The 57,164-nt window shown below is 71.4% G+C and carries 45 protein-coding genes, 1 tRNA gene and 1 pseudogene (2 of these 47 cut by a window edge); 23 read left to right on the top strand and 24 right to left on the bottom strand.

Annotated elements, in window-relative coordinates; all coding sequences use genetic code 11:
* The 4 genes from rapZ to uvrA all read right to left on the bottom strand — a co-directional run.
* A protein-coding gene (rapZ, locus tag ACFXOA_RS10525; RefSeq protein WP_385024724.1) for an RNase adapter RapZ crosses the window boundary here: on the bottom strand, positions 1-829 show its 5' portion. It extends 137 nt beyond the left edge of the window; the window shows 829 of its 966 coding nt (coding positions 1-829); its start codon is at positions 827-829; its stop codon lies beyond the left edge, outside the window.
* The gene (gene uvrC / locus ACFXOA_RS10520) at positions 826-2,898 is read right to left on the bottom strand and encodes an excinuclease ABC subunit UvrC (RefSeq protein ID WP_385024722.1); all 2,073 of its coding nucleotides are present in this window, start codon (positions 2,896-2,898) and stop codon (positions 826-828) included. Before uvrC ends, rapZ begins: the two co-directional genes overlap by 4 nt.
* Before the next feature lie 107 nt (positions 2,899-3,005).
* Positions 3,006-3,434 (bottom strand): Rieske (2Fe-2S) protein, encoded by a 429-nt coding sequence (locus tag ACFXOA_RS10515; protein ID WP_385024720.1) that lies wholly within the window; start codon positions 3,432-3,434, stop codon positions 3,006-3,008.
* Positions 3,435-3,674: 240 nt separating this feature from the next.
* Positions 3,675-6,695 carry an excinuclease ABC subunit UvrA gene (gene uvrA / locus ACFXOA_RS10510; protein ID WP_385024718.1) on the bottom strand — a complete coding sequence of 1,007 codons (3,021 nt, stop codon included), beginning with the start codon at positions 6,693-6,695 and terminating at the stop codon, positions 3,675-3,677.
* Between the two features lie 175 nt (positions 6,696-6,870).
* On the opposite strand from uvrA, the gene ACFXOA_RS10505 reads away from it, so the two are divergent.
* Together ACFXOA_RS10505 and ACFXOA_RS10500 are read left to right on the top strand one after the other, a co-directional pair.
* Positions 6,871-7,557, top strand: a complete 687-nt coding sequence (locus tag ACFXOA_RS10505; RefSeq protein ID WP_385024716.1) for a maleylpyruvate isomerase family mycothiol-dependent enzyme — start codon at positions 6,871-6,873, stop codon at positions 7,555-7,557.
* A gap of 10 nt (positions 7,558-7,567) precedes the next feature.
* On the top strand, positions 7,568-8,224 hold the full coding sequence (locus ACFXOA_RS10500; protein WP_385024714.1) for an MBL fold metallo-hydrolase: 657 nt from the start codon (positions 7,568-7,570) through the stop codon (positions 8,222-8,224).
* 65 nt (positions 8,225-8,289) lie between these two features.
* Here the strand turns inward: ACFXOA_RS10500 and ACFXOA_RS10495 are convergent, their stop codons facing one another.
* From ACFXOA_RS10495 to ACFXOA_RS10475, 5 genes are all read right to left on the bottom strand, one after another.
* Positions 8,290-9,300 (bottom strand): TerC family protein, encoded by a 1,011-nt coding sequence (locus ACFXOA_RS10495; protein ID WP_385024712.1) that lies wholly within the window; start codon positions 9,298-9,300, stop codon positions 8,290-8,292.
* A 265-nt stretch (positions 9,301-9,565) separates the two neighbouring features.
* On the bottom strand, positions 9,566-11,563 hold the full coding sequence (locus ACFXOA_RS10490) for a TerD family protein (protein ID WP_385024710.1): 1,998 nt from the start codon (positions 11,561-11,563) through the stop codon (positions 9,566-9,568).
* 113 nt (positions 11,564-11,676) lie between these two features.
* Positions 11,677-12,255: a TerD family protein gene (locus ACFXOA_RS10485; protein WP_385024708.1), complete on the bottom strand. Its 579-nt coding sequence runs from the start codon at positions 12,253-12,255 to the stop codon at positions 11,677-11,679.
* A gap of 131 nt (positions 12,256-12,386) precedes the next feature.
* Positions 12,387-14,507, bottom strand: a complete 2,121-nt coding sequence (gene uvrB / locus ACFXOA_RS10480) for an excinuclease ABC subunit UvrB (protein ID WP_385024706.1) — start codon at positions 14,505-14,507, stop codon at positions 12,387-12,389.
* A 39-nt stretch (positions 14,508-14,546) separates the two neighbouring features.
* Positions 14,547-15,422 (bottom strand): MHYT domain-containing protein, encoded by an 876-nt coding sequence (locus tag ACFXOA_RS10475; RefSeq protein WP_385024704.1) that lies wholly within the window; start codon positions 15,420-15,422, stop codon positions 14,547-14,549.
* Positions 15,423-15,636: 214 nt separating this feature from the next.
* Between ACFXOA_RS10475 and ACFXOA_RS10470 the strand changes: the two genes are divergently transcribed.
* Genes ACFXOA_RS10470 through ACFXOA_RS10460 form a run of 3 tightly spaced genes read left to right on the top strand, consistent with a single transcriptional unit; the run spans position 15,637 to position 18,448 of the window.
* Positions 15,637-16,509, top strand: a complete 873-nt coding sequence (locus tag ACFXOA_RS10470) for a glycerophosphodiester phosphodiesterase (RefSeq protein ID WP_385024702.1) — start codon at positions 15,637-15,639, stop codon at positions 16,507-16,509.
* Between the two features lie 47 nt (positions 16,510-16,556).
* Positions 16,557-17,102 (top strand): methylated-DNA--[protein]-cysteine S-methyltransferase, encoded by a 546-nt coding sequence (locus ACFXOA_RS10465; RefSeq protein WP_385024701.1) that lies wholly within the window; start codon positions 16,557-16,559, stop codon positions 17,100-17,102.
* A 59-nt stretch (positions 17,103-17,161) separates the two neighbouring features.
* Positions 17,162-18,448: an MFS transporter gene (locus tag ACFXOA_RS10460; protein WP_385024699.1), complete on the top strand. Its 1,287-nt coding sequence runs from the start codon at positions 17,162-17,164 to the stop codon at positions 18,446-18,448.
* Positions 18,449-18,607: 159 nt separating this feature from the next.
* On the opposite strand, the gene ACFXOA_RS10455 is transcribed toward ACFXOA_RS10460, so the two are convergent.
* Positions 18,608-19,246 carry a uridine kinase gene (locus ACFXOA_RS10455; RefSeq protein WP_385024697.1) on the bottom strand — a complete coding sequence of 213 codons (639 nt, stop codon included), beginning with the start codon at positions 19,244-19,246 and terminating at the stop codon, positions 18,608-18,610.
* 34 nt (positions 19,247-19,280) lie between these two features.
* On the opposite strand from ACFXOA_RS10455, the gene ACFXOA_RS10450 reads away from it, so the two are divergent.
* A complete protein-coding gene (locus ACFXOA_RS10450) occupies positions 19,281-19,646 on the top strand; it encodes a nuclear transport factor 2 family protein (protein ID WP_385024695.1) in 366 nt (121 codons plus the stop codon).
* An 86-nt stretch (positions 19,647-19,732) separates the two neighbouring features.
* Here the strand turns inward: ACFXOA_RS10450 and ACFXOA_RS10445 are convergent, their stop codons facing one another.
* The gene (locus ACFXOA_RS10445) at positions 19,733-20,407 is read right to left on the bottom strand and encodes a winged helix-turn-helix transcriptional regulator (protein WP_385024693.1); all 675 of its coding nucleotides are present in this window, start codon (positions 20,405-20,407) and stop codon (positions 19,733-19,735) included.
* A gap of 84 nt (positions 20,408-20,491) precedes the next feature.
* Between ACFXOA_RS10445 and ACFXOA_RS10440 the strand changes: the two genes are divergently transcribed.
* Genes ACFXOA_RS10440 through ACFXOA_RS10430 form a run of 3 tightly spaced genes read left to right on the top strand, consistent with a single transcriptional unit; the run spans position 20,492 to position 22,200 of the window.
* On the top strand, positions 20,492-21,703 hold the full coding sequence (locus ACFXOA_RS10440; protein WP_385024691.1) for a pyridoxal phosphate-dependent aminotransferase: 1,212 nt from the start codon (positions 20,492-20,494) through the stop codon (positions 21,701-21,703).
* Positions 21,700-21,861: a hypothetical protein gene (locus ACFXOA_RS10435; protein WP_385024689.1), complete on the top strand. Its 162-nt coding sequence runs from the start codon at positions 21,700-21,702 to the stop codon at positions 21,859-21,861. Before ACFXOA_RS10440 ends, ACFXOA_RS10435 begins: the two co-directional genes overlap by 4 nt.
* A gap of 24 nt (positions 21,862-21,885) precedes the next feature.
* A complete protein-coding gene (locus ACFXOA_RS10430; RefSeq protein ID WP_385024687.1) occupies positions 21,886-22,200 on the top strand; it encodes a hypothetical protein in 315 nt (104 codons plus the stop codon).
* Here the strand turns inward: ACFXOA_RS10430 and ACFXOA_RS10425 are convergent.
* The 3 genes from ACFXOA_RS10425 to ACFXOA_RS10415 all read right to left on the bottom strand — a co-directional run bounded on the left by ACFXOA_RS10425 (position 22,181) and on the right by ACFXOA_RS10415 (position 27,933).
* Positions 22,181-23,449 carry an SWIM zinc finger family protein gene (locus tag ACFXOA_RS10425; RefSeq protein WP_385024685.1) on the bottom strand — a complete coding sequence of 423 codons (1,269 nt, stop codon included), beginning with the start codon at positions 23,447-23,449 and terminating at the stop codon, positions 22,181-22,183. The genes ACFXOA_RS10430 and ACFXOA_RS10425 overlap by 20 nt on opposite strands.
* A complete protein-coding gene (locus ACFXOA_RS10420) occupies positions 23,446-26,346 on the bottom strand; it encodes a DEAD/DEAH box helicase (RefSeq protein WP_385024683.1) in 2,901 nt (966 codons plus the stop codon). Before ACFXOA_RS10420 ends, ACFXOA_RS10425 begins: the two co-directional genes overlap by 4 nt.
* Before the next feature lie 426 nt (positions 26,347-26,772).
* A complete protein-coding gene (locus tag ACFXOA_RS10415) occupies positions 26,773-27,933 on the bottom strand; it encodes an SPFH domain-containing protein (protein ID WP_385024776.1) in 1,161 nt (386 codons plus the stop codon).
* Positions 27,934-28,174: 241 nt separating this feature from the next.
* On the opposite strand from ACFXOA_RS10415, the gene ACFXOA_RS10410 reads away from it, so the two are divergent.
* Entirely contained in the window at positions 28,175-28,534 is a 360-nt protein-coding gene (locus tag ACFXOA_RS10410; RefSeq protein WP_385024681.1) for a hypothetical protein, read from the top strand.
* A 51-nt stretch (positions 28,535-28,585) separates the two neighbouring features.
* Here ACFXOA_RS10410 and ACFXOA_RS10405 read toward each other — a convergent pair whose 3' ends face one another.
* Positions 28,586-29,308, bottom strand: coding sequence for a class I SAM-dependent methyltransferase (locus ACFXOA_RS10405; protein ID WP_385024679.1), 723 nt, complete (start codon positions 29,306-29,308; stop codon positions 28,586-28,588).
* A gap of 141 nt (positions 29,309-29,449) precedes the next feature.
* Between ACFXOA_RS10405 and ACFXOA_RS10400 the strand changes: the two genes are divergently transcribed.
* Positions 29,450-29,743, top strand: coding sequence for a DUF6343 family protein (locus ACFXOA_RS10400; RefSeq protein ID WP_385024677.1), 294 nt, complete (start codon positions 29,450-29,452; stop codon positions 29,741-29,743).
* A gap of 122 nt (positions 29,744-29,865) precedes the next feature.
* Here ACFXOA_RS10400 and ACFXOA_RS10395 read toward each other — a convergent pair whose 3' ends face one another.
* From ACFXOA_RS10395 to rpsA, 5 genes are all read right to left on the bottom strand, one after another.
* The gene (locus ACFXOA_RS10395) at positions 29,866-30,243 is read right to left on the bottom strand and encodes a tetratricopeptide repeat protein (protein WP_385024675.1); all 378 of its coding nucleotides are present in this window, start codon (positions 30,241-30,243) and stop codon (positions 29,866-29,868) included.
* Positions 30,244-30,315: 72 nt separating this feature from the next.
* On the bottom strand, positions 30,316-30,918 hold the full coding sequence (gene coaE / locus ACFXOA_RS10390; protein WP_385024673.1) for a dephospho-CoA kinase: 603 nt from the start codon (positions 30,916-30,918) through the stop codon (positions 30,316-30,318).
* 57 nt (positions 30,919-30,975) lie between these two features.
* Positions 30,976-31,914 (bottom strand): PAC2 family protein, encoded by a 939-nt coding sequence (locus tag ACFXOA_RS10385; RefSeq protein ID WP_385024671.1) that lies wholly within the window; start codon positions 31,912-31,914, stop codon positions 30,976-30,978.
* A gap of 82 nt (positions 31,915-31,996) precedes the next feature.
* Entirely contained in the window at positions 31,997-33,520 is a 1,524-nt protein-coding gene (locus tag ACFXOA_RS10380) for a flavin monoamine oxidase family protein (RefSeq protein WP_385024773.1), read from the bottom strand.
* A 673-nt stretch (positions 33,521-34,193) separates the two neighbouring features.
* A complete protein-coding gene (rpsA, locus tag ACFXOA_RS10375) occupies positions 34,194-35,705 on the bottom strand; it encodes a 30S ribosomal protein S1 (RefSeq protein ID WP_014156844.1) in 1,512 nt (503 codons plus the stop codon).
* Between the two features lie 398 nt (positions 35,706-36,103).
* Here rpsA and ACFXOA_RS10370 point away from each other — a divergent pair, with 398 nt between their 5' ends.
* Both ACFXOA_RS10370 and hrpB read left to right on the top strand, forming a co-directional pair.
* Positions 36,104-36,928 (top strand): class I SAM-dependent methyltransferase, encoded by an 825-nt coding sequence (locus tag ACFXOA_RS10370; protein ID WP_385024669.1) that lies wholly within the window; start codon positions 36,104-36,106, stop codon positions 36,926-36,928.
* Positions 36,929-36,999: 71 nt separating this feature from the next.
* Positions 37,000-39,501 (top strand): ATP-dependent helicase HrpB, encoded by a 2,502-nt coding sequence (gene hrpB, locus ACFXOA_RS10365; protein ID WP_385024667.1) that lies wholly within the window; start codon positions 37,000-37,002, stop codon positions 39,499-39,501.
* 127 nt (positions 39,502-39,628) lie between these two features.
* Here the strand turns inward: hrpB and ACFXOA_RS10360 are convergent, their stop codons facing one another.
* A complete protein-coding gene (locus ACFXOA_RS10360) occupies positions 39,629-41,311 on the bottom strand; it encodes a lytic transglycosylase domain-containing protein (protein ID WP_385024665.1) in 1,683 nt (560 codons plus the stop codon).
* Between the two features lie 185 nt (positions 41,312-41,496).
* Here ACFXOA_RS10360 and ACFXOA_RS10355 point away from each other — a divergent pair, with 185 nt between their 5' ends.
* The gene (locus ACFXOA_RS10355; RefSeq protein WP_385024663.1) at positions 41,497-42,375 is read left to right on the top strand and encodes a DUF4184 family protein; all 879 of its coding nucleotides are present in this window, start codon (positions 41,497-41,499) and stop codon (positions 42,373-42,375) included.
* Between the two features lie 138 nt (positions 42,376-42,513).
* On the opposite strand, the gene polA is transcribed toward ACFXOA_RS10355, so the two are convergent.
* Positions 42,514-45,225: a DNA polymerase I gene (polA, locus tag ACFXOA_RS10350; RefSeq protein ID WP_385024661.1), complete on the bottom strand. Its 2,712-nt coding sequence runs from the start codon at positions 45,223-45,225 to the stop codon at positions 42,514-42,516.
* A gap of 241 nt (positions 45,226-45,466) precedes the next feature.
* Here polA and ACFXOA_RS10345 point away from each other — a divergent pair, with 241 nt between their 5' ends.
* The 7 genes from ACFXOA_RS10345 (at position 45,467) to ACFXOA_RS10315 (ending at position 54,609) form a co-directional block, all read left to right on the top strand.
* Positions 45,467-47,743 (top strand): FdhF/YdeP family oxidoreductase, encoded by a 2,277-nt coding sequence (locus ACFXOA_RS10345; RefSeq protein ID WP_385024659.1) that lies wholly within the window; start codon positions 45,467-45,469, stop codon positions 47,741-47,743.
* Between the two features lie 73 nt (positions 47,744-47,816).
* Complete coding sequence (locus ACFXOA_RS10340) at positions 47,817-48,287, top strand: PaaI family thioesterase (protein WP_385024657.1); 471 nt, start codon at positions 47,817-47,819, stop codon at positions 48,285-48,287.
* 609 nt (positions 48,288-48,896) lie between these two features.
* Positions 48,897-50,105 (top strand): branched-chain amino acid ABC transporter substrate-binding protein, encoded by a 1,209-nt coding sequence (locus tag ACFXOA_RS10335; RefSeq protein ID WP_385024770.1) that lies wholly within the window; start codon positions 48,897-48,899, stop codon positions 50,103-50,105.
* Between the two features lie 106 nt (positions 50,106-50,211).
* A complete protein-coding gene (locus ACFXOA_RS10330; protein WP_385024655.1) occupies positions 50,212-51,141 on the top strand; it encodes a branched-chain amino acid ABC transporter permease in 930 nt (309 codons plus the stop codon).
* A gap of 5 nt (positions 51,142-51,146) precedes the next feature.
* A complete protein-coding gene (locus ACFXOA_RS10325) occupies positions 51,147-52,955 on the top strand; it encodes a branched-chain amino acid ABC transporter permease (protein WP_385024653.1) in 1,809 nt (602 codons plus the stop codon).
* A gap of 5 nt (positions 52,956-52,960) precedes the next feature.
* The gene (locus ACFXOA_RS10320) at positions 52,961-53,896 is read left to right on the top strand and encodes an ABC transporter ATP-binding protein (protein ID WP_385024651.1); all 936 of its coding nucleotides are present in this window, start codon (positions 52,961-52,963) and stop codon (positions 53,894-53,896) included.
* Complete coding sequence (locus ACFXOA_RS10315; protein WP_385024649.1) at positions 53,893-54,609, top strand: ABC transporter ATP-binding protein; 717 nt, start codon at positions 53,893-53,895, stop codon at positions 54,607-54,609. The genes ACFXOA_RS10320 and ACFXOA_RS10315 overlap by 4 nt, the downstream gene beginning before the upstream one ends.
* Positions 54,610-54,684: 75 nt before the next feature.
* Here the strand turns inward: ACFXOA_RS10315 and ACFXOA_RS10310 are convergent, their stop codons facing one another.
* Positions 54,685-55,341: an ANTAR domain-containing response regulator gene (locus ACFXOA_RS10310; RefSeq protein ID WP_385024647.1), complete on the bottom strand. Its 657-nt coding sequence runs from the start codon at positions 55,339-55,341 to the stop codon at positions 54,685-54,687.
* A gap of 92 nt (positions 55,342-55,433) precedes the next feature.
* On the opposite strand from ACFXOA_RS10310, the gene ACFXOA_RS10305 reads away from it, so the two are divergent.
* Both ACFXOA_RS10305 and ACFXOA_RS10300 read left to right on the top strand, forming a co-directional pair.
* Positions 55,434-55,516 (top strand) — tRNA-Leu (locus ACFXOA_RS10305).
* Between the two features lie 191 nt (positions 55,517-55,707).
* Positions 55,708-55,812: pseudogene (locus ACFXOA_RS10300) on the top strand (transcriptional regulator); the annotation flags it as partial.
* A gap of 9 nt (positions 55,813-55,821) precedes the next feature.
* On the opposite strand, the gene pyk reads toward ACFXOA_RS10300, so the two are convergent.
* Positions 55,822-57,164 carry the 3' portion of a pyruvate kinase gene (gene pyk, locus ACFXOA_RS10295; protein WP_385024645.1) on the bottom strand. It continues 91 nt past the right edge of the window, so only the last 1,343 of its 1,434 coding nucleotides appear in the window; its start codon lies beyond the right edge, outside the window — the gene reads right to left on this strand; it ends in the stop codon at positions 55,822-55,824.

Below are 57,164 nucleotides of genomic sequence, written 5' to 3'. Positions count from 1 at the left end.
TGCCCTCGCGGCGGTAGCCCGCGGCGATCAGCTGGAGCAGCTCCGTGTACTGGTTGAGGAACTCCTTGGCGCCCGGCTGGTCGAAGACGTAGTCGGACACCTCCTCGTTGAGGCCGGTGAAGGGGCGGAGCTCGGGGACCCAGTGCGGATTGGGCAGGAAGCGGCAGTCGACGACGAGGTCGGCGTCGACCGGCAGGCCGTACTTGAAGCCGAAGGACATCACCGTGGCCCGCAGCTCCGGCTCCTCGTCACCCGCGAACTGCGCGTCCATCTTGGCCCGCAGTTCGTGCACGTTGAGGCTGGAGGTGTCGATGACCAGGTCGGCGTCGCCCCTCAGCTCGCGCAGGAGGTCGCGCTCGGCGGCGATGCCGTCGACGATGCGCCCGTCGCCCTGGAGCGGGTGCGGGCGGCGGACCGACTCGAACCGGCGCACGAGTGCGTCGTCCGAGGACTCCAGGAAGACGATCCGCCGGGTGACGTGCTTGGCCTCCAGGTCCGCGAGGGACTCCCGGAGGTTGTCGAAGAAGCGGCGCCCCCGTACGTCGACGACGACGGCGATCCGGGCGACGTTGCCCTGGGACCGGGCGCCCAGCTCCACCATGGTGGGGATCAGTGCGGGCGGCAGGTTGTCCACGACGAACCAGCCGAGATCTTCCAGGCACTTGGCCGCCGTGCTGCGCCCGGCACCCGACATGCCGGAGATGATCACCAGCTCGGGGATGGCGGGCGCGGTGGCCTCGGCCTTCTCCGGGGTGCTTGCCGTACTCACGTGTGCTGCTCCGTCTGCTCGACCGCGTTCGTCCTGTGGTTCCTGCGGCTGTCCGGTCATGTCGTGCTGCCCCCGTCGTCCTCTTCGATGATCTCTCCTGTGGCCGTGTTCACGGCGGGTGCGGCCGGGGCCGCCGAGGCGAAGGCGGCGGCCACCGATTCCGCGGTCTTGCGCCCTATGCCCGGCACCTCGCGGATCTCGTCGATTGTCGCCTGCCGCAGCTTCCTGACGGAGCCGAAATGCTTGATCAGTGCCTGCTTGCGCGTCTCGCCCAGACCCGCGACGTCGTCCAGGGGGCTGCTGCGGATCCGCTTGGCGCGCTTCGCGCGCTGGTAGGTGATGGCGAAGCGGTGCGCCTCGTCCCGGATCCTCTGGAGGAGGTAGAGGCCCTCGCTGGAGCGGGGCAGCACCACGGGGTCGTCGTCGTCGGGGAGCCAGACCTCCTCCAGGCGCTTGGCGAGACCGCAGACGGCGATGTCGTCGATGCCCAGCTCGTCCAGGGCCCGCTTGGCCGCGGCGACCTGGGGCTGCCCTCCGTCGACCACGACGAGCTGCGGCGGGTAGGCGAAGCGCCTCGGCCTGCCGTCGTCCTCCCGGGGCCCGTCCCCGGGCTCCCGGGGACCTGCCTCGACCGGCGAGGGGGTCCCGGACGCGGCCCCTGTGGCGGGTGTGCCCTCCTCGGGGGCGGGGCCCGTGGGGGCCGGGGTGTCTTCCCACTCCCCCGTGCGCTCCTTCTCCTGGAGGTAGCGCTTGAACCGGCGGCCGATGACCTCGTGCATCGAGCGGACGTCGTCCTGGCCCTCGAAGCCCTTGATCTGGAAGCGGCGGTACTCGCTCTTGCGCGCCAGGCCGTCCTCGAAGACGACCATGGAGGCGACCACGTCGTCACCCTGGAGGTGCGAGATGTCGAAGCACTCCACGCGCAGTGGCGCGGAGTCCAGGCCGAGTGCCTCGGCGATCTCCTCAAGGGCGCGCGAGCGCGTGGTGAGGTCGGAGGCACGCTTGGTCTTGTGGAGCCCGAGAGCCTGCTGGGCGTTGCGCTGGACCGTGACCATGAGGTCCTTCTTGTCGCCCCGCTGCGGGATCCGCAGGCTGACCTGCGAACCTCTGCGCCCGGCGAGCCACTCGGAGACCGCGTCCGGGTCCTCGGGGAGCGCCGGGACCAGCACCTCCTTGGGGACGGAGTCCCCCGCCTCCTCCCCGTAGAGCTGCTGGAGGGCGTGTTCCACCAGTCCGGCCGTGTCCACGGCCTCGACCTTGTCGGTGACCCAGCCGCGCTGGCCGCGCACCCGGCCGCCGCGGACGTGGAAGATCTGGACCGCGGCCTCCAGCTCGTCCTCCGCGACGGCGATGAGGTCGGCGTCCGTCGCGTCCGCGAGGACCACGGCGCTCTTCTCCATGGCCCGTTTCAGCGCCTCCGCGTCGTCGCGGAGGCGGGCCGCACGCTCGTACTCCATCTCCTCGGCCGCCTGCATCATGTCCTTCTCGAGGCGGCGGATGTACGTCCCGGTGCGGCCGGCCATGAAGTCGCAGAAGTCCTCGGCCAGATCGCGGTGTTCCTCGGGGGTGACCCGTCCGACGCAGGGCGCGGAGCACTTGCCGATGTAGCCGAGGAGGCAGGGCCTGCCGGTGCGCTCGGCGTTCTTGAAGACCCCGGCGGAGCACGTGCGTACGGGGAAGACCCGCAGCATCAGGTCGACGGTCTCGCGGATCGCCCAGGCGTGCCCGTACGGGCCGAAGTAGCGCACGCCCTTCTTCTTGGCGCCGCGCATCACCTGGACGCGGGGGAAGTCCTCGTTCAGCGTCACCGCGAGATACGGATAGCTCTTGTCGTCGCGGTACTTGACGTTGAACCGGGGGTCGAACTCCTTGATCCAGGAGTACTCCAGCTGCAGCGCCTCGACCTCGGTGGAGACGACCGTCCACTCCACGGACGCGGCCGTGGTGACCATCGTGCGGGTGCGCGGGTGCAGACCGGCCAGGTCCTGGAAGTAGTTGGCCAGGCGCTGGCGCAGGTTCTTCGCCTTCCCGACGTAGATCACCCGGCGGTGCTCGTCGCGGAACTTGTAGACCCCCGGGGAGTCGGGGATCTGTCCCGGCTTGGGGCGGTAGCTGGAGGGGTCTGCCATGCCTCACACCCTACTTGCGGGCGCTGACGGAGCGGGATCCGATCGGTCGCCGGGTACCGGGGACGGGAGCCCGGCGGGCGGTGCGGCCCGCCGGGCCGGGACGTCGCTCAGGCGCCGGGGCCGGCGACGAGGTTGCCGTTCTCCAGCTTCACGGGCACCGAGGGCAGCGGCACGGTGGCGGGGCCCTGGACGGCCTTGCCGGTGGTCACGTCGAAGCGGCTGCCGTGGCACGGGCAGTTGCCCACGTTCTCCTCGACCTTGTCGAGAAGGCATCCCGCGTGGGTGCACCGGGCGCTGAACGCCTTGTACTGTCCGGCGGCGGGACAGCTGACGACCACCCGCTGCTCCCGGAAGAGCTTCGCCCCTCCGACCGGTACCTCGTCCGCGGGGCCGAGCTGCACGGGGGCGGTGGGCGTCGGCGTCTGTGCGTGACCGAGCTTGGACTCGGTGGAACAGGCCGCCGCTCCCAGCCCGGCGGCACCGGCGAGTGCGGCGCCCTTCAGGACGGTACGGCGGGCGGCGGGCAGGCCGGACATGCGGTCTCCACTGGTCGGGGGCGGTCGGCGGCCGCCTCCCGTCCGGGGGCGGGTGCCGCGGGTGCGGGACACGGGCCGCGCGGGACGGCAGGGGCGACAGACCCGACCATACCGGCGGAGAACACCGGCCCCTCGACCGGGCCCGGATCGCGCGGCTACGCGACCGCACCCGGTTCCGCGCGGGCCGGGCCCCGGCTCCGCGCCGTCGCACGTGCCGGGGCCCGCCCCGCGCGGCCGCCGTCAGGCCTTCCGGGTCCGGGTGGCCTTCTTCGCGGCCGGCTTCTCGGCCGCCGCCTTCTTGGCCGTCCTCGCCGTCGCCGTCCTGCGGGTTGTGGCGGCCTTGGCTGCGACGGCCTTCTTCGCCGCGGGAGCCTTACGGGCCTTGCGGGCCGCCGGCACGGCCGCCCCACCGACACGGTCCGCTCCCAGGACGTCCTGGAGGAACTTCCCGGTGTGGCTGGCCGGCACCGTGGCGATCTCCTCCGGGGTGCCCTCGGCTACGACGAGGCCGCCGCCGCTGCCGCCCTCGGGACCCATGTCGACGACCCAGTCGGCGGTCTTGATGACATCGAGGTTGTGCTCGATGACGATCACCGTGTTGCCCTTGTCGACCAGGCCGGAAAGCACCGAGATCAGCTTGCTGATGTCCTCGAAGTGCAGACCGGTCGTGGGCTCGTCCAGGACGTAGACGGTGCGGCCGGTGGAGCGCTTCTGGAGCTCGCTCGCCAGCTTGACCCGCTGCGCCTCACCGCCGGAGAGGGTCGGCGCGGACTGCCCGAGCCTGACGTATCCGAGACCCACCTCGTTGAGGGTGCGCAGGTGGCGGGCGATCGTCGGCACGGCCTCGAAGAATTCGAGGCCCTCCTCGATCGGCATGTCCAGCACCTCGGCGATGGACTTGCCCTTGTAGTGGACCTCCAGCGTCTCCCGGTTGTAGCGGGCACCGTGGCAGACCTCGCACGGGACGTACACGTCGGGCAGGAAGTTCATCTCGATCTTGATGGTGCCGTCGCCGGAGCAGTTCTCGCAGCGGCCGCCCTTGACGTTGAAGGAGAAGCGGCCCGGCAGGTAGCCGCGCACCTTCGCCTCCATCGTCTCCGCGAACAGCCGGCGCACATGGTCGAAGACACCGGTGTAGGTGGCCGGGTTGGACCGGGGCGTGCGTCCGATCGGCGACTGGTCGACGTGGACGACCTTGTCGACGAGGTCGTCGCCGTCGACCCGGGTGTGCCGCCCGGGGACCGACTTGGCGCCGTTGAGCTCGCGCGCCAGGTGGGTGTAGAGGATGTCGTTGACCAGGGTCGACTTCCCGGAACCGGAGACTCCGGTGACGGCGGTGAGCACACCGAGCGGGAAGGACACGTCGATGTCCTGGAGGTTGTTCTCCCGGGCTCCGTGGACCGTGAGCCGCCGCTTCGGGTCGACGGGACGCCGGATGTCGGGTGTGCCGATCGACCTGCGGCCCGAGAGGTACTGCCCGGTGATCGACTCGTCGTTGCCCAGGAGCTCCTTGAGCGAGCCGGAGTGCACGACCTTGCCGCCGTGCTCACCCGCGCCGGGGCCGATGTCGACGACCCAGTCGGCCACCTTGATGGTGTCCTCGTCGTGCTCGACGACGATGAGGGTGTTGCCCATGTCGCGGAGCCGGACGAGGGTCTCGATCAGCCGGTGGTTGTCCCGCTGGTGCAGGCCGATGGACGGCTCGTCCAGGACGTACAGCACGCCGACGAGACCGGAGCCGATCTGGGTGGCGAGCCGGATGCGCTGGGCCTCGCCGCCGGAGAGCGTGCCGGCGGCACGGTTGAGCGAGAGGTAGTCGAGGCCGACGTCGACGAGGAACTTCAGCCGCTCGTTGACCTCTTTCAGGACCCGCTCGGCGATCTTCTTGTCGCGGGCGTTCAGCTTGAGCCGGCCGAGGAACTCGGCGCACTCGCTGATGGACATCGCGGCCACCTCGGCGATGGACCTCTCCATCACCGTCACGGCGAGGACCAGCGGCTTCAGGCGGGTGCCCTCGCAGGTCGGGCAGGCCACCTCGCGCATGTAGCCCTCGAAGCGCTCCCGGCTGGAGTCGCTCTCGGCCTCGGAGTGGCGCCGCTTGACGAACTGGACGGCGCCTTCGAAGCGGGGGGTGGTGTAGGCGCGCTCGCGTCCGTACCGGTTGCGGTAGCGGACCTCGGTCTGGATCTTGTGACCGTGGAGCAGGGCCTTCCTGGCCCGCTGGGGCAGGCCCGCCCAGGGGATGTCCGTACGGAATCCCAGGGCGTCGGCCAGCGCGTCGATCTGGCGCCCGAAGTACTCCTTGGTGTGCCCGTGCGACCAGGGGTGGATCGCGCCCTCGTCCAGGGACTTGTCCTCGTCCGGGACGATCAGCTCCGGGTCGACCTCCATGCGCGTGCCGATGCCCGTGCAGTCGGGGCAGGCACCGAAGGGCGAGTTGAAGGAGAAGGAGCGGGGCTCCAGCTCCTCGAAGGAGAGGTCGTCGTACGGGCAGTAGAGGTGCTCGGAGTACATCCGCTCACGCTCGGGGTCGTCCGCCTCGAGATCGACGAAGTCGAGCACCACCATGCCCCCGGAGAGGCCGAGGGCCGTCTCGACGGAGTCGGTCAGCCGGCGCTTTGCGCTGTCCTTGACGGTGAGGCGGTCGATGACCACCTCGATGGTGTGCTTCTCCTGCTTCTTGAGCTTGGGAGGCTCGGACAGCTGGACCGTCTCGCCGTCGACCCGGGCCCTGCTGTAGCCCTTGGTCTGGAGGTCGGCGAAGAGGTCGACGAACTCGCCCTTGCGCTCGCGCACCAGCGGCGAGAGGACCTGGAAGCGGCTGCCCTCCGGCAGTCCGAGCACCTTGTCGACGATGGCCTGCGGCGACTGGCGCGCGATCGGCCGGGAGCACTCGGGGCAGTGCGGCTTGCCGATCCTGGCGAAGAGCAGCCGGAGGTAGTCGTAGACCTCGGTGATGGTGCCGACCGTCGAGCGCGGGTTGCGCGAGGTCGACTTCTGGTCGATGGAGACCGCGGGCGAGAGGCCTTCGATGAAGTCCACGTCCGGCTTGTCCATCTGGCCGAGGAACTGACGCGCGTACGAGGAGAGCGACTCCACGTAGCGGCGCTGGCCCTCGGCGAAGATCGTGTCGAACGCGAGCGAGGACTTGCCCGATCCGGAGAGCCCGGTGAAGACGATGAGGGAGTCGCGGGGGAGATCGAGCGAGACGTTCTTCAGGTTGTGCTCGCGCGCGCCACGGACGATGAGACGGTCGGCCACGCCGGTCCGCACCTTTCTGGAGAGAAGTGGGGGAACTGAGCCCCTCTCCCAGGGTATGGGGGGCGCCACAGCGATGTACGAAGCTTTCGACTCCGAGCGTATAGCACGCGCATTCGATTTATGGGCAGCCGCAGACTTCGTCACCCGAACGAGTGGCGGAGGCTACGCTCGGCCCATGACTGATCATGTGCGCGACCTGGAAGCTGTACGTGTAGCGACCGATCGGCTGCTCGGCGCCATGGGCAAGTCCGACGACGGCGCCGTCGCGGAACCGTCGCTTCTCCCCGGCTGGAGCCGGGGCCATGTTCTTGCCCACCTGTCACGTAACGCCGACGCGCTCGTAAATGTTCTCCGCGGGCTCCCGATGTACGCGAGCAGCGAAACCCGGGACGCCGACATCGAGCGCGACGCGCACCGTCCGCTGGCCGAACAGCTCGCGGACGTGGAGGGGACCGCCGCCGCCTTCCTCGCCGCGGCCGCGGAGCCGGCCGACTGGTCACGCACGGTGGCGCTGCGCAACGGTGTGACGGACTCGGCCTCCCGGCTCCCCTTCCGCCGCCTGGTCGAGGTCGAGCTGCACCATGTCGACCTGGGGGTGGGGTACACCCTGGAGGACCTTCCCGCGGAGTTCGTGACCCGGGAGAACGACTTCCTCGCCGAGCGCTTCGCCGGGCACCCCGGCGTCGCCCCCACGACCGCGGTGGCCGAGGACGGCGCGGTGTGGACCACGGGAGGCGCCGAGGGCACGCCGGTGACCGTGCGGGGCACGGCCCCGGAGATCCTCGGTTGGCTCTGCGGCCGGCGCGACGGCTCGGGGCTGACCGTGGACGGGGGCACCCTCCCCGTGCTGCCCCCGCTATAGGCTGCGTCACATGACGTACAGCGGAACGGTCAAGGTCGGCGGACCAGCGGACGTGCACGAGCTGACTGACCTGATGATCTCCAAGGTCGCCGTCGGGCCGATGAACAACAACGCCTATCTGCTGCGCTGCCGGGCGACCGGCGAGCAGCTCCTCATCGACGCGGCGGCCGAGGCGGACACCCTGCTGCGGCTGATCGGCGAGGACGGCATCGCGTCGGTCGTCACCACGCACCGGCACGGTGACCACTGGCAGGCGCTCGGCGAGGTCGTGGCGGCGACCGGGGCGCGCACGTACGCCGGCCGGTACGACGCCGAGGGCATCGGGGTGCCGACCGACGAGCTCGTCGAGGACGGCGGCACGATCCGGGTCGGCGAGGTCTCGCTGACCGCCCGGCACCTGACCGGCCACACCCCCGGGTCGGTCGCGCTGGTCTACGACGATCCGCACGGCGCGCCGCACGTGTTCACCGGGGACTGCCTCTTCCCCGGCGGGGTCGGCAACACGAACGGCGATCCCGAGGCGTTCGCGAGCTTGCTCCACGACGTGGAGACGAAGCTCTTCGCTGCGCTGCCGGACGAGACCTGGGTCTACCCCGGCCACGGTCACGACACCACGCTCGGAGCCGAGCGCCCGCGGCTGCCCGAGTGGCGCGAACGCGGCTGGTGACCCGCGAACGGCCGACGGCCGGGCGCCCCTCCCGGGGCCCCGGCCGTCGCCGTGTGCGAACGGCGCTACTTCCGTGCGCCGACGTTCTCGTTGCCGTCCGTCCGGTCGCCGTCCTCCACGGCCTTCTCCCGTTCGGCCTGCCTCTTGCCGGCCATCAGGCTGGTGATCGTGGTGATCACCAGGACGGCGCAGATGAAGGTGAGGGAGAACGGGATCGAGATCTCCGGGACGTGCACCCCGGACTCGTGGAGGGCGTGCAGCACGAGCTTGACCCCGATGAATCCGAGGATCACCGAGAGCCCGTAGCTGAGGTGGACCAGCTTCTTCAGCAGACCGCCGATGAGGAAGTACAGCTGCCGCAGTCCCATCAGCGCGAAGGCGTTGGCGGTGAAGACGATGTACGGGTCCTGGGTCAGGCCGAAGATCGCCGGGATGGAGTCCAGCGCGAACAGCACGTCGGTGGTGCCGATGGCGAGCATGACCACCATCAGCGGGGTCATGACGCGCTTGCCGTTGTTCCGGATGAAGAGCTTGGTCCCGTGATAGCGGTCGGCGACACCGAAGCGGTGCTCGATCGACTTCAGGAGTCGGTTCTCCTCGAACTCCTCCTCGTCCTCGTCGGCCCTGGCCTCCTGGATCAGCTTCCACGCGGTGTAGATCAGGAACGCGCCGAAGATGTAGAAGATCCACGAGAAGTTGGCGATGACCGCGGCACCGGCCGCGATGAAGATCGCGCGCAGCACCAGGGCGATCAGCACGCCGACGAGCAGGACCCGCTGCTGCAGGTGGGAGGGGACCGAGAACTTCGCCATGATCAGGACGAACACGAAGAGGTTGTCGACACTGAGCGACTTCTCGGTGATGAAGCCGGCGAAGAACTCGCCCGACGCCTGGCTCTCGCCGAAGAGCAGCAGGCCCAGCCCGAAGAGCGCGGCCAGCGCGATCCAGACGGCGGTCCAGATTCCGGCTTCCTTGGTCGACACGTCATGGGGCTTGCGCCCGATGAAGAAGTCGACGGAGATGAGGGCTACCAGACCGAGAATGGTCAGCACCCAGACAGTCCATGAAACGTCCACTGCGCCTCCGGCAGTTCGCTACGGCTATGGATCAGCGTCGTCGCTGCCGGAGGTCTCTTCCACCCGGGAGCGCTGGATGCGCGCCGGGCCGGCGCCCCGGGACCGGTCACAGTCCGTACTGACGGGAACGCCGCGATCGGGAGTACTCCCCTCCGCACCAAGAACAGTACAGGAAGTACCAAGAAACGGTAAAGCCCTTGCCAAGGCGGAGCCAAAGCCCCAGGTCGGGTGCGTCGGCCGGCTGATCCGACCGGGTGTCATCCGGTCAGCGGGATCCTCCGCGCCGCGCGGCCGCCACCAGGGCGAGGACCTGTTCGACGACACGGCTGCCCCGGGGAACCCGTAGCGGTTCGTACGTCCAGGCGTGACCCACCCACGGGTCCGCGAGGTGGTCGTCCGCCACCGGGGTGATCCGCAGCAGCGAACGCCAGAGCGGGTCGAGCACCGGGCCGTAGGCGCGTGCGTCCTCGCGGTCGGCCACCATCAGCAGATGCACGCCGACGGCCGGCCCCTCGTCGGCGAGATAACGCAGCTGGGTGACGGCACGGTCGTCGAACCCGTGCGGGAAGTCGTTCACGATCAGCAGCTGCTCCCCCGTGTCCAGGTCCGGGGGCAGTGCGTCCGCGGCGCGGGCCCTGACCGCCATCTGCACGAGGTCCACCCGCCGGGTGAGCCGGGCCAGGACGGACGACACGCCCTCCGCGCCGGCGGCGGGCGGGCCGGCGAGCACCCCGGAGGCGACCAGCGGGGCGAGGGCGCCCGCCGCCGCCCCCGCCGGGTCGATGACGTGCACGGAGAACTCGTCGGCCGGGTACACCGCGAGCAGACGCGCGGCGAGCGCGACGGCGGTCTCCATGGCCAGTACGCGCAGCCGGTCCCCGGACTCCGCGGCGGCGTCGGAGGCCGTACGTCCGCTGTCCAGCCAGATCCCGCGTTCCAGGGGCAGACGCACCAGCAGGGGGATGCGCAGGGCCGCTTCCTCGGGCAGGTGGAGGTCGCCGACGCGCATGGCCATCGGGATCTCCATCGGGACGCGGTACCCGTGCCAGACCGGGTTGTCCCAGGCCGCGTAGGCGGCGGGCAGGGCAGGCTCGACCACAGCGGACTCGGCGGCGAGCTGGGCGAGATCGCGGTCCAGCGCCTCACGCGCGCGAGTGGTCAGCTCGTCCCGCTTCGCCATCGCCTCCTCGCGGGCGCGGTCCCCGGTCCCGCCGATGCGGCTGCGGGGGTCGGAGAGCGTCCGGTCGAGCTCCTGGTCCATCCGGGACTCGGCGAAGTCCACGGCGCTGCGGTAGGCGGCCACCGCGCGGGCGAGATCCTCGAACATGCCCCAGATCTGGTTGTAGAGCCGCTCGTCCATGGACCAGCCGGTGGCGTCACCGGCCACGGGCTGCGCCGGCTGCCCGGGGGCCGCGGGCGGGGCGGTGGGGGGCGGCGGGGGCGGCGCCGATGTCTGGCGGCGGGGGTGCGCGTAGTCGATGGGCCTTCCCGGCGTGGTGTCCGGGGACGCGGCGGCCGGGTCGCCCGGCGGCCGCGAGGGCGGAACCGGGACGGTCGGCCCGTCCGCGGAGGAGGCGGAGCCCGGCGGCCGCGACGACGGCACCGGGGCGGGCGGCCCACCGTCCCCGGCGGAGGGGGAGCCGGCCGGCGCGGCGGGGTTGCGCACCCGGCCCGGTTCGGGTGTACGGGGCGGGGGCGTCACGGCGCGGGCCGACCCGGCGGCGACGGCGTCCTGTATCGAGGTGGCCAGCTCCGCGGCCCGTGCCAGCCCCTGGTCGGCCAGCATCCCGGCGAGCCCTCCGTCGTACCCCTGACCGATCGCCCGGACCTTCCAGGCTCCCTGGCGGCGGTAGAGCTCAAGGGCCGACACGGCCGATTCGGTGTCCAGGCCGGTGAGGGTGAAGGTGGCGATCTCGGTGCCGTCGAGACCGGTCACGGCGACGAAGGGCGCGGCGACCGCACCGAAGCGGACCGGCCTGCCCGCTCCCGTGGGCAGAGCGAGGAGCACGGTGACGCGGTGCACTTCGTCGGGCAGGGCGTCCAGGTCCACGGCGAGGCGGTGGTCGGCCGCAGCCTGGCGGGACACCTCGAGTCCCGGAAGGCGGGGGGATCCGGGGTGGGCGACCCACGCCGCATCCCGGACGGTGCCCCGCTCGTCCTGGAGGGTGGCGCCGGCCACGACGGGAGAGCCCGCCGACACCCTGATCTCCAGACGGGTCTGGGGCAACGCGTGGTTCTGCCCCCGGACCAGCTCGGCCGTCATCGCCCTGTCCCCTCGTCGTGCGGTGTGGTGCCCTGTCCATGGACGCAGCTCCCGGCGGCGGTGCCTCCGGGAGCTGCTCGTACGTCGGTGCGGACCGGGTGTCCGCGTCCGTCCTACAGGTGCGGCAGGATCGCCGGCATCAGGTCCTGGAAGGTCCTGCCGTTGGCCGGGTTGCCGAGAGCCGTCATCTGCCATCCGCCGCCGGTGCGGTGCACCTTCGCCATGATCTGCGCGGTGTACTGCCCGCCGCCGTCGAGCGTGTACCGGGCGAGCTCCTGGCCGTTCGTCTCGTCGACGATGCGGCAGAAGGCGTTCTGCACCTCCTGGAACGTCTGGCCGGTGAAGGAGTTCACCGTGAAGACGATCTGGTCGATGTGGACCGGGACGCGCTGCAGGTCGACGAGGATCGCCTCGTCGTCGCCGCCCGAACCGGCGCCGCCGACGAGGTTGTCGCCGGTGTGCTTGACGGAGCCGTCGTCGCTGACCAGGTGGCGGAAGAACACGACGTCCACGGGCTGCTTGTCGGCGAAGAGGACCGCCGAGGCATCCAGGTCGATCTCCCGGGTGCGCGAACCGAACAGCCCGCGGCGCGGTGCCGCCTGCCAGCCGAGCCCCATCCGTACCGCGGTCAGGGTCCCCCCGTCGCTCTTCTGCAGGCTGATGGCCTGGCCCTTGGTCATGTTGACCGTCACGCGCTGTCCCCTCTCCGCTTGCCCCGCAACCGTCGGTGTGCGGTTTCCCCGCACCCTACGCAGTCCCCGGAGCGAGAAAGGAGTGATGGGGCCATTTCGTGTCGGTCCTGCAACACTGCGCGCCCCACGGGTCAGACGAGCCCCGCCTCCCGCATCTGACGCAGCTCCTTCTTGAGCTCCCCCACCTCGTCGCGGAGCCGTGCGGCCACCTCGAACTGCAGGTCCGCGGCGGCGGCCCGCATCCGGTCCGTCATCTCCTCGATGATCCCCGCGAGCTCCGCGGCCGGCCTGTCCGTGACCGCCACCGCGCCCTTCTTCTCCTTGCCTCCCGAAGCGGTCCGGCTCCCCAGGGTGGGGACGGGCGCCTTGGTGTCCTTGCCCTGCCGGTAGCCCGTGCCGAGCAGTTCCTCGGTGTCGACCTCCTCGCGGGCGATGGAGGCGACGATGTCGTTGATCTTCTTGCGGAGCGGCTGCGGGTCGACCCCCCGCTCCTTGTTGTAGGCGATCTGCTTCTCGCGGCGGCGGTTGGTCTCGTCGATGGCCTGGGCCATCGCCGGGGTGACCTTGTCGGCGTACATGTGGACCTGGCCGGAGACGTTGCGGGCGGCGCGGCCGATGGTCTGGATCAGCGAGGTGCCCGAACGCAGGAAGCCCTGCTTGTCCGCGTCGAGGATGGCCACGAGCGAGACCTCCGGCAGGTCGAGGCCCTCTCGCAGCAGGTTGATGCCGACCAGGACGTCGTACTCGCCGGAGCGCAGCTCACGCAGCAGCTCGATCCGGCGCAGGGTGTCGACGTCGCTGTGGAGGTAGCGGACCTGGATGCCGAGCTCGAGGAAGTAGTCCGTGAGGTCCTCGGCCATCTTCTTGGTGAGGGTGGTGACCAGGACTCGTTCGTCCTTCTCCGTCCGCTCGCGGATCTCGTGGACCAGGTCGTCGATCTGGCCCTCGGTCGGCTTGACGACGACCTCCGGGTCGACGAGGCCGGTGGGCCGGATGATCTGCTCGACGAAGCCGTCGCCGCGCGACAGCTCGTACTTGCCCGGGGTGGCGGACAGGTAGACCGTCTGGTCGATCCGCTCCAGGAACTCCTCCCACTTCAGCGGACGGTTGTCCAGGGCGGAGGGGAGCCTGAAGCCGTGGTCGACGAGGGTCCGCTTCCGGGAGGCGTCGCCCTCGTACATCGCGCCGATCTGCGGCACCGTCACGTGCGACTCGTCGAGGACGAGCAGGAAGTCCTCGGGGAAGTAGTCGAGGAGGGTGTTGGGGGCGGTGCCGGGCGAGCGCCCGTCGAAGTGCATCGAGTAGTTCTCGACACCGGAGCAGGTGCCGATCTGGCGGAGCATCTCGATGTCGTACGTGGTGCGCATGCGCAGCCGCTGGGCCTCGAGCATCTTGCCCTGCTTCTCCAGCTCGGCCAGGCGCTGCTCCAGCTCCTTCTCGATGCCGCTGACCGCCTTCTCCATGCGCTCGGGTCCGGCGACGTAGTGGCTGGCCGGGAAGACGTGGAGCGTGGGGTCCTCGCTGATGACCTCGCCGGTGAGCGGGTGGAGGGTGGAGAGCGCCTCGATCTCGTCGCCGAACATCTCGATGCGGACGGCGAGCTCCTCGTAGACCGGGAAGATCTCGATGGTGTCGCCTCGGACCCGGAAGGTCCCGCGGGTGAAGGCGAGGTCGTTGCGGGTGTACTGGATCTCGACGAACCGGCGCAGCAGCTGGTCGCGGTCGATCTCGTCGCCGACCTTGAGCTGGACCATGCGGTCGACGTACTCCTGCGGGGTCCCCAGGCCGTAGATGCAGGAGACGGAGGCGACCACGACGACGTCGCGCCGGGTGAGCAGGGAGTTCGTCGCGGAGTGGCGCAGCCGTTCGACCTCCTCGTTGATGGAGGAGTCCTTCTCGATGTAGGTGTCCGACTGAGGGACGTACGCCTCGGGCTGGTAGTAGTCGTAGTACGAGACGAAGTACTCGACCGCGTTGTTCGGGAGGAGCTCGCGGAACTCGTTGGCCAGCTGGGCGGCGAGTGTCTTGTTCGGCGCCATCACCAGGGTGGGGCGCTGCAGTTTCTCGATCATCCAGGCGGTCGTCGCCGACTTGCCCGTGCCGGTCGCGCCGAGCAGGACGACGTCCTTCTCACCCGCCCGGACGCGCCGGTCCAGCTCGGCGATCGCCGTGGGCTGGTCACCGCTGGGCTGGTAGGGACTGACGACCTCGAAAGGCGCCACCGAACGTTCGATCTTCGAGACTGGCCGCATGCAACCACCGTACGGCCACCCACTGACAAGGGCGTCGGTTCAGCGGTCCCCGGGCTGCCGGTAGGCCCTGCGCGGGGTGGTCTCGAAGAGCGGAGCGCGTCCGCCGCGCAGGGGGACCGAGGTCAGCCGCCCTCCCCCGCGCCGGGGGTCGTGGCCGGGGTGCCCGCCCGGGGTCCGCGGGGACCCGGTCACCACCAGGGGGTCGATCATCAGGACCACCGCGGCGAGGAGCAGGAAGCAGCCGGGGCCGATCATCATCGGCAGGAGGAGCGAGCCGGGGGCCTCGGCGGACGGCGCCGGGGCGGTGTCGGGGTGTATGTGCACCTGGAGGGCGGCCATGCCCGTGTAGTGCATTCCGCTCACGGCGACCCCCATGACCACGCTGGCGCAGAGGCTGGGGAGGAAACCGCGCACGGACACGGCGGCCCAGAGCGCGGCGGTGGCGGCCACCACGGCGATGACGACGGAGAAGGCCACGGTGAGCGTGTCGTACTCGAACCTGCCTTCGAAGGTCATCCCGGCCATGCCGAGGTAGTGCATGGACGCGATGCCGAGACCGGTGATCGTCCCGCCGGTGACGAGTGCCATGCGGGTGGCACCGCGGTAGCCGACGAGGAAGATGCCGATGCCGACCATGAGGACCGCCACGCCGAGGCTGGCGTAGGTGAGGGGCCTGTCGTAGCTCACCGGCGCCTCACGGACGGTGAAGCCCAGCATGGCGATGAAGTGCATCGTCCAGATGCCGGAGCCGATGGAGGTCGCCCCGAGGCCCAGCCAGCCGGCTCTCGGCGCCCCGCGGGTACGCAGGGACCGCCTGGTGCACCGGAGGCCGAGGGCGCCACCGAGGCACGCCATCAGGAAGGCCGTGACGGGTGTCACGAGGCCGTAGGTGAAACCGTCGACTGTGCCCTGCATGCTGGTATGCCCTTCGCGGTGTGCCCGGGTTCGGGGTGACCCTAAGGGGCAAGGCCCGGCAAGCAAACGTGGGAACGGCATTTTATCCGCTTTCGGGGGCCCCTCCGCCCAGGTCGCCGACAGACCGTTCACAACATGGCCACCATCCTCCACCCCGGCGTTGGGCGTCGGATGCGAACCTCTGCCTGTCCGCATCCCGATGCCAGGAGTACACGTGTCCGTACGCACAGCAGCCGCTTCCGTCGCCGTCGCCACCCTGCTCGGTGCCTGCGTGTCCATGCCCAGCGCCCACGCGCAGTCCCCCTCCGCCCAGGGCTCCCCCGTGGTCTACGCCCACCGCGGCGCTTCCGCCTACGCCCCGGAGAACACCCTGGCCGCGGTGGACGCCGCCGACCGCCTGGGGATCGACTGGGTGGAGAACGACGTGCAGCTCACCAGGGACGGTGTGCTGGTGGTCGTGCACGACACCACGCTGAGCCGGACCACAGACGCCGAGGAGGTCTTCCCCGGCCGGGCCCCCTGGGCGGTGAAGGACTTCACCGCGGCGGAGATCGCGAAGCTGGACGCCGGCAGCTGGTTCGGCGCGCGGTTCGCCGGGGCCCGGGTGCCGACCCTCACGCAGTACCTGCACCGCCTGGAGCGCAACCACCAGAAGCTGCTCCTGGAGATCAAGAGCCCGGAGATCTACCCCGGGATCGAGAAGGAGACCCTGCGCGTCCTGCGCCGGGAGGGGTGGCTCGACCGGAGCCGCGTCGAGCACGGCCTGGTCGTCCAGAGTTTCGGTGCAGAGAGTGTGAAAACTGTCCACGCGCTGCGTCCGGACGTCGTGACGGGCTTCCTGGGCACACCGGCGGTCGCCGACCTTCCGTCGTACGCGGCGTTCACGGACCAGATCAATCCGTCGTACACCTCCGTCGGCCCCGACTACGTCGCGGCGGTGCAGAAGCTGAAGGGCGCCCACGGGAAGCCGCTGCGGGTGAACACCTGGACGGTGAACGACGCCGCGGACGCCTCCCGGATGGCCGGCTTCGGCGTCGACGGCATCATCACGAACAACCCCGACGTCGTCCGGGACGCGACCGGTTGAGGGCGTGACGGTAGGGCGTTGTCGGTGGGCCGCCGTACCGTGGTGGCATGGGGAGCAGCGAGCAGGTCGTGGAGTGGTCCGTAGTGCCGGGCGTCATCGGCCCGCTGCTGCTGGCCGCGACCCGCACCGGCCTGGTGAACGTGGTGTTCCACGCGCGTCCGGACGTCCGGGACCGGGCTCTCGGACGGCTCCGCGACCGGCTGGGGGCCGAGCCGGTGGAGGCGCCGGGCTCCGCCCTGCTGGCCGCGCCCGAGGGACAGGTCGCGGCCTACCTCGCCGGTGAGCTGCGGGAGTTCTCCCTCCCTCTGGACTGGTCGCTGAGCTCCGGCTTCCACCGCGAGGTGCTCCGCGAGCTGGCCACCGGGGTGCCCTTCGGCGCCGTCGTGGGGTACGGGGACCTGGCGGCCCGTGTCGGGCGGCCGGACGGCGCCCAGGCCGTGGGGGCGGCCATGGGTTCCAATCCGCTGCCGGTGGTCGTCCCGTGCCACCGGGTGGTGGAGAGCGACGGCGGTCTCGGCGGGTTCGGCGGCGGGCTGGAGACCAAACGGCGGTTGCTGGCGCTGGAGGGGATACTTCCGCAGCCGCTGTTCTGAGCGGGTCCTCGCACGGCGGCGCCGTTCCGTACCGGCGTGCGAGCTGACACACTGCGCCGGTGACGACTGCCCGCGCCTCCCGGTTCACGGCCGCGGACCTGCCGGCGCTCCGGCGCAGGACCTCCGCCGTCCTCGTCGGCAGCCAGATCCTCGGCGGGCTCGGGGTGGCCGTAGGCATCGCCCTCGCTCCCGTCCTCGCGGCCGAGGTGAGCGGCTCCGACGCCCTGTCCGGTCTCGCCCCCACCGCCTCGGTGACGGGCACGGCGCTGCTGTCACTGCCACTGGCCGCGCTGATGACCTCGCGGGGCAGACGCCCGGGGCTGGCCCTCGCCTACGCGATCGGCGCCCTCGGCGCCTTTCTCGTGGTGACGGCGACCCTGGTGGGCAGCTTCCCGCTGCTCCTTCTCGGGATGGCGGGTTTCGGCGCGGGGTCGTCGGCCAACCTCCAGGCGCGGTTCGCCGCTGCCGACCTCGCCGAGCCGGACCGCAGGGCACGGGCGATCTCCACCGTGGTGTGGGCCACCACCATCGGGTCGGTGCTCGGCCCCAACATCGCCTCGCCCGCGAGCCGGGTCTTCCGGGGAACCGCTGTACCCGAGACCGCGGGTCCCTTCGCCTGGGCGGCCGGCATCTTCCTGATCACCGGGATCCTGGTCCTCGTACTGCTGCGCCCCGATCCGCTCCTCACCGCGCGAGCCCTCTCCCCCGAGGACGCCGGGACCGCCTCGAAGCGGTCGCTGAGGGCGGGCCTGGAGGCCGTGAGAAGTTCGCCGATGGCCGGGCTGGCGCTGGTCACGGTCACCGTGTGCCACACCGTGATGGTCTCCGTCATGGTGATGACCCCCGTTCATCTGGGGCACCACGGCGCGGGCATCCAGCTGATCGGCCTGGTCATCAGCGGGCACATCGCGGGCATGTACGCCTTCTCCCCGGTGATGGGCCGGATCGCCGACAAGGCGGGACGGCTCACGGTCATCGGGCTCGCCGCCGGACTGATGTGCTGCGCCGCCGTGCTCGCGGGCACGTCGGGCGGCGGACACGCCAGGACCGCGGCGGGTCTGTTCGTCCTGGGGCTCGGCTGGTCGGCGGGGCTGGTCGGTGGTTCGGCCCTGCTCACCGAGTCGGTGCCGCAGGCGTCCCGGGCCGCCGCCCAGGGGTTGTCCGACCTCGCGATGAACACGGCCGCGGGGGCCGGCGGGGCGCTGGCCGGGGTGATCGTCTCCCGTCTCGGCTACGGGTGGCTCAACGCGTCGGCGGCCTGCCTCCTGCTGCCGATGGCCGCGCTCGCCCTGCGCCGGGCGCTCGTCCGTCCCGCACCGCCAGGCCGGGACGCCCCGGGCGTCTGAGCGGGGGCGCCCCACCGCACGGGCCGTCCGGGGCCGGTGCGCCTGCGACTGCACCGAGGCTGGTCGGGCGGTGCGTGCGTCCCGGCTGACCGGTCGTCACGTACGCACTGCCCGCGGTACGTGCGGGCAGTCCAGGACCGGCGCCCCCTTCTCTCTCCGTCAGCCGAGTCCGGTCCAGGCCGGATGGCGCGGGTCGTCGGCCCGGACGACCACGTCCGCGCGTCCGGCGGGCGCGACCTCGTCCTCGTACCGGGAGAAGGCGGGCAGCGTCCAGCGCTCGCTCTCCTCCGTCCGCCGTCGCAGCGCGCCCGGCGAGAGGCTGAGGTGGACGCCGAGGTCGAACGGGAACCACTGCCCGAGGAGCAGCGGGCCGTGCAGGATCAGCACACCGCCGTCGGGGAGCTCCTGGTAGGGGCTGCGGGTGGCCCGGTCGGTGCGGGGGTTCCAGAGGTCGGGCAGGACGCGTCCGTCTCCGCCCGGCTCGAGCGGCCTGAAGACCTCGCGCCACAGCGCCCCGGTGTCGAACCAGCTGTCGGCGTAGGAGTCCGGGTCCTCCTTGCCGTATTCGTAGCGGAGGCTGGCCGGCCGCAGGAATCCGCCGGTGGAGACGGTGAGCACCGCACGCCCTCGGGCCCGCAGGGCTTCGGCGAGCCGCTCGGCGGGCTCGGCGGGACGGGCCGCCGGGGCTCCGTCGACACCGATCTTCAGCCAGGAACCGCCGTCCGCGGGTTCGAGACCGTCGGCATGGGCGGCGAGGGCGCGGACCAGCCGCTCCCAGGTGATGGGTTCGAATCGCACCCGTCCATCATCGCTCTGCCGCATCATGATCCCCATGGATCTCGAATTCGCCCGCAGCTTCGCCTCCCGGTGGCAGGAGGACTGGAACTCCCACGACCTGGACCGCGTCCTTGCCCACTACCACGACGACGTGACCTTCAGCTCGCCCATGATCGCCCGGCTGACCGGTGACCCGGCCGGCACTGTGCACGGCAAGGAGGCCCTGCGCGCCTACTGGGCCGCGGGGCTGGAGAAGATCCCCGACCTGAGGTTCGAGGTGATGGACGTACGTGCGAGCGTGGACGCGCTCGTGATCGACTACCTCAACCAGATCGGCGGCAGGGTGAGCGAGGTGCTGACCTTCCGGGACGGTCTGGTGGCGTCGGGCTTCGGCGCGTACGGCGAGACCCCCGCCAACTGACCCTACGTCACACTCCTTTCGCACGTGCGCCCGGGCGCGGCGGGCCGGTGCGCCCGGGAGACCTTCGCGCGTACGCCCGCCGGGGGTCATTCCCGGCCCGTCTCCCGGAGCGCGGCGGCGAGCGCTCCTTCGCCGTGCACCCGCGCCCGGCCGCCCCGGACCAGCTCCGCGAGGGCGCATCCCCCGCGCGCCAGGTCCAGTGCGGCGTCCTCGTCCAGCACCAGGCGCGCGTCGGGGTCCTCCGCGGGTCCGTATCCGTAGACGTCCCGCCCCTCCGCCTCTTCGCCGGTCCGCAGGTGGAACGTCCCTTCCGGGAGACCGACTTCGACCACTCCGGCCTCGGTGAGGCCTTCGAGGGAGCGCAGCAGCGGCAGGGCGAACCAGTGCGCCCTGAGCGCGTCCGTGGGGCGGCGCTCGCCGAGTGCGGGCGCGCCCCATCCGGCGAGCGCGGTGAGTACCGGGAGGAGCCCGCGGCCCCGTGCGGTCAACTCGTACACGGAGGCGGCCGCGGGCGGCGGGAGCCGGCGGCGCACCGCCAGTCCGCCCTGCTCCATGTCCTTGAGCCGGGAGGCCAGTACGTCTGTGCTGACCCCGGGCAGGTCGGCGTGCAGATCCGTGTAGCGGCGCGGCCCGGCCAGCAGTTCACGGACGATCAGCAGGGTCCACCGGTCGCCGACGGCGTCCAGGGCGCGGGCGGTGGCGCAGAACTGGTCGTAGCTCCGGCGGCGGGCGGGGCGGGCTGGCTGCTGCTGACGTGGCATGAGCCGCAGTCTAGACATGTTGTTGGACTTTCCAAGCCCGAGCTTGGTAAAACCAAGTATCGCAATCGGGTCGGGGAGGCACGCATGGAGTTCCGGCAGTCCAGCAAGCTCAACGAGGTCTGTTACGAGATCCGGGGCCCGGTCATCGAACAGGCCAACGCCCTTGAGGAGGCGGGCCACAGTGTGCTCCGCCTCAACACCGGCAATCCCGCTCTCTTCGGCTTCGAGGCGCCGGAGGAGATCGTCCAGGACATGATCCGGATGCTTCCCAAGGCGCACGGGTACACCGACTCGCGCGGCATCCTGTCCGCGCGCCGGGCCGTCGCCCAGCGGTACCAGGCGATGGGTCTGACCGGTGTCGACGTGGACGACGTCTTCCTCGGCAACGGGGTGTCCGAGCTGATCTCCATGGCCGTGCAGGGGCTGCTGGAGGACGGCGACGAGATCCTCGTCCCCAGCCCGGACTATCCGCTCTGGACCGCCGTCACCACCCTGGCGGGCGGCAAGGCCGTGCACTACACCTGCGACGAGGCGGCGGACTGGAACCCCGACCTCGCCGACATGGCCGCCAAGATCACCGACCGCACCCGGGCCATGGTGATCATCAACCCGAACAACCCGACGGGCGCGGTCTACCCCCGCGAGGTCCTCGAAGGCATGCTCGACCTCGCCCGCAGGCACGGCCTCATGGTGTTCGCCGACGAGATCTACGACCAGATCCTGTACGACGACGCCGAGCACCACAGTGCGGCGGTCCTGGCGCCCGACCTGCTCTGCCTCACGTTCAGCGGCCTGTCCAAGACGTACCGCGTCGCCGGGTTCCGCTCGGGCTGGATGGTGGTCTCGGGACCGCGGCAGCACGCCGCCAGCTACCTCGAGGGGCTGACCATGCTGGCCTCGATGCGGCTGTGCCCCAACGCCCCCGCGCAGTACGCCATCCAGGCGGCGCTCGGCGGACGGCAGTCGATCCGCGAACTCACGGCGCCCGGGGGGCGGCTCCACGAGCAGCGCGACCGGGCCTGGGAGCGACTGAACGAGATCCCCGGGGTCTCCTGCGTGAAGCCCAGGGGTGCGCTGTACGCCTTCCCGCGCATCGATCCGAAGGTCCATCACATCGTCGACGACGAGCGGTTCGTCCTCGACCTGCTGCTCCGGGAGAAGATCCAGGTGGTGCAGGGCACCGGCTTCAACTGGCCGCGCCCGGACCACTTCCGTATCCTCACCCTGCCGCACGCCGACGATCTGGACGCGGCGATCAGCCGTATCGGCCGCTTCCTGGACGGATACCGTCAGTGACCTGTACCGCCTGCTCCGCCCCCGTCCACACGCAGTTCGTCTCGGACGCCGTCGGCACCGGCGGCCCCCCACCCGTCGCCACCGTCCGCTACGGTTCCGTGGCCGGGGACGGTCCCGGCGGCCGTGCCCAGGTGCCGTGGGAGGCACGTGCCGGCTGAGGACACGGCCAGGGAGTGACCGACATGGGTGTGGCGATACGCCGTCTGACGGCCGTCGGCCCCGACGACCGGGTGTTCACGGTGAACATCGAGCGCGACTTCCGGTACGACCCGTACCGGGACTTCCTCGTCTGCACGCACTGCGACTGGTCGCCGTCGCTGCTCACCACGCGGAGGATCGACGCGATGGCCTGGGAGCATCTGGCGTCCGCCCATTCCGCCGACCGCGGGATGAGCGACGCGGAGGACGAGTCCTTCGGCAAGGCCCGCCGGGTGGCGCTCCCGGTGTGTGCCGCCCTGGTGATCGCGCTCCTGGTCTTCACCTTCGCAGTGCGGTGAGGGCGGCGACGGGGTCGGCGTCCGGCGCCGCCCTGGGCCACCAGTCGTCCTCGCCCGGTTCGGACTCGTAGCCGTACCAGCGGTGATCGCGGCCGAAGCGGAGCTGCAGGGTTCCGGCGGTGTCGGTGATCCTGTTGCGCCATGGCTGGAAGCGGGGGAAGCCGGCGGCGACGAGAGCGGGTCTGGCCCGGTCGAACGGACCGGCCGGGGGGTCCCACGGGCTCTCGAGTGTGTCCAGGCCCTCGGCTCCGCCCTGCCGCCAGGCCGCCACGGCTCGCGCCAGGTCGGTCGTGCCGCGGCCGGTGGCGAAGGCCAGCTCGCGGTAGAGGGCCCGGGTGGTGGCGGTGAGACCGGCTGTGGGCCGGGACGCGGCGATCCGTACGGCGTCCTGCCAGACGTCGGCCCCCGCGAGTGGATCGTGCCCGGTGCTGAGCAGCGCGTGGGCGCGGGCCGCCGCGTCCGTGGCCAGGTGGTCGAGGCCGAGCGGGTCGCGTGCGCCGGGCAGCTCTGGGTAGGACGGCGGCTCACCGGGATGCGGTGGCACGGGAAGTGGCGCCGGCAGCGGTGGGAGGAAGCGCTCCGCCAGGGCCTCACCTGCCGCGACGGAGGGCATGGCGGGTGTGGCGGGGCGCTCGCGGGCCGAGTGCTCGGCATTGCGGCGGCCCAGCTCGTCGAGGAGTTCACGCTCGCCCCGGCCGCGCATCAGCAGGAGGACGAACGGGTCGCTGTCCAGCAGCCGTGCCGTCTGGTAGCAGAGCGCGGCCACGTGCTTGCAGGGCAGGCCGCGGTCCGGGCAGGAGCAGTCCGGGTCGAGATCGCCGGCGGCCGGCAGCAGGCGGATGCCCGCCTCGCCCGCGGTGTCGACCAGGGAGTGGGGCATCTCCTTGTCGAGCAGTGCGGAGAGATGGCCCGGCCGGGCTGCGACGGCGTCCAGCAGGCTGTCCCAGTCGGAGGCGGGGAAGGTGCGCAGACGCAGCTCCGCGCGGTAGGGGCGGGGGCGGCTGCCGTGGACGTAGGCGATGACCCTGCCGGGGGTGACCGTGATCGCGGCGACATGACCGCCGTCCGCGTAGGTGCGGCCGCGGGCGAGGCGCCCCTCGTCCATCGAGAGGGATTCCAGGGCCTCCACCCAGGCACGGCCCCACCAGCTCTCGGCGAAGGGGCCTTCGGCGTCGGCGGTGCGCGCGGGTACCGCTTCGAAGGTGCGCCGGAGGTCGTCGGGGCCGGGGCGGGCCGAGGGACCGCTCATGACGTCCTGCGCAGGGATACGAGGTCGGCGAGGTCACGGTCGCTGAGCTCGGTCAGGGCGGCTTCGCCGGATCCGAGGACCGCGTCGGCGAGGACCCGCTTGGACGCGAGGAGTTCACCGATGCGGTCCTCGACGGTTCCCTCGGCGATCAGCCGGTGGACCTGGACGGGCTGGGTCTGCCCGATGCGGTAGGCGCGGTCGGTCGCCTGCTCCTCGACCGCCGGGTTCCACCACCGGTCGTAGTGGATGACGTGTGCGGCGCGGGTGAGGTTCAGCCCGGTGCCGGCCGCCTTGAGGGAGAGGAGGAAGACCGGTACCTCGCCCGACTGGAACTCCCGCACCATGCGCTCCCGCTCGGGAACGGGTGTGCCCCCGTGCAGCAGCTGGGACGGGATGGCGCGGGAGGCCAGGTGGGCGGAGAGGAGGCGGGCCATGGAGACGTACTGGGTGAAGATCAGGACGGCGCTGCCCTCGGCCAGGATGGTGTCGAGGAGTTCGTCGAGCAGGGCGAGCTTGCCGGAGCGCCCGGCGAGCCGGGTCGGCTCCTCCTTGAGGTACTGGGCGGGGTGGTTGCAGATCTGCTTGAGCGAGCCCAGCAGCTTCATGATCAGCCCCCGTCGCGCGATGCCCTCGGACTGCTCGATGTGCGTCATCGTCTCGCGGACCGCCGCCTCGTAGAGCGTGGCCTGCTCCCGGGTGAGGAAGACGGGGTGGTCGGTCTCCGTCTTGGGCGGCAGCTCCGGGGCGATGCCCGGATCGGACTTCTTGCGGCGCAGCAGGAAGGGGCGGACCAGCCGGGACAACCGCTCGACCGCCTCCTCGTTGCCCAGGCCGGCGGCTGTGCCGGTGTTCTCGACGATCCTGGCGTGCCGGGCACGGAACGCCTTGAGCGGGCCGAGCAGCCCGGGTGTGGTCCAGTCGAGCAGGGCCCACAGCTCGGAGAGGTTGTTCTCGACGGGAGTCCCGGTCAGTGCGACCCGGGCGGGGGCGGGGATCGTACGCAGGGCCCTGGCGGTGGAGGAGTGGGGGTTCTTGACGTGCTGGGCCTCGTCGGCGACGACGAGGCCCCAGGTGTGGGCGGCCAGCTGCTCCGCGCCCGAGCGCATCGTGCCGTAGGTGGTGAGGACGAATCCGCCGTCGGGGCCGCCGAGTTCGCGGTCGGTCCCGTGGAAGCGCCGCACGGGCACCCCGGGAGCGAAGCGGTTGATCTCCCGGTGCCAGTTGCCGAGGAGGGAGGCGGGGCAGACGACGAGGGTGGGCGCGTCCTGTGCGCGGTGGAGGTGGAGCGCGATGACGGTGATCGTCTTCCCCAGGCCCATGTCGTCGGCGAGGCAGCCGCCGAGACCGAGGGAGGTCATACGGTCCAGCCAGGCCAGGCCGCGGAGCTGGTAGTCCCGGAGGGTGGCGTGGAGGCCGGCCGGCGCCGGGAGGGTGGCGTCCTCGTCGAGGATGCGTGCGCGCAGCGCGGCGAGGGCGCCGGCGGGTACGGCTTCGACCTGTTCGCCGTCGACCTCGGCGCTTCCGGTGAGGGCCACGGCGAGGGCGTCCACCGGATCGAGGAGGCCGAGCTGCCGCTTGCGGGCCTTGCGTACGAGGGCGGGGTCGACGACGACCCACTGGTCACGCAGCCGCACCACAGGCCGGTGGGCCTCGGCCAGCGTGTCCATCTCCGCCTCCGTGAGCCGGTCGTCCCCGAGGGAGAGCTGCCAGTCGAAGGCGAAGAGGTGCTCCGCGTCGAAGAACGAGGTGCCGTCCGTCGCGGACCCCGGTGCGGGGCGCACGACGGCGGTCGCGGTGAGGGACCGTGCCAGCTCACGAGGCCAGTGCACGGTGACGCCCGCCGCCGCGAGCCGCGCTCCGGCCGTGCCGATCAGCTCGTGGAGCTCCTCCTCGGTGACCGCGAGCACGTCGGGGACGGGCTGGTCGAGCAGCCGCTCGAGGGGAGGCCAGACGCGGGCTGCGCGACGCAGGGCGAGTACGGCGTCGATCCGGGCCCTGGGCCCGAAGGGTTCGCCGGCCCCGCCGGCCCAGAGGGTGGCCGCGTCGGTGACGTACGTCGGATCGGCCAGGCTGTGCACCTGGACGACGGCGGCCGCGGCCTGGCGCGCGGCAGCGGCGTCCGAGGCCGCCCCCTCGGCCGGGTCCGGTGTGTCGAACACGTCGTAGGCGGAGAGGTCGAGCCGGAGGGAGACACGCACCCCGGCGTCGAGTCCCGACGCCACCTCGACGGCCCAGGCCCGGGCGTCGGGGAGGTGCTGGGGTTCACGGGCGGCGAAGGGCGCGCCCATGGCGTGGGCCGCGGCGGGAGTCCGCGGCAGGGTGTCGGCCACGGCGTCGAGGAACGCGCCGAGCAGCGCGCGGGGTTCGGGGAGCCGCAGCGGCGTGCCGTCCAGCGGGACGGCGTGCCCCTCGTACGGCATGGCGGCGGCGACGGCCCTCAGGTGGGCGATGTCCTCCGCGTCACGCGGTCCCGCCCGCCAGGCGTCGTGGCCTTCCGGGGTGAGCCCGGGCAGGAGCCGGCCGCGGGCGGCCAGGGTGAGCGCGTGCAGGGCGGCCGCTCCCCAGGCACGGGTCGCGGGGTGCGCCAGGGCGCGGTGCCGCGCGCCCGCGAGGAGAGGCACCGCCGCCATGAGGGAGAGCTCCACGGCGGGCACGGTGCGGGTGCGGACGCCGTCGGTGCCGTCGCTCTCGACGACGGTGAGTTCGACGGCCGTCCGGTCCGGGCCGGCGCCGCCCTCGGCCGTGTCGGCGCTGTCGGAGCCCGGGAGGCCGACCGTTCCGTCGGGGTCCCAGAAGACGATCCGGCCGTCCCTGGGCAGCGGTGCGGGGAGGAAGACGGCAGCGCATCTCAGCAGCCGCTCGGTGGTGACGTCCGTGCCCGGCGTCCGACTGCCCATGTGCCTCACCCCCTCCGTATCCCGTCCGGTCGCACTTGTCCTGTTCCGGCGAGTCTAGGCGCGGGGTATGACACCGCCCGCCCCGGCCGTGTCCCCGGCGGACCGGACCCGCGGACGGTCCGGAGACCTCCGGGGCCGGCGGGGCGGCCGGGCGGCCGGGCGGCCGGGGAGCCGGGTGTGGCGACGGCGGTCCGGTGCCGGGCCGGCGGGGCGGCCGGGCGGCCGGGCGGCCGGGCGGCCGGGCGTGGCGACGGCGGTCCGGTGCCGGGCCGGCGGCGGATCCCCGCAGGACGGGCGGAACGCCCGGTGCGTGGCCGGCGGCCATGCGGCCCGGTCCCGGCGGGAGGGGTACCCGGTCCGGGCACGGCCGGATATCGGGCCCGTGGCCCCGGGGTCCTGTCGGAGGATCCCGGAGACCTGCCCGGCTCAGTGGCGGGTCAGCGGTCCCCTGCGGGACCGGTCTCGCCCCCGGCGGCCGGGGCCGGCCTCCGGTGGCCTGTCGGGGCCGGCTTCCGGGTCCGGCCCGGGCTCCGTCCCGGCCACCGGCAGGGGCGCGTCGGGGAGCGGCTGATCCGTGAACGTCTGTTCGGTGACCGAGGGATCCAGGGCGGCCGGGTCGAGGGCTGAGCGGCCGACGAGGCCCGTCGCCGCCGCACCGACGGCCGGATCCACGAGGCCCGTCCCCGCCGGGTCCACGAGGTCGGCGCCGGGGGTGGCGGTGCTCCCGTCCTCGCCCGGCGGTTCCGTGACAGGATCCTGACTCCCGGGTACGCCCGCGGGTTCCGGAGCGGTGGAAGCGGCGGGCTCCGAGGCCTGTCCCTGATTCTCCTGCTGGGCACGCTCCAGGAAGCGCAGCAGCTCCACGGGGAAGGGCAGGACCAGCGTGGAGTTCTTCTCGGCCGCGACCGCGACGACGGTCTGCAGCAGCCTCAGCTGGAGAGCGGCGGGCTGGGACGACATCTGCTGGGCGGCCTGGGCGAGCTTCTTCGACGCCTGGAGCTCCGCGTCGGCGTTGATGACCCTGGCGCGCCTCTCACGGTCGGCCTCGGCCTGCCGGGCCATCGACCGTTTCATGGTCTCGGGCAGGGAGACGTCCTTGATCTCCACCCGGTCGATCTGGACGCCCCAGCCCACCGCCGGACTGTCGATCATGAGCTCCAGCCCCTGGTTCAGCTTCTCGCGGTCGGAGAGCAGGTCGTCCAGATCGCTCTTGCCGATGATCGAGCGCAGGGAGGTCTGCGCCATCTGGGAGACCGCGAAGCGGTAGTCCTCCACCTGGATGACGGCACTCGCCGGGTCCACCACCTTGAAGTAGATGACCGCGTCCACCCGCACCGTGACGTTGTCCCGGGTGATCCCGTCCTGGGCCGGCACGGGCATCGTCACGATCTGCATGTTCACCTTCCGGAGCCGGTCGATGCCCGGAACGATCATCGTGAAGCCCGGCGGGCGCACCGCGTCGTGGAGCCGGCCGAGCCGGAGCACCACACCCCTCTCGTACTGCTTCACGACCCGGGCCGCGGCCATGGCGTAGACCAGGCCGCCGAGAACGACCACCACCACTGCGATCAACAGAACCTGGACCATCACGGCCCCCTGCCTACGGGGTGCGTACGGCACCCATCCATCACGCCCTATTAACACGATATGCCCGATTGGCCCATTCTCGAACCCCCGTCCGGGTGCCTGGGCCCCCGGCCGGACGCGTACCGGGTGCCCGCGCCGGACGGACCGGGCAGGGTGGCCAGCGCCAGCACGTCCCTGTGACGTACCGACGAGCCGGACGTGACGCACTGACGAGCCGGACGAGCAGACGAGGATCCCGCCCATGCCCGTCACCCCACCCCCCGCCGTAACCCGCCGGCGTACCGGCATCGCCGCCGGTGCGGCCCTGGTGCTCTGCCTGGCCGTCACGGGCTGCTCGGGGCTCGGGCGTACGGCGGTCGGCCCCGTCGAGTACCGGACCGACAAGGACGAGGTCGTCAGCGTGAACAGCCCGTCGGTCAAGGGCTGTCACAAGATGGCGCCCGGCGGCGCGCGCGAGGTCGTCAACGAGACGAGGATCGACATGATCCTCTACCCGACCAGCGACTGCTCCGGCGGCGGGACGACGTATGTCGCCACCACCTTCACGGACATCAACTCGCCCCGCAACGCCCCTTGGCGCAGCTACCGCTTCGTCCACTGATCCACGCCGCCCGGGGCCCGTCGCCCGCCGGCACCGTTGCGCCGCTCCCGGTCAGGACCCCGGGGAGTCGCCGGACCGCGCGGGTCTGGCGAGGACCCAGACGCCGTCCGGGGTGAGGTAGCGGTCGACGGGCAGGCCGGCCCCGGCCAGATACGCCTCGAACCGTTCGACACTCAGCTCCCGGGAACGGAAGGTCTGGGTCCACCGGGCGTCCTCGAAGACGTACTCGGCACGCACCTCGTTCACCCCGTCCCCCAGAGGGCGGGCCGAGAGGATCCTGATCGTGCACCCTGCCTTCCGGTCCTCCCGCTCCCGGGGCAGGTCACGGTGGTAGTCGGCGCCTTCCCGCTGCACGAGCACGACACCGCCGTCCTTCACGTGCCTGCGGCAGGTCGCGAGCAGCCCGTCCCTGACCCGGTGATCGCCCGTGTGCACCAGGAACGAGCCGAGCACCACCGCGTCGAACCGCTCCGGGCCCAGGTCGAGGTCCTCGATGGCGCTCAGGACCGTACGCGCACCGCGGACGAGCTCCAGCATCCCTTCCGATTCGTCCACGGCCGTCACCTCGAAGCCACGCTCCACCAGCGGGTGCGTCACCCTGCCCGCCCCACAGCCCAGTTCGAGCACCGTCGCCCCGGGGTTCAGCACGGAGCCGATCACCTCCGGCTCGGTGCCGGGGGACAGCCGCGCGTACAGCTCGACCGCGCAGCCGTCCGGTGTGATCGGTCCGGGTCCCGTCCCGGTGTGCCCCTCGCGTACCCACCGTCCGCTCATACCTGACGGAACGTACGGGCCCGTCGGGGCGTTCCCCCGGCGCCACGACGGGAGGAAGCCGGCCGGGAGCGGGGGCGCCGGGCCGGCTGCCGGTTTCCTCACGCCCCGCTCCGGGGCGATGCTGGAGGGGAGGAGATGGCGATGCGTACCGGAAACGAACCCTCCACCGCTCGCAGCCCCCTGCGGATGCGGCTCTGGCTGAGCCTGTGGGGCACGCTCTGGGCGGCCCTCGGCCTGGCGGCCTTCACCGCCGTCGGACGTGCCGGGTGGGCGGCGGCCTGCGGGGTGCTGCTGCTGATCGCGCTGACGGACCTGTGCATCGTGGTCCGGCACCTGCGGCAGGGCCCGCACTACCAGCCCGGCCGCGATGTACCCCCGTACGAAGCCGACCGGAGCGGTCGGACCAGACCCCGTGACACGCCGTACGAGCGCTGAACCCCGGCTCTGCGGCTCAGGCGCGGCAACCGGGCCGGGCGGGGAGCGACGGCCACCGGGCCGGGCCGGGAGGGCCGACGGTCGTCCGAGCCCGAGCCTGAGCCCGAGCCGGGCGGGGCGGGTCAGGTCAGGTCAGGCCGGTCGTCGAACCGCGCGGCCCGGAGATACTCCGGGTTCGGGTCGAGCGCGGCCGCCAGCCGGAAGTGGCGGGTGGCCTGCTCGGGACGGCCGGCCCGCTGGAAGGTACGGGCCAGGGCGAAGTGGGCGAAGGCGTTGTCCGGCTCCCGCTCCAGGACCAGTTCGAACTCCAGCTCGGCCGGGCGCAGTTGCGCCGCCGCGAAGAACGCCCGGGCCCGCAGGAGGCGTGCCGCGGTGTTCTCCGGGTGGGCGGCGATCACGGAGTCGAGCAGCTTGACCGCACCCTGCGGGTCCCGTGCGGCCAGCAGCTGCTCAGCCGCGCGGAAGTCGATCACATGGGTTTCCGGATTCCTCTCGGGCACGCCCCTGTCCTTCCCTTCTGCGTCGGCGTTTCAACGTCCGGGCGGGTACCCGTATTCCGGCCGGCCGCCCGCTCAGCCTTCGGCGGCCCGCTCCACGAGCCGCGACCAGACGTCCCGGACCTGCGGTTCCAGTTCCTCCAGCGGCCCGTCGTTGTCGATGACGAGGCCGGCGACGGCCAGCCGGTCCTCCCGGGTGGCCTGCGCGGCCATCCGGGCGCGGGCGTCCGACTCCGTCATTCCGCGCAGCCGTACGAGCCGGTCGAGCTGGGTCTCGGGCCGCGCGTCGACGACGACGACCACGTCGTAGAGCGGGGCCAGTCCGTTCTCCGTGAGCAGCGGGACGTCGTGCACGACGACCGCGCCGGCTCCCGCCGCCCGTTCCAGTTCGGCGGAACGGGCGGCGACGAGCGGGTGGACGATGGCGTTGAGCCTGGCGAGCGCGGCCGTATCGGCGAAGACGATCGAGCCGAGTGCGGGCCGGTCCAGGGAGCCGTCGGGATTGAGGACGGACGGCCCGAACGCCTCGACGACCGCGGTGAGTCCGGGGGTGTGGGGCTCGACGACCTCGCGTGCGATCCGGTCGGCGTCGATCACCACGGCTCCGTAGCGTGCGAGAAGCCCGGACACTTCGCTCTTGCCGGCGCCGATTCCGCCGGTCAGGCCCACTTTCAGCATGCGCCGAGCCTAAGGGATGCCCGGCGGGCCTCCGGCCGGTTCGGGCCGGAGGCCCGTTCAGGCATCGCCTTCACGCTCCGCGAGAAAGCGTTCGAATTCGAGACCGATCTCGTCCGCCGAGGGGAGGTCGGCCGGCTCGGCGACGAGGTTGCCCCGCGTCTCCGCGCCTGCGACCGCGTCGTACTGGTGCTCAAGCCCCTCGACGAGCGAGACGAGCTCCTCGTCGCCCTGGCCGACCTGCCGGTCGATCTCGGTCTGGGTGCGGTGCGCTTCCGTGCGCAGGGTGTGCGCGACGCTCGGCAGGACCAGCCCGGTTGCCGCGGTGACGGCCTCGAGGGCGGTCAGCGCGGCGTCCGGGTAGGCGGACCGGGCGACGTAGTGCGGCACGTGGGCGGCCACCCCGAGGACGTCGTGCCCGGCCTCCATCAGCCGGTACTCGACGAGTGCCTCGGCGGAACCGGGAACCTGCGCCTCGTCGAAGGGACTGCGGTGCCCGGGCATCAGGTCGGTGCGGTTTCCGTGCGGGGTGAGGCCGACGGGCCGGGTGTGCGGGACGCCCATGGGGATGCCGTGGAAGTTGACCGCGAGGCGGACACCGAGACGCTCCACGATCTGCTCCACGGCGGCGGCGAACCTCTCCCACTCGACGTCCGGTTCCGGTCCGGACAGCAGGAGGAACGGCGCCCCCGTGGCGTCCTGCACGACCCTGACGTCGAGCGTGGGCGCCTCGAACGCCGTCCACCGGTCGCGCTTGAAGGTCAGCAGCGGGCGGCGCGCCCGGTAGTCGACGAGCCGGTCGTGGTCGAAGCGGGCCACGACCTGGTGCGGCAGCGTGTCGAGCAGGCCGTCGACGATCTGCTCGCCGGTCTCTCCCGCGTCGATGTAGCCGTCGAAGTGGTAGAGCATGACCAGACCGGCCGACTCCTGGGCCAGGGCCATGTCGACGACGGCCAGGCCCTTCGGTTCCCATTCGTACAAACTCTGCGGATCAGGCACGGTTACCGCTCCTCCTCGTGTTCCTCGACAAGAACACCCCGCCCGGCCCCGGCATTCCCGGCCGCGCCGCTTTCCCCGGAGGTCAGGCGAGGACCCGGCTGTGCAGCTCCGTCACCACCTTCCGCGCGGAGGTGAACGCCCCGTGCTGCCAGGCGTCGGTGTGGCTGAGGTAGTCGCCGGCGAAGTAGACATGCCCGGCAGGGCTGTTGAGCGGGGCGAAGGCCGGGGCGTCGGGGCCGCCGGACAGCGAGTGCCAGGACGCCTCCAGGTAGGGCGTCTGACGCCAGTGGTGGGAGAAGGACGTCGCAAGTTCCGTGCGGTACTTCTCACCGTGGATCTTCACGCCCTGGGCGACGGCCCTGGCCTCCCGCTCGCGGGGGCTGAGTGCGGCGTAGGCGTCTGCGTTGGAGCCGGTGTTGTAGTACCCGATCACGGTGCCCCGGTCACCCAGGTGACCGTACGACGGGTACCAGATGTGCGAGAGGTCCATGTCGGTCTCCGTGATTCCGCCGAAGATCCGGTGGTCGCTCTCCCACCAGCGGCTCCGGTACTCCAGTCCGATCTTGCCCGCGGAGGACGGCTTGCATGCCTCCAGGGCGCTCTGCACGGCGGCGCCGAGGTTGTGCGAGGTCTTGGCGAGGATGTTGGGCGGGAGCGCGGCGATGCAGTAGTCCGCCTCGAGACGCCGGGTGCGGCCCCCCTGGGTGTAGGTGACCGAGACGCCGTGCGCGGTGTTCGTGATGTCGGTGACGGCCGCCCCGGTGCGGATCCTCCGCCCGCCCACCGCCTCGGTGAGGGCGGCGGGTATCCGGTCCATCCCGCCGACCGGCTGGAACATCAGCATCGCCTGGTCGTACTCGAACTCGAAGGAGAAGTAGCGCCCGACTCCGCTCGCGAAGACCTCGGAGGCGGTCGGTACGGACCCGAGCACCTCGCCGGGGGTCCCGGCGGCGGCAGGGTCGACGCGGTATCCGCGCCGGGGGCTTCCGGTGTAGTCGAGGGTGTCCCCGATGTCGCCGAACTCCTTGAGGAACTCCAGCAGCCGCTCCCGGTCCTCGGCCGTGATCTGCCGGTCGAGGGCGCCCATGTCGTCGGCCTTCGCGAGGAGCTCGGCGACGTAGCCGTACGTGTCGGCCTTGGCGGTGCGGTAGCGGACCGGCGCCTTCATCCCGGCCTTCTCGTTGAAGATGTAGGCGTTGGCGTTCTCGTTGGTGAACACCTCGACGGGCACTCCCAGTTCGCGGCAGTAGTCGAGGGTCACCATCCACTGCGGGATCCGCCCGGGTCCCGCGTTCATGTACTGGCCCTTGCTGAAGCGGGCGGTCTGCCGGTTGCCGTAGATGTCGGTGGTCGTGTCACCGCCCCGGACGGTGAAGTTGCGTCCGCCGGTGCGCTCGCGCGCCTCCAGGACCGTGCAGTCGTAGCCCGCCTTGCCCAGCTCGTAGGCCGCGGTGAGGCCGGCTATGCCGCCACCCACGACGACGACCTTCGCCGCGGCCCTTCCCTTCAGCGAGAAGTCGCCGGGGCTCGGGGCGCGGAAGGCGGGCTCGCGGGACGCGGCCTGGGCGGTGGGGGCGAGCCCGAGCGCCCCCATGGTGGCGAACATGGCGCCCGCGCCGCTGGTGAGGCCGACGTTGCGGAGGAAGGTCCGGCGGCTGGCACCTCCGGCCACGGAAGAGTCCTGCGAGGTGTTCGAGGCGTGTGTCATCCCTGGCTCCCCTGGTGTTCCTGGCATTGCGGGGATCCTGGCAAGCGCTTGTTACGTGCCGTCAGTTACTCGTGTATCCCACACGTTTCCTCTGGCGCCCCACCGGCACGACACATCGATCCAGACCTTGACATGCCCACGCAATCGCCTCCAGCGTCACGGGCAGTTTCAGCGGCTCACCCCCGCATTCCCGCACACGAACCCGGTTCGCGTGTGCGGGAACGCCTCCACATCTCACGCGAAGCCGCGCCTCGCGCAGGCGATCCCCTGGTCGCGCGGGCACGACGCGGAGCAGCACCACCTCCTCCGAGGGAAGGCCCCCATGCGCACCCCTGTTTCTGCTCGCCGCCGCGCTGGCCTCGTGCGCCCTGCCCCTGGCCGGGGCGCGACGTCTGCCGTACCACCGTGTACGGCGGCAACACGGCGACCGGCGGCAGGGGCCTCACCAACATCAGCGTGACGCCCTGAGGACCACCGGCGCGCACATACGAGTGAGGCCCGCCCCCCGAAGGGGACGGGCCTCACCTACAGCTCTTCAGCTACCGCGCCGATGAGCGGCTGGGGCAGAGCGTCAGCTCTGGCCGCCGGCCAGCTTCTCGCGCAGGGCGGCCAGGGCCTCGTCCGACGCCAGGGCGCCGGAGTTGTCCGCCGACTCCGAGGAGTACGAGCCGCCACCGCTGCCGCCGGAGGCAGCCGGGGCAGCGCCGGCCGGGGCGGCAGCGCCCTCGGCAGCGGCAGCCTCGTCGGCCTCGCGGGACTTGATGACCTGGGCCTGGTGCTGCTCGAAGCGCTGCTGCGCCTCGGCGTACTGGGTCTCCCAGACCTCGCGCTGCGCCTCGAAGCCCTCGAGCCAGTCGTTGGTCTCGGGGTCGAAGCCCTCGGGGTAGATGTAGTTGCCCTGGTCGTCGTAGGACGCGGCCATGCCGTACAGGGTCGGGTCGAACTCGACCGAGGCCGGGTCGCCACCGAAGGCCTCGTTGGCCTGCTTCAGCGAGAGGCTGATGCGACGGCGCTCGAGGTCGATGTCGATGACCTTGACGAAGATCTCGTCGTTGACCTGGACGACCTGCTCCGGGATCTCCACGTGGCGCTCGGCCAGCTCGGAGATGTGGACCAGGCCCTCGATGCCCTCGTCGACGCGCACGAACGCACCGAAGGGAACGAGCTTGGTGACCTTACCGGGAACGACCTGCCCGATCTGGTGCGTACGGGCGAACTGCTGCCACGGGTCTTCCTGCGTCGCCTTGAGCGACAGCGAGACGCGCTCGCGGTCCATGTCGACGTCGAGGACCTCGACCGTGACCTCCTGGCCGACCTCGACGACCTCGGAGGGGTGGTCGATGTGCTTCCAGGACAGCTCGGAGACGTGCACGAGACCGTCGACGCCACCCAGGTCCACGAAGGCACCGAAGTTGACGATCGAGGAGACGACGCCGGAGCGGACCTGACCCTTCTGCAGGGTGGTGAGGAACGTCTGGCGAACCTCGGACTGGGTCTGCTCGAGCCAGGCACGGCGGGACAGGACCACGTTGTTGCGGTTCTTGTCCAGCTCGATGATCTTGGCCTCGAGCTCCTTGCCCACGTAGGGCTGGAGGTCGCGGACACGACGCATCTCGACGAGCGACGCCGGCAGGAAGCCACGGAGGCCGATGTCGAGGATGAGACCACCCTTGACGACCTCGATGACGGTACCGGTGACGATGCCGTCCTCTTCCTTGATCTTCTCGATGGTGCCCCAGGCACGCTCGTACTGAGCGCGCTTCTTCGAGAGGATCAGGCGGCCTTCCTTGTCCTCCTTCTGGAGAACCAGGGCCTCGATCTCGTCGCCGACCTTGACGACCTCGTTCGGGTCGACGTCGTGCTTGATCGAGAGCTCGCGGCTCGGGATGACGCCTTCGGTCTTGTAACCGATGTCGAGGAGGACCTCGTCCCGGTCAACCTTGACGATGACACCGTCAACGATGTCGCCGTCGTTGAAGTACTTGATCGTCTCGTCGATCGCCGCGAGGAACGCGTCCGCGTCGCCGATGTCGTTGACCGCAACCTGCGGAGTGGTGGCGGTGGTCTCGGTGCTGCTCGTCATGTGGGAAAGGGCTCCGGTACGGACAGTGAGTCGTAGGTACTGCTACGCCGAAAGCCCGTATCGCCTCTGCAGAAGCCGGACAGCCTGGAAAGCGCCGACCCGGGAAAGGGAGGCGCCTCGACAACCGAGGGGACATGCAACAGACGCGAGCGCGGCCTGCTAGGTCTGAGGCGCGCAGGCTCGCAGCGCAACTTGTAGCATACGTGGGCAGCCGGACAGGGTCAATGCGCGAAGGCGCACACCCGGGGCGGAAAACCCCAATCCCGGCACAACTCACGTACGCCGAGGCCACATCGGCCACACCGGTGTGTCGCGTGCACACGGCCGTACGACACGCGTACGGCCCCGTGGAGGCACCCGCGCGAAGCGGGTGAAGGCAAACTACAACGACGGGCACGATGAGCCAAGAGACCTACGACCCGGAACCCGAGGCGACCCGGCGGGAGGCCGGCGACGCGGAGAGCAGCCGGGCGAGCCGCGGCTGGTGGGACCGGAACGCCGACGAGTACCAGAGCGACCACGGCGCCTTCCTCGGTGACGACCGCTTCGTCTGGGGCCCGGAGGGCCTCGACGAGGCGGAGGCCGCCCTGCTGGGCCCCGCCGGGGACCTCGAGGGCAAGGACGTCCTCGAGATCGGGGCCGGGGCCGCCCAGTGCTCCCGCTGGCTCGCCGGCCGGGGCGCACGCCCGGTCGCCCTGGACCTCTCCCACCGCCAGCTCCAGCACGCCCTGCGCATCGGCGGCGGGGTGCCGCTGGTGGAGGCCGACGCCGGACGGCTCCCCTTCCGCGACGGCTCCTTCGACCTGGCCTGCTCCGCCTACGGCGCGGTGCCCTTCGTCGCCGACCCCGTCCAGGTCTTCCGCGAGGTGCACCGGGTGCTGCGGCCGGGGGGACGCTGGGTCTTCTCGGTGACCCACCCGGTCCGCTGGGCGTTCCCCGACGAGCCGGGCCCCGAGGGCCTCTCCGTCTCCGCCTCGTACTTCGACCGCGTGCCCTACGTGGAGCAGGACGAGCGCGGCGACGCCGTGTACGTGGAGCACCACAGGACCCTGGGTGACCGGGTCCGGGACGTGGTCGCGGGCGGTTTCCGGCTCGTCGACCTGGTGGAGCCGGAGTGGCCGGCCTGGAACACCCAGGAGTGGGGCGGCTGGTCCCCGCTGCGCGGGAACCTGATCCCGGGCACGGCGATCTTCGTCTGCGAACGGGACGCGGCCTCCTCCTGACCCCGCGCCGGCCCGGGCGGTCGCGGGGTCCCGCGGCCCGGCCGGTCCCGCCGCCGTACGAGACTGGGGGCGTGATCCGTACCGACGCCCTGGACCAGTTGCCCGTACGCACCGCCGTGCCCTCCCTGGAGCGGGCGCTCGACGAGCGGGGGACGGCGGTGCTGTGCGCCCCGCCCGGGACGGGCAAGACGACCCTCGTCCCGCTCGCCCTGGCCGGCCTGACCGGCCACGGCCCGGTGCGCCGGGTGCTGGTGGCGGAGCCCCGGCGGATCGCGGCCCGGGCCGCGGCCCGGCGCATGGCGTGGCTGCTCGGCGAGAGGCCCGGGGAACGCGTCGGCTTCACCGTGCGCGGGGAGCGGGCTGTGGGGCCGTCCACGGTGGTGGAGGTGGTGACCACAGGCGTGCTGCTCCAGCGGCTCCAGCGCGACCAGGAACTCGCCGGGACCGACGTGGTGATCATCGACGAGTGCCACGAGCGCCACCTCGACGCGGACACGGCCGCGGCCTTCCTCCTCGACGTGCGGGAGACGCTCCGGCCCGAGCTGCGTCTGGTCGCCGCGTCGGCGACGACGGACGCCGAGGGGTGGTCACGGCTGCTGGGCGGCGCCCCCGTGATCGAGGCGAGCGGCGTGTCCCACCCGGTCGAGGTCGTGTGGGCGCCGCCGGCCGGCACGCTCCGCCCGCCGCACGGCATGAGGGTCGACCCCGCGCTGCTGACGCACGTGGCCGCCACGGTGCGCCGGGCGCTGGCCGAGCGGGACGGCGACGTGCTGTGCTTCCTCCCCGGCGTCGGCGAGATCGGCCGGGTGGCCGGGCAGCTCGCCGGCGTGGACGCGGAGGTGCTCCAGGTCCACGGGCGGGCCCCGGCGGCCGTGCAGGACGCGGTGCTGGCGGGTTCCCCCGGCGGGCGCCGGGTGGTTCTGGCGACGTCCGTGGCGGAGTCGTCGCTGACGGTGCCCGGGGTGCGGGTCGTCGTGGACTCGGGGCTGGCGAGGGAGCCGCGCACCGACCACGCCCGGGGGCTGGGCGCCCTGACGACGGTGCGGGCGTCACGGGCGGCGGGGCGCCAGCGGGCGGGCCGGGCCGGGCGTGAGGCCCCGGGTGCCGTCTACCGCTGCTGGGACCGGGCCGAGGACGGGCGTCTGGCCCCCTTCCCCTCCCCCGAGATCAAGGTGGCCGACCTCGCCGCGTTCGCGCTGCAGGCGGCGTGCTGGGGCGATCCGGACGCCTCGGGGCTCGCCCTGCTGGATCCCCCGCCCGCCGGCGCGATGGCGGCGGCCCGGGAGGTCCTGGGCGCGGTGGGCGCCGTGGGCCCGGAGGGGAGGGCGACGGACCGGGGTGTGCGGATGTCCCGGCTCGGTCTCCATCCCCGGCTGGCCCGGGCCCTGCTGGACGGGGCGGAGGAGGTAGGCGGGCGCCGGGCCGCGGAGGTGGTCGCGCTGCTCAGCGAGGAACCGCCCCGGGAGTACGGCGACGACCTGGCGCACGCGCTGCGCACGGCGCGGCGCGGCGGCGACGGGTACGCGGCGCGCTGGCGGCAGGAGGTACGGCGGCTGAAACAGGCCCTCGGCCCCACCGCCGCCGACCGCGACGGTCCCGACGACGCGGCCGTGGGCCTCGTCGTCGCCCTGGCCTTCCCGGAACGGGTGGCACGCGCCCGCGGGGAGGGCGCGTTCCTCATGGCCTCCGGCACCGGCGCGGAGCTGGGGAACGGCTCCCGGCTGCGCAGCGCACCGTGGCTGGCCGTCGCGGTGGCCGACCGGCCGGCCCACGCCGCGTCCGCCCGGGTGCGCCTGGCCGCCGTCCTCGACGAGGCGACGGCACGGGCGGCCGCCGGCCGTCTGTCGTTCTCCGGCGAGGAGGTCCACTGGGCCGGCGGTGACGTGGTGGCGCGATCCGTGGACCGTCTCGGGGCGATCGAGCTGGCGGTGCGCCCGCTGCGGGAACCGGCCCCGGACCTGGTGCGCGGGGCACTGCTGGACGGGCTGCGCCGTGAGGGCCCCGGCCTGCTGCGGTGGACCCGGGACGCCGGGCAGCTGCGGCTCCGGCTCGCCTTCCTGCACCGGGTGCTGGGCGCACCGTGGCCCGACATGTCGGACGGGGCGCTGCTGGACCGTGCCGGGGACTGGCTGGAGCCCGAGCTGTCACGGGCCCGCCGGCGCTCCGATCTGGCGCGGATCGACGCCGGGCAGGCCGTGCGGCGTCTGCTGCCCTGGTCGACGGGGGACGCCGCCCGGCTGGACGAGCTCGCCCCGGAACGCATCGAGGTGCCGAGCGGGTCCAGGATCCGGCTGGAGTACGGAGGTGAGCAGCCGGTGCTCGCGGTGAAGCTCCAGGAGCTGTTCGGGCTCGGCGAGACCCCCCGGGTGGCAGGGGTACCCGTCCTGGTCCACCTGCTGTCCCCGGCGGGGCGCCCGGCGGCGGTCACCGCGGATCTGGCCTCGTTCTGGCGGGAGGGTTACAAGGGTGTACGGGCCGAGCTGCGCGGCCGCTACCCCAAGCACCCGTGGCCCGAGGACCCGGCGAAGGCGGAGGCGACCCGCTTCACCTCGGCCCGGCTGCGCCGGGGCTGAGACGCGGGCGCCCGGTTCCGCACAGGACGCTGGCGCCCGATCCGCACAGGACGCGGGCGGGACGCGGGCGCACGATCCGCACGGGACGCGGGCGCCCGTCGCGGCCCCCGCGTCCCGTACACGCGGATCAGGCCTCGGGGGTTTCCTCGGGGGCGGCCTCGGAGGCGGCCTCGGAGGCGGCCTCGACCTTCAGCTCGACGGTCAGCGTGGCGCCGCTCCCGGTGGTGAGCCGCAGCGTGTAGGTGCCCGCCGTGTCGCCGGCCTCGATCTCCGGGAGTTCCAGCCGCCCGTCGGCGCCGGTCCTGAGTTCCAGGGTGCGGACGGGCTTGCCGTCCGCGTCCTTGAAGTACGGCCCCTTGTCGTTCTCGGCCGGCGTCTCCGCGTCGGTGATCATCGTCGCGGTGACGGCCGTACCCGCGACGCCCGTGCCCTTGTACGTCGTCGTGACCGCGACCCGGTCGGCGAACGCCCCGCCGACGGTGGCCGTCAGGACCTTGCCGTCGGTACGGGTGAGGGTGTCCGCGACCCGGGCGGTGACGTCGGCGGTGTAGGTGAGGGTGCGCGGCTTCGTGGTGCCGGCCACGGCCGTCACCTTGAAGGAACCGGTCTTCTCCCCGGCGGTGAGGGCGGGGGCGGAGGCGGTGCCGTCAGCTGCCGTGGCCACGGTCGCCGTGGTCCTCCCCCCGGCGAAGCGGGCATCCGTGTCGCCGACGACGGTGAAGGTGACCCGCACCTTCGCCAGCGGGGCGCCCAGGGTGTTCCGCGCCCGCACCGCGATACGCCGGTCGAACTCCTCGCCGGCCGTGGCGGCGAGCGTGCCGGTGCCGGCGTTCTCCAGGCTGCCGAACACGTCGGGCCGGGGCGTCGGGGGCTGGGTGGTCGGCGGAGCCGTCGGGGACGGGGTGGGCGACGGGCTCGCCGTGCCGGGCGAGGTCGGCGACGGGCTCGGTGTGTGGGTGCTCGGTGTCGGGGTGGGCGACGGGGACGTACCGCCCCCGGTACCCGCCGGGAGCACCCCGGTGCCGTCCGGGACCTCGTGGGTGCCGCGCTTGTAGTACTCGAACCAGGAACGCACCGTACGCAGGTACTCCGTCGAGTGGTTGTAGCTCAGCACCGCCCGGTCGAGGTCGGCGGCGAGCGACAGGTCGCGGGTGCCGGCGCAGAGGTAGCGCCCGGCGGCCAGCGCCGCGTCGTAGATGTTGTCGGGGTCCTTGCGGCCGTCGCCGTTGCCGTCCTGGCCCCAGGTCGCCCAGGTCGACGGGATGAACTGCATCGGGCCGACCGCCCGGTCGTGGGTCGCGTCGCCGTCGTACGCCCCGCCGTCGGTGTCCTTGATGAGGGCGAAGCCCTGCCCGTTGAGGGCGGGGCCGAGGATCGGGGAGAGGGTCGTGCCGTTCGCGTCGACCTTTCCGCCGCGCGCCTGCCCGGACTCGACCTTGCCGATCGCGGCGAGGAGCTGCCACGGCAGGCGGCACGCGGCGTCGGTGCCCGCGAGTTCCTGCTCGGCCTTCTTGTAGGCGGCGAGGACGGACGCGGGTATCCCGGCCTCGGCGCTGCCGGTCACGGGCAGATTCACCGACGCGCCTGGCTTGTTCGGAGTGGTGAGCGGCGGAAGGTCCGTGTAGTACGGCGAGTTGCCGGTGGCCGCGTCGTCGGACGGCGTCGCCCCGGCTGCCGCCCGGTCGCCCGCCCCGCCGTCGGCCTGCGGTGCGGCGGGAGCCTGGGATGCCGACAGGGCCGCCACGGCTGCCGCCGCCACGGCGGTGGTGGTGGCCCCCCTGCGCAGCCTGCGGCCGAATTGCGCTGCCATACGAACTGGTCCCTCCCCGTGGACGACGCCCGCGCTCCCCAGCGCGAGGACTCATGAGACCCTACGGCAACTCCCCGCGCGCGAACACCGGCCCCTGACCGGTTCTCACGGATTCCTCAGCTTCCGGGCACCCGGGCCGGCCCGCTCCCGGAGGCGGTGACAGAGCCTCACCCATACTTGCCGCCATGCCGTTCACCCTGAGCCACGCAGCAGCCGTACTCCCGGGAATCCGCAGGTCCGGTACGGGGCGCGGGCCGCTCGTGGCGTCCGCGCTCGTCGCCGGATCCTTCGCACCCGACCTGACCTACTTCGCGGACTCCGTCATTCCGGGAGCGATGGAGTTCGGCGCGGTGACACACTCCGTGTGGGGAGTGTTCACGGTCGACGTCCTCGTCACGGCCGCCGCGGTCGCCCTGTGGCTGATGCTCCGCGAACCGCTCGTCGCCCTGCTGCCCGAGCCGGCGCGGGGGCGTGTGCACGCCTTCCTCCGGGGGCGGCGGCGCGAGCCCCGTCGGCCGGTCGCCGCCGAGGCGGTGTGGTTCGTCGTGTCCGCGGTCATCGGCGCCGGCAGTCACGTCGTGTGGGACGCGTTCACCCACCACGACCGGTGGGGCACGGAACTGGTTCCGGTCCTCACCCGCACTGCCGGGGGCCTCCCGGTGTTCCAGCTCGTCCAGTACGGCACTTCGGCCGTCGCCCTGGCGGTCCTGGCCTGGTTCACCTTCACGGCGCTGCGGCGCACCGGACAGCTCCCGGCGCCCGCGTCCCTACCGGTACCGAGCCGGGCCGAACGCCGGTGGGCGGACGCGTTCCTCGGGCTGTGCGTCCTGCTGGGCACCGTCCACCGCTGCGCCCGCTGGTACGCCTGCTTCGGCCGGCCGGACACCCCGCTCGACATCATTCCGACGGCGTGCTTCGGCGCCGGGGCGGGCCTGGCGGCCGGCCTGCTGCTGTACGGGGTGTGGATGCGGCTGCTGCGTCGGCCGTCCCGGCTCTCCGTGGCGAGTCGGGAACCGGTCCCGCGGGAGGCCGAGCCGGGCGGGGACGGGCTGCCACGCCGCTGAGCCGGGGCGGTGACGCACGGTCCGTTCGCCGCCCCGGCTGCGATCGCCCGGCGGACGGACTGCGGCAGGCCGGGCGGCGGACCGGCCCGGTGGGGGACTCCTCCGACGGCCGGGCCGGCCTTCGCGCGGGCGCATGTCTCAGTGCGCGGCCGTCTCCCAGTCCGTACCGACACCGACCGACACGTCCAGCGGCGCCCGGAGCTCGACTGCCGTGGACATCTCCCGGCGCAGGATCTCCTCGACCTGCTCCCGCTCCCCCGCGGCGATCTCCAGGACGATTTCGTCGTGGACCTGGAGCAGCATCCGCGAGGACAGCTCCGCCTCCGTCAACGCCCGGTCCACCTTCAGCATCGCGACCTTCACGATGTCCGCGGCCGTGCCCTGGATCGGCGCGTTGAGCGCCATCCGCTCGGCGGCCTCGCGGCGCTGACGGTTGTCGCTGTTCAGGTCCGGGAGGTAACGACGACGACCGAGGATCGTCTCGGTGTACCCGGTGGACCTGGCCTCCTCGACGACCCGGTGCAGATAGTCACGCACCCCGCCGAACCGCAGGAAGTACGTGTCCATCAGCGCCCGCGCCTCACCGGCCTCGATGTTCAGCTGCTGCGACAGGCCGAACGCCGAGAGCCCGTACGCCAGTCCGTAGGACATCGCCTTGATCTTGCGGCGCATCTCCGCGTCCACCGCCGTCTTCTCGACGCCGAACACCTGCGAGGCGACCGTGGTGTGAAGGTCCTCCCCCGAGGTGAACGCCTCGATCAGCCCGGCGTCCTCGGAGAGGTGCGCCATCACCCGCAGCTCGATCTGGCTGTAGTCCGCCGTCATCAGCGTCTCGAAGCCCTCGCCGACGACGAAGCCCCGGCGGATGGCCCGCCCCTCGTCCGTGCGGACGGGGATGTTCTGCAGATTCGGGTCGGTCGAGGACAGCCGGCCCGTCGCCGCGACGGTCTGGTTGAACGTGGTGTGGATACGGCCGTCCTCGCCGATCGTCTTGATCAGCCCTTCGACCGTGACCCGCAGCTTCGCCTGCTCACGGTGGCGCAGCATGATCACCGGCAGCTCGTGCTCCGTCTGCGCCGCCAGCCACGCCAGTGCGTCGGCGTCGGTGGTGTACCCCGTCTTCGTCTTCTTCGTCTTCGGCAGGGCCAGCTCACCGAAGAGCACTTCCTGGAGCTGCTTGGGCGAACCGAGGTTGAACTCCCGGCCCACGGAGGCGTGCGCCTCCTTCACCGCCTGCTGCACCGCGCCGGCGAACTGCTGCTCCATCGCCTCCAGATGCGACCGGTCGGCGGCGATGCCGTGCCGCTCCAGGCGGGCCAGCATGATCGACGTCGGCAGCTCCATGTCGAACAGCAGCTCCGTGGCACCGACCTCCTTCAGACGCGCCGTGAAGGCGTCCCCCAGATCCAGCACCGCACGGGCCTGCGCCATCAGCGCCTCGGCCTCCGCCCGGTCGTCCGCACCGAAGGCCAGCTGGCCGTCCGACGAGGCGGCGGGCGCCAGCTCACGGCCGAGGTACTCCACGGCCAGTGTGTCCAGGGCGAACGACCGGCGCCCCGGCTTGACGAGGTACGCGGCCAGCGCCGTGTCCATGGAAATGCCCTCGAGCCGCCAGCCCTGCTCGGGGAGGACCCGCAGGGCGTTCTTGGCGTTGTGCAGGACCTTGGGCCGTGCCGGGTCCGCGAACCACTCCGCCAGCGCCCGCTCGTCCGCCTCGTCCAGATCGGCCGGATCCAGCCAGGCCGCCGCACCCCCGGCAGCGGCGAGCGCCACCTCGGTGACCGAACCGCTGCCCAGCGACCAGGTGTCGACCGTCATCACACCGAGCGGCTGATCACCGTGGGCCTCCAGCCACGGGCCGACCTCACCCGACCCCAGCACCGCGCCGTCCAGCTCGATCCCCGCCGCCGGCTCCGGCGGAGCGGCGTCCTCCGCTCCCGGGTCCACGGCCAGCAGACGCTCACGCAGGCTGGGATTACGGATCTCCAGCACATCCAGCACACCGGTGACCGCCGACCGGTCGTACGCGGCCCGCTCCAGCTCCGCCGGCCCCTTGGGCAGCTCGACGTCCCGGACCATCTCGGTCAGCACACGGTTCATCTTCACCGCGTCCAGATGGTCACGGAAATTCTGCCCCGCCTTGCCCTTCACCTCGTCGGCACGCTCGACCAGCTCGGCGAACGAACCGAACTGGTTGATCCACTTCGCCGCCGTCTTCTCACCCACCCCCGGAATACCCGGGAGGTTGTCCGACGGGTCGCCGCGCAACGCCGCGAAGTCCGGGTACTGCGACGGCGTCAGCCCGTACTTCTCCTGGACCTTCTCGGGGGTGAACCGGGTCAGCTCCGAGACGCCCTTCGTCGGGTACAGCACCGTCACGTCGTCCGTGATGAGCTGGAACGAATCCCGGTCACCCGTGACGATCAGCACCTCGAAGCCCGCCGCCTCGGCCTGCGTGGCCAGTGTCGCGATGACGTCGTCCGCCTCGAACCCGTCCACCGCGAACCGGTCCGCGCGCATCGCGTCCAGCAGCTCCCCGATCAGCTCGACCTGCCCCTTGAACTCGTCAGGGGTCTTGGAGCGGTTCGCCTTGTACTCGGGGAACTCCTTCGCACGCCACGTCTTGCGCGACACGTCGAACGCCACCGCGAAATGCGTGGGCGCCTCATCACGCAACGTGTTCGCCAGCATCGACATGAAGCCGTACACGGCATTCGTCGGCTGCCCCGTCGCCGTCGTGAAATTCTCCGCGGGCAGGGCGAAGAACGCCCGGTACGCCAAGGAGTGCCCGTCCATGAGGAGCAGGCGCGGTCGGTTGTCTGCCGTCTTCTTCGATGCCGTCTCAGCCACGCCCCCGATCCTGCCACGGACCACTGACAATCCGGACCGGGTCACCACCACCGCCCCGCCCCCTCGACCACCCCACCAGTCCCTCTCCACCACCACCCCCCGGCGCCCCTGCGCACGTGCATGACAGGATCGAAGGAGAGAGCAGCACGAAGAAGGCGCGAGAAGACACGCACGGACGCCCCCACGCGCGAACGGACCCGGACCCGCACGCGGGGCGCCCGAACGCTCGAAGGGGAGCACCATGGCCACCAAGCCCCCGACCGGTGACCCGGTCCAGGACGCCCCGCGGATCGACGCGGTCCAGCACGCCGCCGCCGGCCTGCCCGCGGTCGCCCACACCCTGCGCACCGCGCGGCAGCAGATGGGCGTCCGCCGCACCGCGCAGACGCTCCTCAAGGTCAACCAGAAGGACGGTTTCGACTGCCCCGGCTGCGCCTGGCCCGAGGGCGACAAGCGCCACACCGCCGAATTCTGCGAGAACGGCGCCAAGGCCGTCGCGGAGGAAGCCACCCTGCGCCGCGTCACCCCCGACTTCTTCGCCGCCCACCCGGTCGCCGAGCTCGCCACCCGCAGCGGCTACTGGCTCGGCCAGCAGGGCCGTATCACCCAGCCCGTGTACCTCCCCGACGGCGCCGACCGGTACGAGGCCGTCACCTGGGAACGCGCCTTCGAGATCATCGCCGAGGAGCTCACCGCCCTCACGACGCCGGACGAGGCGCTCTTCTACACCTCGGGCCGCACCAGCAACGAGGCCGCCTTCCTCCTCCAGCTCTTCGCCCGCGAATTCGGCACCAACAACCTGCCCGACTGCTCCAACATGTGCCACGAGTCGTCCGGCTCCGCCCTCACCGAGACCATCGGCGTCGGCAAGGGCAGCGTCAGCCTCGAGGACCTCCACCAGGCCGACCTGATCATCGTCGCCGGCCAGAACCCCGGCACCAACCACCCCCGGATGCTCTCCGCCCTGGAGAAGGCCAAGGCCGGCGGCGCGAGGATCATCTCGGTGAACCCGCTCCCCGAAGCCGGACTCGAACGGTTCAAGAACCCCCAGACCGCCCGCGGCATGCTCAAGGGCGCCACCCTCACGGACCTCTTCCTCCAGATCCGCATCGGCGGCGACCAGGCCCTCTTCCGCCTGCTGAACAAGCTGGTCATCGAAGCCGGCGCCGTCGACACCGCCTTCGTCACCGAGCACACCCACGGGTACGACGACCTCGCCGAAGCCGCCCGCGCCGCCGACTGGGACGAGACCCTCGCCGCCACCGGGCTCGACCGCGAAAGCGTCGAACAGGCACTCGCGATGATCCTCGCCTCCGAGCGCACCATCGTCTGCTGGGCCATGGGCCTCACCCAGCACAAGCACTCGGTGCCGACCATCCGCGAAGTCGTCAACCTCCTCCTGCTGCGCGGCAGCATCGGCAGGCCGGGCGCGGGCGTGTGCCCCGTCCGCGGCCATTCCAACGTCCAGGGCGACCGCACCATGGGCATCTTCGAACGCCCCGCCCCCGCCTTCCTCGACGCCCTCGACCGGGAATTCGGCATCACCTCGCCCAGGCACCACGGCTACGACGTGGTGCGGTCCATCCAGGCGCTGCGCGACGGCGACGCCAAGGTCTTCTTCGCCATGGGCGGAAACTTCGTCGCCGCCACCCCCGACACCACGGTCACCGAGGCCGCCATGCGCCGCGCCCGGCTCACCGTCCACGTCTCCACCAAGCTCAACCGCTCGCACGTGGTCACCGGCACCCGCGCCCTGATCCTCCCGACGCTCGGACGCACCGACAAGGACGTCCAGGCCGGCAAGAAGCAGTTCGTCACCGTCGAGGACTCCATGGGCATGGTCCACTCCTCACGCGGCAACCTGACCCCCGCGAGCCCCCACCTGCTCTCCGAACCCGCCATCGTCGCCCGCATGGCCCGTGCCGTCCTGGGCGCCGCCTCCACCACCCCGTGGGAGGACTTCGAGAGGGACTACGCGACGATCCGCGACCGCATCTCCCGCGTCGTCCCCGGCTTCGAGGACTTCAACGACCGAGTCGCCCGGCCGGGAGGCTTCACCCTCCCCCACGCCCCCCGCGACGAACGCCGCTTCCCCACCGCCACCGGCAAGGCCAACTTCACCGCCGCCCCCGTCGAGCACCCCGAACTCCCCGAAGGCCGCCTGCTCCTGCAGACCCTGCGCTCCCACGACCAGTACAACACCACGATCTACGGCCTCGACGACCGCTACCGGGGCATCAAGGGCGGTCGCCGCGTCGTCATGGTCAACCCCGAGGACGCCCACGCACTCGGGCTCGCCGACGGCGCCTACACCGACATCGTCAGCGAGTGGAGGGACGGCACCGAACGCCGCGCTCCCGGCTTCCGCGTCGTCCACTACCCCACCGCCCGGGGCTGCGCCGCCGCCTACTACCCGGAGACCAACGTCCTGGTCCCCCTCGACGCCACCGCCGACACCAGCAACACCCCGGCCAGCAAGTCACTCGTCGTCCGGTTCGAGACGCCCCCGCTCGGCTAAGCACCCGCTCAGCCGTCTGATAAGAACAGTGCACACAGCAACGAACACCCGCACACGATCGGAGCCGGACTCCATGGGCGAGCAGACCGCACCCACGTTCCCGCAGGAGATCATCGACGAGTACGCGGCACTCGGCGTCGACCTCCCGGCACTCTTCTCCGCCGGACACCTCGGCGAGCGCATGGGCGTAAGGATCACCGAGGCGTCCGCCGACCGGGTCGTCGGCACCATGCCCGTCGAGGGAAACACCCAGCCCTACGGCCTCCTGCACGGCGGTGCCTCCGCCGTCCTCGCCGAGACCCTCGGCTCCGTCGGCTCCATGCTCCACGGCGGACCCGGCAAGATCGCCGTCGGCGTCGACCTGAACTGCACCCACCACCGCGGCGTCCGCAACGGCCTCGTCACGGGCACCGCCATCCCCGTCCACCGCGGGCGCTCCACGGCGACCTACGAGATCGTCATCACCGACGAGCACGACAAGCGGGTCTGCACCGCTCGCCTGACCTGTCTGCTCCGGGACGCTCCCAGCCCCACCGCGGCCTGACCGGACCGCCCCAACTCCCCACTGCCCGGCCGGAATGCACACCGCATTCCGGACCGGGCAGACCCATATCCGAAGCAGGAGGGTCGAGTTGGTGGACACGCACGGTCAACACCCCTGAATCCCCAACTCCGTTCCGCGCGCAGCCCCAACAGCGACCTCGCCGCCTCGGCACCCCGGACGGATCGCACCGATGTAACACTGCGTAACACGTGTGCAATACACGCAAAACGTCGCGCCACCCCGTCCTGACCGCCGCGCCGAACCCCACACGCCCGAAGCGCCCCGATTCGCGCGACAGCACCAAGATCACCCCAAGCCCCTTAGCAGAGCTGGGCGTTCTCACGATGCGGTCATCCCGCACCCGGCGCAAAAGCCGTACACCTCCACACTGCGGCCAACAAGCCTTCCCCACGGCATAACAAGACAGTCACATCATCACCGGACCCATCCCGCACCCCCGCACCTCGCCATAGAGTCACGGCCAGTCACCGCGCCGCCGGGCGCGTCTGCTGCACGGCCCTGAATCGACCAGTACGGCCCGGCGATCGTCACGGCACCTCAGCAGAGGAGGCCGCGCCAGGGAAAGGACCTTTCGTGCGACACCGTTCTTTGCTCATCCTCACCACAGTGCTCACCACAGGCGCACTGACACTCACCGCCTGCGGATCGCGCGACGACGACTCCAAGAGCAGCGGCAGCGGCGACACCCAGACCGTCGTCATCGGTGTCGACGCACCCCTGACCGGCGACCTCTCCGCCCTCGGCCTCGGCATCAAGAACTCCGCCGACCTCGCCGTGAAGACCGCCAACAAGGACAAGACCGTCCCCGGCATCAAGTTCGAGCTCCAGGCACTCGACGACCAGGCCCAGCCCTCCGTCGGCCAGCAGAACGCCCAGAAGTTCATCGGCAACAAGGACCTCCTCGGCGTCGTCGGCCCCCTGAACTCCGGCGTCGCCCAGTCGATGCAGAAGCCCTTCACCGACGCCAAGCTCACCGAGGTCTCCCCGGCCAACACCGGCACCGAGCTGACCCAGGGCAACAACTGGAAGACCGGCGACAAGAAGCGGCCGTACGCCGCCTACTTCCGCACCGCCACCACCGACGCCATCCAGGGCGCGTTCGCCGCGAACTACCTGTTCAAGAACGCGAACATCAAGGACGTCTACCTCATCGACGACCAGAAGCCCTACGGCGCCGGCCTCGCCGCCTCCTTCAAGACCACCTTCACCGAGCTCGGCGGCAAGATCGTCGGAACCGACCACATCAACCCCGACGACCGCGACTTCAACTCCGTCGTCACCAAGGTCAAGAGCTCCGGCGCCAAGGCCGTCTACTACGGCGGCGAGTACCCCGCCGGCGCGCCCCTGAGCCAGCAGCTCAAGGACAGCGTCAAGATCCCCCTCATGGGCGGCGACGGCATGTACAGCGCCGACTTCATCAAGCTCAACAAGAAGGCCGAAGGCGACATCGCCACCTCGGTCGGCAAGCCCGTCGAAGAGCTCGACTCCGCCAAGAAGTTCATCGCGGACTACGAGGCCGCCGGGTACAAGGACGCCTACGAGGCGTACGGCGGCGGCACCTACGACGCCACCTGGGCCATCATCGAGGCCGTCAAGGCCGTTGTCGCCGACAACGACGGCAAGCTCCCCGAGGACGCCCGCACCAAGGTCCTCGACGCCATGGCCGAGGTCAAGTTCGACGGTGTCACCGGCCCCGTCTCCTTCGACGAGTACGGCGACACCACCAACACCATGATGACCGCCTACCAGGTCACCGGCGGCAAGTGGACGTCCAAGCTCAGCGAAGCCGTCAAGTAGGACCCCGGGCCCCCGCCCCCACAGCGCAACGCAAACAGACCGCGCGGGAGCGCTACGAGCGCTCCCGCGCGGTGCCATATCCGAACCACTCCACGGAGGCCCTGCGGTGAACGAACTGCCGCAACAGCTGGCCAATGGACTCATCCTCGGCGCGATGTACGGTCTCATCGCGATCGGCTACACGATGGTCTACGGAATCATCCAGCTCATCAACTTCGCACACGGCGAGATCTTCATGATCGGAGGCTTCGGAGCCCTCACGGTCTACCTCGGGCTTCCGTCCGGACTCTCGCTCCTCGCCGCGATACCCCTCATGATCGCCGGCGGAGTCATCTGCTCCGTCGCCGTCAGCGTCGCCGCCGAACGCTTCGCCTACCGGCCCCTGCGCACCGCGCCACGCCTCGCCCCCCTCATCACCGCCATCGGCCTCTCCCTCGCACTCCAGCAGGCCGTCTGGATGTGGTACCCCGACGCCACCAAGGACCGCTCCTTCCCCCAGTTCAAGGGCGAAGCGATCGACATCTTCGGCGCCCACATCCAGCGCGGCGACCTCTTCGTCCTCATCGCCGCACCCGTCTGCATGCTCGCCCTCGGCCTCTTCGTCTCCAAGACCCGCGCCGGCCGCGGCATGCAGGCCACCTCGCAGGACCCCGACACCGCCAAGCTCATGGGCATCAACACCGACCGCATCATCGTCATGGCCTTCGCCATCGGTGCCGCGTTCGCCGCCGTCGCCGCCGTCGCCTACGGGCTGAAGAACGGCCAGATCGGCTTCCGCATGGGCTTCATCATGGGCCTCAAGGCCTTCACCGCCGCCGTACTCGGCGGCATCGGCAACATCTACGGCGCCATGCTCGGCGGAGTCGTCCTCGGCATCGCCGAAGCACTCGCCACCGGCTACATGAGCGACGTGCCCGGCATGGAACTCTTCGGAGGCGGCGCCTGGAAGGACGTCTGGGCCTTCGCCCTCCTCATCCTCGTCCTCCTCATACGCCCGCAAGGCCTGCTGGGCGAACGCGTCGCGGACAGGGCGTGATACCGATGACCACCACGACCCCGACCACGCACACCGCCCTGCTCCCCCTGCCCACCACGGCAGCCCGCGCCGCCACCACCACCGGCGCCGCACTCGCCCTCATCGGCACCTTCCTCGCCTGGACCTACACCGACACCTTCCCCGGCGACCTCACCGTCACCGGCTACCCCGGCGGCCTCCAGGTCCTCACCCTCATCAGCGCGGCACTCACCCTGCTCCTCGCCCTCTCCGGCTACGGAATCAAGGGCCTGCGCTGGCTCACCCCCGGCGGCACCAACAGCCCCGTCCGGCTCGCAGCCCTCGGCACCTTCCTCACCACCGCCTACACCGTCGTCGCCGTCGTCGTCACCAAGGACGACAACGGCAACCTCCTCGGACTGATCGAACTCGAGCCCGGCGCCTGGGTCAGCCTCGTCGGCTCGCTCCTCGCCGTCGTCGCGGCCCTCGGGCTCCCCGACGACCAGCCCCAGGACGACACCGCGACCCGCAACGCACTCCAGCGATTCCGCGACAGCCTCCGCGCACCGGCACCCGCCCGCGCCGAGGCACTCCCCTCCTGGGCCGAAATCCTCATCATCGCCGCCGCGTTCGGCGTCGCCCTGTACGTCTTCACCTACGGCATCGACACCGAGTACGCCGAGCTCTTCATCGGCTACGTCATCGCCGTCGCCTTCGGCTTCACGGCACTCAGCCGCGCCGGCCTCGTCGCCCGCGTCACCGCGCTGACCTCCAAGCACCGCAACGTCACACTCGCCGCCGCACTCGTCGCAGCCTTCTGCTTCCCCTTCACCCAGCAGAACGAGGAATACGCCCTCATCGGCGCCAACATCCTCATCTTCGCGACCGTCGCACTCGGCCTCAACGTCGTCGTCGGCCTGGCCGGTCTCCTGGACCTCGGCTACGTCGCCTTCCTCGGCGTCGGCGCCTACGCCGCGGCACTCGTCTCCGGCAGCCCCCTCTCCCCCGTCGGCGTCCAGTTCCCCTTCTGGGCCGCCGTCCTCACCGGAGCCGCCGCGTCCCTCGTGTTCGGCGTCGTCATCGGCGCCCCGACACTGCGGCTCCGCGGCGACTACCTCGCCATCGTCACCCTCGGATTCGGTGAGATCTTCCGGCTCACCGTCAACGCCCTCAACGGCGTCAGCGGCCCCGACCTCACCAACGGCTCCCAGGGCATCCCCAGCATCCCCGACCTCAAGCTCCTCGGTTTCGACTTCGGAACCAGCCACGACGTCGGCGGATTCACCCTCGGCAGGTCGGCCAACTACTACCTGCTGATGCTGTTCTTCACCGCCGTCGTCGTCCTCGTCTTCCGACGCTCCGGAGAAAGCCGCATCGGCCGCGCCTGGGTCGCCATCCGCGAGGACGAGACGGCGGCCACCGCCATGGGCATCAACGCCTTCCGGCTCAAACTGCTCGCCTTCGCCCTCGGCGCCACCCTCGCCGGCCTCGCCGGAACCGTGCAGGCACACGTCTCCTACACGGTCACCCCCGAGCAGTACCAGTTCGCCGGATCCGTACCGCCCAACTCCGCGTTCCTCCTCGCCGCGGTCATCCTCGGCGGCATGGGAACCCTCAGCGGCCCCCTCGTCGGCGCCGCACTGCTCTACCTCATCCCGGCCAAGCTCCAGTTCATGCAGGACTACCAGCTCTTCCTCTTCGGAATCGCCCTCATCCTGCTCATGCGCTTCCGCCCCGAAGGCCTCGTCGCCGACCGCCGGAAGCAGCTCGAGTTCCACGAGACCGGCCAACTCGACGTCCCACCGGACACACCACTCACCGACGCGGCCGCCGGCACCACGAAGGCGGGGGCGTGACCACCATGACCACGACAGACACACCCACCACCGGCACCACCGTCCTCGACGCGAGCGGCGTCACCATGCGCTTCGGCGGCCTCACCGCCGTACGCGGCGTCGACCTCACCGTGAACAGCGGCGAGATCGTCGGCCTCATCGGACCCAACGGCGCCGGAAAGACCACCTTCTTCAACTGCCTCACCGGCCTCTACGTCCCGACCGAGGGCAAGGTCAGCTACAAGGGCACCGTCCTGCCGCCCAAGCCCCACCTCGTCACCCAGGCAGGCATCGCCCGTACCTTCCAGAACATCCGCCTCTTCGCCAACATGACCGTCCTGGAGAACGTCCTCGTCGGACGCCACACCAGGACCGAAGAAGGCCTCTGGTCCGCGCTCCTTCGCCTTCCCGGCTACAAGAAGGCCGAGAACGCCAGCCGCGAACGCTCCATGGAACTCCTCGAGTTCATCGGGCTCGCCGACAAGGCCGACCACCTCGCACGCAACCTCCCCTACGGAGACCAGCGCAAGCTGGAGATCGCCCGCGCCCTCGCCAGCGACCCCGGACTCCTCCTCCTGGACGAGCCCACCGCCGGCATGAACCCCCAGGAAACCCGCGTCACCGAAGAACTCATCTTCGCCATCCGGGACCAGGGCATCGCGGTACTCGTCATCGAGCACGACATGCGGTTCATCTTCAACCTCTGCGACCGCGTCGCCGTCCTCGTCCAGGGCGAGAAGCTCGTCGAGGGCACCGCACCCGTCGTCCAGGGCGACGAACGCGTCATCGCCGCCTACCTCGGCACTCCCTTCGAAGGCGCCCCCGGCGCCGAGGAGGCCGCCGAAGTCGCAGCGGCCGAGGCCACGGCGGCAGGCACGGGCGCCGGTGCCGGCACCGGCGAGGCGGACACCCCGGCCACCACCGCCACCACCACCACCACCGAGGAGGGGGACACCCGATGACCGCACTGCTCGAGGTCGAGGACCTCCGCGTCGCCTACGGCAAGATCGAAGCCGTCAAGGGCATCTCCTTCACCGTCGAAGCCGGCCAGGTGGTCACCCTCATCGGCACCAACGGCGCGGGCAAGACCACCACCCTGCGCACGCTCTCCGGACTCCTCAAGCCCGCCGGCGGCCGCATCCTCTTCGAGGGCAAGCCACTGGCAGGCGTCCCCGCACACAAGATCGTCTCCCTGGGCATCGCCCACTCCCCCGAGGGACGCCACATCTTCCCCCGGCTGACGATCGCCGAGAACCTCCTCCTCGGCGCCTACCTCCGCAAGGACAAGGCAGGCATCGAGAAGGACGTCCAACGCGCCTACGACCTCTTCCCCATCCTCGGGGAACGCCGGAGGCAGGCCGCCGGAACCCTCTCCGGAGGCGAACAGCAGATGCTCGCCATGGGACGCGCACTCATGTCCCAGCCCAAGCTGCTCATGCTCGACGAGCCCTCCATGGGACTCTCCCCGATCATGATGCAGAAGATCATGGAGACCATCGTCGAGCTCAAGGCCTCGGGCACCACCATCCTGCTCGTCGAGCAGAACGCCCAGGCCGCCCTCTCCCTCGCGGACCAGGGCCACGTCATGGAGGTCGGCAAGGTCGTCCTCTCCGGCACCGGCGCCGACCTCCTCCACGACGAATCGGTCCGCAAGGCCTACCTCGGCGAGGACTGACACGCCCGGCCGTACAAAAAAGAGGCCCGCACCCGGTTCACCCCGGGTGCGGGCCTCTCCGCTCTCCGTGCGCGGCTACTCGGCCGCCTTCTTCTTCTCCTCGGCATCCGCGATCAACGCCTCCGCCAACTGCTGCATCGACATCCGCCGGTCCATCGACGTCTTCTGGATCCACCGGAACGCCGCCGGCTCCGACAGCCCGTAGTCCGTCTGCAGAATGCTCTTCGCCCGGTCCACCAGCTTCCGCGTCTCCAGCCGCTGCGACAGGTCCGCGATCTCGCTCTCCAGCGCCTTCAGCTCCGCGAACCGGGACACGGCCATCTCGATGGCCGGAACCACATCACTCTTGCTGAACGGCTTCACCAGATACGCCATGGCCCCGGCGTCCCGCGCCCGCTCCACCAGATCCCGCTGCGAGAACGCCGTCAGCATCAGAACCGGGGCGATGGACTCCTCGGTGATCTTCTCGGCGGCCGAGATGCCGTCGAGGACCGGCATCTTCACATCGAGGATCACCAGGTCCGGGCGGTGCTCCCGAGCCAGTTCGACGGCCTGCTGCCCGTCCCCGGCCTCACCGACGACCGAGTAGCCCTCCTCCTCCAACATCTCCTTGAGGTCGAGGCGGATCAGCGCCTCGTCCTCGGCGATGACGACGCGGGTCGTCAGCGGCGGGACGTGCGACTTGTCGTCGTCGACGGCGTCTACGGGCTGGGGCGACTCGGGGGTGGTCACGGGGCTCCTCGGTATGGGGCAGGCGCTGCTGCGCAGCAGCCTACCTAGCTGCAACCCGATCCGGTCACCCGGTACACTGCGAAGCGCACCCAGCCGGGTTGGCGGAACGGCAGACGCTGATTGCTCAAACCAATCTGTCCGAAAGGACGTGCGGGTTCGAATCCCGCACCCGGCACACCTCCGAGAAGCGGATGCCGCGTCCCCGCGTGCATCCGCTTCCTGCTGCCCCCTGCCGCGCGTCGGCACTCGGAGTGGTGGTGTGGTCCTCCGCGGGACGGTGTTCCGGCGGAACGCACGTGCCCTTCTCAGGTCCGGGACGGACGGCGCCGAAGCCTTCGCCGGCGCGCTCACCCCCGTAGTGCCGGGTGGACGCTGTACCCGCCCTTGCCCGTCGGCAGCGACCCGTACGACGCCGCCGTAGCCCGACGGGCGTCCGTCGCTCCCATGGACGCTCACGTCGGGCCGAAGTACCGACGACCGCTACTTCGGGCTGTCGTCCTCGCCGATGTGGTGCACCCGGACCAGGTTCGTGGAGCCCGCGACCCCGGGCGGGGAGCCGGCGGTGATGACCACGATGTCGCCCTTCTCGCAACGGCCGATCCGCAGCAGTTCCTCGTCGACCTGGGCCACCATCGCGTCCGTCGAGTCCACGTGCGGCCCGAGGAAGGTCTCGACGCCCCACGTCAGGTTCAGCTGCGCGCGGGTGGCCGGGTCAGGGGTGAAGGCGAGCAGCGGGATCGGCGAGCGGTAGCGGGAGAGGCGCTTGACCGTGTCGCCGCTCTGGGTGAAGGCCACGAGGAACTTGGCGCCGAGGAAGTCGCCCATCTCGGCTGCCGCGCGGGCGACCGCGCCGCCCTGGGTGCGGGGCTTGTTGCGGTCGGTGAGGGGCGGGAGGCCCTTGGCGAGGATGTCCTCCTCGGCCGCCTCGACGATGCGGGCCATGGTGCGGACGGTCTCGATCGGGTACTTGCCGACGCTGGTCTCGCCGGAGAGCATCACGGCGTCGGTGCCGTCGATGACGGCGTTGGCGACGTCCGAGGCTTCGGCGCGGGTGGGCCGGGAGTTGTCGATCATCGAGTCGAGCATCTGGGTGGCGACGATGACCGGCTTGGCGTTGCGCTTGGCCAGCTTGATGGCCCGCTTCTGGACGATCGGGACCTGTTCGAGGGGCATTTCGACGCCGAGGTCGCCGCGGGCGACCATGATGCCGTCGAAGGCGGCGACGATGTCGTCGATGTTGTCGACGGCCTGGGGCTTTTCGACCTTGGCGATGACGGGGAGGTGGCGGTTCTCCTCCTTCATGACGCGGTGGACGTCCTCGATGTCGCGTCCGCTGCGTACGAAGGAGAGGGCGATGACGTCGGCTCCGGTGCGCAGGGCCCAGCGGAGGTCGTCGATGTCCTTCTCGGACAGCGCGGGAACGGAGACGGCGACTCCGGGGAGGTTGAGTCCCTTGTGGTCGGAGACCATGCCTCCTTCGATGACGATGGTGTGGACGCGGGGTCCGTCGACCTCGGTGACCTCGAGGGTGACGCGCCCGTCGTCGATGAGGATGCGTTCACCGGCGGTGACGTCGGCGGCGAGCCCCTGGTAGGTGGTGCCGCAGGCGGTGCGGTCGCCTTCCATGGGTTCGACGGTGATGGTGAAGTCGTCGCCGCGTTCAAGGAGTACGGGGCCTTCGGCGAAGCGGCCGAGGCGGATCTTCGGGCCTTGAAGGTCGGCGAGGATGCCGACGCTGCGGCCGGTTTCCTCGGATGCTCGGCGCACGCGGTGGTAGCGCTCTTCGTGTTCGGCGTAGGTGCCGTGGCTGAGGTTGAGGCGGG

It is taken from the genome of Streptomyces sp. NPDC059166 (assembly GCF_042755185.1).
In the GTDB taxonomy this organism is placed as follows: domain Bacteria; phylum Actinomycetota; class Actinomycetes; order Streptomycetales; family Streptomycetaceae; genus Streptomyces.
Note: the sequence above shows the minus strand (reverse complement) of the source record. Positions and strands in the feature narration are given on the sequence as shown.

Excerpts from the sequence above, each read along its gene's own strand:
- ACFXOA_RS10315 (WP_385024649.1), top strand. The coding sequence starts at position 53,893 with ATGACCGCACTGCTCGAGGTCGAGGACCTCCGCGTCGCCTACGGCAAG.
- ACFXOA_RS10445 (WP_385024693.1), bottom strand. The coding sequence starts at position 20,407 with ATGCCACGTCAGCAGCAGCCAGCCCGCCCCGCCCGCCGCCGGAGCTAC.
- rpsA (WP_014156844.1), bottom strand. The coding sequence starts at position 35,705 with ATGACGAGCAGCACCGAGACCACCGCCACCACTCCGCAGGTTGCGGTC.
- ACFXOA_RS10415 (WP_385024776.1), bottom strand. The coding sequence starts at position 27,933 with ATGGTCCAGGTTCTGTTGATCGCAGTGGTGGTGGTCGTTCTCGGCGGC.
- ACFXOA_RS10420 (WP_385024683.1), bottom strand. The coding sequence starts at position 26,346 with ATGGGCAGTCGGACGCCGGGCACGGACGTCACCACCGAGCGGCTGCTG.
- ACFXOA_RS10430 (WP_385024687.1), top strand. The coding sequence starts at position 21,886 with ATGGGTGTGGCGATACGCCGTCTGACGGCCGTCGGCCCCGACGACCGG.
- ACFXOA_RS10325 (WP_385024653.1), top strand. The coding sequence starts at position 51,147 with ATGACCACCACGACCCCGACCACGCACACCGCCCTGCTCCCCCTGCCC.
- ACFXOA_RS10370 (WP_385024669.1), top strand. The coding sequence starts at position 36,104 with ATGAGCCAAGAGACCTACGACCCGGAACCCGAGGCGACCCGGCGGGAG.
- ACFXOA_RS10360 (WP_385024665.1), bottom strand. The coding sequence starts at position 41,311 with ATGGCAGCGCAATTCGGCCGCAGGCTGCGCAGGGGGGCCACCACCACC.
- ACFXOA_RS10440 (WP_385024691.1), top strand. The coding sequence starts at position 20,492 with ATGGAGTTCCGGCAGTCCAGCAAGCTCAACGAGGTCTGTTACGAGATC.
- ACFXOA_RS10505 (WP_385024716.1), top strand. The coding sequence starts at position 6,871 with ATGACTGATCATGTGCGCGACCTGGAAGCTGTACGTGTAGCGACCGAT.
- uvrB (WP_385024706.1), bottom strand. The coding sequence starts at position 14,507 with ATGCGGCCAGTCTCGAAGATCGAACGTTCGGTGGCGCCTTTCGAGGTC.
- ACFXOA_RS10355 (WP_385024663.1), top strand. The coding sequence starts at position 41,497 with ATGCCGTTCACCCTGAGCCACGCAGCAGCCGTACTCCCGGGAATCCGC.
- uvrC (WP_385024722.1), bottom strand. The coding sequence starts at position 2,898 with ATGGCAGACCCCTCCAGCTACCGCCCCAAGCCGGGACAGATCCCCGAC.
- ACFXOA_RS10380 (WP_385024773.1), bottom strand. The coding sequence starts at position 33,520 with ATGTTCGCCACCATGGGGGCGCTCGGGCTCGCCCCCACCGCCCAGGCC.
- coaE (WP_385024673.1), bottom strand. The coding sequence starts at position 30,918 with ATGCTGAAAGTGGGCCTGACCGGCGGAATCGGCGCCGGCAAGAGCGAA.
- ACFXOA_RS10490 (WP_385024710.1), bottom strand. The coding sequence starts at position 11,563 with ATGACGGCCGAGCTGGTCCGGGGGCAGAACCACGCGTTGCCCCAGACC.
- ACFXOA_RS10500 (WP_385024714.1), top strand. The coding sequence starts at position 7,568 with ATGACGTACAGCGGAACGGTCAAGGTCGGCGGACCAGCGGACGTGCAC.
- ACFXOA_RS10345 (WP_385024659.1), top strand. The coding sequence starts at position 45,467 with ATGGCCACCAAGCCCCCGACCGGTGACCCGGTCCAGGACGCCCCGCGG.
- ACFXOA_RS10465 (WP_385024701.1), top strand. The coding sequence starts at position 16,557 with ATGGGGAGCAGCGAGCAGGTCGTGGAGTGGTCCGTAGTGCCGGGCGTC.
- ACFXOA_RS10405 (WP_385024679.1), bottom strand. The coding sequence starts at position 29,308 with ATGAGCGGACGGTGGGTACGCGAGGGGCACACCGGGACGGGACCCGGA.
- ACFXOA_RS10320 (WP_385024651.1), top strand. The coding sequence starts at position 52,961 with ATGACCACGACAGACACACCCACCACCGGCACCACCGTCCTCGACGCG.
- ACFXOA_RS10475 (WP_385024704.1), bottom strand. The coding sequence starts at position 15,422 with ATGCAGGGCACAGTCGACGGTTTCACCTACGGCCTCGTGACACCCGTC.
- ACFXOA_RS10400 (WP_385024677.1), top strand. The coding sequence starts at position 29,450 with ATGCGTACCGGAAACGAACCCTCCACCGCTCGCAGCCCCCTGCGGATG.
- ACFXOA_RS10425 (WP_385024685.1), bottom strand. The coding sequence starts at position 23,449 with ATGAGCGGTCCCTCGGCCCGCCCCGGCCCCGACGACCTCCGGCGCACC.
- ACFXOA_RS10450 (WP_385024695.1), top strand. The coding sequence starts at position 19,281 with ATGGATCTCGAATTCGCCCGCAGCTTCGCCTCCCGGTGGCAGGAGGAC.
- ACFXOA_RS10340 (WP_385024657.1), top strand. The coding sequence starts at position 47,817 with ATGGGCGAGCAGACCGCACCCACGTTCCCGCAGGAGATCATCGACGAG.
- ACFXOA_RS10515 (WP_385024720.1), bottom strand. The coding sequence starts at position 3,434 with ATGTCCGGCCTGCCCGCCGCCCGCCGTACCGTCCTGAAGGGCGCCGCA.
- ACFXOA_RS10410 (WP_385024681.1), top strand. The coding sequence starts at position 28,175 with ATGCCCGTCACCCCACCCCCCGCCGTAACCCGCCGGCGTACCGGCATC.